The organism is Vibrio sp. 1731 (genome assembly GCF_033339955.1).
Lineage (GTDB): Bacteria > Pseudomonadota > Gammaproteobacteria > Enterobacterales > Vibrionaceae > Vibrio > Vibrio alginolyticus.
The window spans coordinates 170,442-228,112 of the sequence record NZ_JAWOVO010000004.1 but is presented as its reverse complement, the minus strand read 5'-3'; the positions used below and the strand labels follow the sequence as shown (position 1 = coordinate 228,112).

Genomic DNA, 57,671 nt, shown 5'->3' with positions numbered 1-57,671 from the left:
GTCATAAGAACACCTGTCCTGTTGGTATCGCGACTCAAAACAAAACACTTCGCGAGCGCTTTGATGGTCGCGTAGAAGACGTCGTAACCTTCTTCCAATACATGGCACAAGGTCTACGTGAAATCATGGCTGAACTTGGCTTCCGCACTATCGATGAAATGGTCGGTCAAGGTCAGAAGCTGAAGATTCGCCAAGACATTTCTCACTGGAAATACAAGAACCTAGATCTGTCTCCTGTTCTCCACGTTGAGCAACCACGTGAAGCTGATGGTGTATTCAACCAAGCTCAACAGAACCACAACCTAGAAGAAGTGCTAGACCGTAAGCTGATTCAAGCAGCGATTCCTGCACTAGAGAAAGGCGAAGCGGTGAATGCCGAGTTCCCTATCGTCAACACGGACCGCTCTGCAGGTACCATGTTGTCGAACGAAATCTCGAAAGTGTACAAAGATGCAGGTCTACCTCAGCCAATGAACGTGAAGTTCAAAGGTTCTGCAGGTCAGTCATTCGGCGCATTCCTAGCTAAGGGCGTGAAGTTCGAAGTGGAAGGCGACGCGAACGACTACTGGGGTAAAGGCTTATCTGGCGGTACCTTAGTACTTTACCCAGATGCGAAATCAAGCATTGTCGCGGAAGACAACATCGTGGTTGGTAACGTGTGTTTCTACGGTGCAACTTCGGGTGAGTCTTTCATTCGCGGTATGGCTGGTGAACGTTTCTGTGTTCGTAACTCAGGCGCGAAAGTAGTAGTAGAAGGCGTCGGTGACCACGGTTGTGAATACATGACTGGCGGTGCAGCAATTATCCTTGGTTCAACAGGTCGTAACTTTGCCGCAGGTATGAGTGGCGGCGTGGCATACGTATGGGATAAATCAGGTGACTTTGAGTCGAAACTGAACCCAGAGCTAGTAGACCTAGATCCAATCGAGCAAGAAGACAGAGATCTATTACTCGACATGCTAACTAAGCATGTTCAATTCACAGGAAGTGAAGTCGCTCAGTCTTTCCTAAACAATTTTGAAGCTAGCCTAGCCTCTATGGCTAAGGTAATGCCGCGTGACTACAAAGCAGTTCTTCAAAAACGCAAAGCTGAAGCACTGTCTCAAGGAAACGAAACTCAAGTGGAGGCCGTATAATGGGTAAGCCTACTGGATTTTTAGAGCATGGTCGCGAACTACCACAGAAGATTGACCCAGCTGAACGCATCAAGAACAACAAAGAGTTCGTTCTGAACGAGGAGTTTGGTGACAAGATCAATACTCAAGCTTCTCGTTGTATGGATTGTGGCGTGCCGTTTTGTCATAACGGCTGCCCTATCGGTAACATCATCCCAGAATTTAACGATGCGGTTTATCGTGATAGCTGGGAAGAAGCTTGGAACATCCTAAGCTCGACGAACAACTTCCCAGAGTTTACTGGTCGTGTTTGCCCTGCTCCATGTGAAAGTGCTTGTGTTCTTGGTATCAACCAAGACCCAATCACTATCTGTAATATCGAAAAAACTATCGTAGAAACGGCGTATCGTGAAGGGTACGCCAAACCAAAAACGCCACGTTCTCGCACTGGTAAAACGGTGGCGATCATTGGCTCTGGACCTGCTGGTCTTGCGGCTGCTGAGCAGCTAAACAGCGCAGGCCATACCGTGACAGTATTCGAGCGAGACGAGAAAGTGGGCGGTCTGCTACGTTTTGGTATCCCAGACTTTAAACTGAGCATGGAAGTCATTGATCGCAAGATCAATCTAATGGCAGAAGCTGGCATTGAGTTTAAAGTAAACCAACACGTCGGTGTTGATGTAAATGCTCAACAATTGCGTCAAGAGTTCGATGTGGTTCTACTAACCGGTGGCTCAACGGTTCCACGTGATTTGCCCGTTCCGGGTCGTGAACTAAAAGGCGTTCACTTCGCGATGGAATTCCTAGGTCAAAACAACCGTCGCGCCAATAACATGGACCTGAAAACGGAAGAAATTCACGCTGCGGGTAAACATGTTGTGGTTATCGGTGGTGGTGATACGGGTTCAGACTGTGTGGGAACATCAAACCGTCACGGCGCAGCAAGTGTAACTCAAGTGGAAATCATGCCGATTCCACCAGAAAAGCGTCCTGCCAATATGCCTTGGCCTCAATATCCAATGATCCTACGTACTTCGACATCTCATGAAGAAGGCGTTGATCGCCACTGGAACATCCTAACTAAAGAGTTCATCGGTAACGACAAAGGTGAAGTTACCGGTCTTCGTTTGGCTGATATCGTTTGGGAAGAGGCGAAACCTGGCGAGCGTCCAGGCTTTAAAGAAGTTGAAGGCAGCGAGCGAGTGATTCCGTGTGATATGGCATTTCTAGCGATGGGCTTCCTACACCCAGAACCAACAGGTGTACTTGCTCAACTGGATATCGCGCTAGATGATCGCGGTAACGTAGCAACTCAAGATTTTGCTACTAACCAAGAAGGCGTATTTGCTGCTGGTGATATGCGAACAGGCCAATCTCTGGTTGTTCGTTGTATCAACGAAGGCCGTGAATGTGCCCGTGCTATCGATGATTACTTAATGGGTGGCACAAACCTAGAAGCAAAAGCAGATTCACTGATGCTTTCTGCTTAACGAAGCAGTCATGCTTCTCTCTTTCAATTGCCTAATAGCCATCAGCAATATCGATGGCTATCGGTGAAGAAAGAAAACAATTCCTTCCAATCTTTCTATTTTGACCAGCATTTTATGCTGGTCTTTTTTATCTCCCACAGAATCAAATGTTACTTTTTTGTAACAATCAATTTTCTATCTATTTGAAATTATTAAACTATTTTAGCTTATTAAATGGTAAATCGTATATTCACGTGATGATCCACTAATAACTTGACCTTTTTTACAATAAGCTATAGCTTGTGAAGTTGATGAAAATAAAACACTCAAAAAATGTTAAATATTTCACAATTTTTACTGAATAATTATACATAAAGCTATAAAGATGACGCATAGTTAGTCATCGATATCAACGTAAGCAGTGTTGATATATCTGTCGGGATGACGGATAAGCAAAGGGAGAATTGCAATGGCTCTTTATGATCCAAGTCTTGAGAAAGACAACTGTGGATTTGGCTTGATCGCGCATATGGAAGGCGAACAAAGCCACAAGCTGGTACGTACAGCAATTTCTGCACTTGACCGCATGACTCACCGTGGTGGTATCGCCGCCGATGGTAAAACTGGTGATGGTTGTGGTCTTCTATTACAAAAGCCCGATTCCTATTTACGTCTTATTGCCGAAGAAAATGGTTTCAACCTTGGCAAGCAATACGCCGTAGGGATGATTTTCTTCAACCAAGATCCAGTCAAAGCTCAACTCGCTAAAGACATCGTCAACAAAGAACTGGCGCAAGAGACGCTAACTGTGGCTGGTTGGCGTGAAGTACCAACTAATTCAGAAGTACTCGGTCCAATTGCGGCCAACTCGCTTCCAAATATTCAGCAAGTCTTTATCTCTGCACCGGCAGGTTGGCGCGAACGCGACATTGAACGTCGTCTCTACATCGCACGCCGTCGCATCGAGAAACAAATCACCGAAGATCCGGATTTCTACATCTGTAGCTTATCGACTCAAGTTTTGGTGTACAAAGGCCTATGCATGCCTGCGGACTTACCGCGCTTTTATCTTGATCTTGCCGATCTACGTATGGAATCTGCTATCTGTCTGTTCCACCAGCGTTTTTCTACCAACACTCAACCGCGTTGGCCATTAGCTCAACCGTTCCGCTACCTTGCTCATAATGGTGAGATCAATACCATTGAAGGTAACCGACAATGGGCACGCGCTCGTGCTTATAAGTTCTCGTCACCACTGCTGCCTGACCTACAAACTGCAGCACCGTTTGTGAACGAGACAGGCTCAGACTCGTCTAGCCTAGATAATATGCTAGATCTCTTTTTAGCTGGCGGCATGGATATCTTCCGTGCCATGCGTATGCTTGTGCCGCCAGCATGGCAAAACCACCCTGACATGGATCCGGATTTGCGTGCGTTTTACGATTTCAACTCCAAACACATGGAACCATGGGATGGCCCAGCAGGTATCGTACTGTCCGATGGTCGTTATGCTGCTTGTAACCTAGACCGAAACGGTCTACGTCCTGCGCGTTATGTAATTACCAAAGACAAGTTGATCACTCTGGCGTCTGAGGTAGGGATTTGGAATTACGCCCCAGATGAAGTTGCCAAAAAAGGTCGTGTAGGTCCGGGGGAATTGCTCGTCATCGACACTCGTAAAGGTAAGCTTTGGCAATCTAGCGAGATCGATAATGATCTGAAATCTCGTCACCCTTATCGCGAATGGATGGAGAGCAACGTTCGCAAACTAACGCCGTTCTCTCAGCTGCCTGAAGATCAAGTAGGTGAGCGTAGCTTTGATGAAGACTTGCTTAAGACTTATCAAAAGCAGTTTGCCATGAGCAATGAAGAAGTCGATCAAGTATTGCGTGTCCTCGGTGATATGGGGCAAGAAGCCGTCGGTTCGATGGGTGATGACACCCCGATGGCGGTTCTTTCTTCGAAAGAGCGCTTGGTGACTGACTACTTCCGTCAGAAGTTTGCTCAGGTCACCAACCCACCAATCGATCCGCTGCGTGAGAAACACGTCATGTCGCTGGCGACCAGCATCGGCCAGGAGATGAACGTCTTCTGTGAAACCGATGGCCACGCGCATCGTGTAACCTTTGATTCTCCAGTACTGCTCTATTCAGACATGCAGCAACTACTAGAGCTGAGTGACGATCATTACCGTAATACCATTCTCGATATCAACTACGATCCACAACAGAAAGATCTCAAACAAGCCATTGATGATCTGTGTGAGCAAGCAGAACAAGTGGTGCGTGAAGGCACGGTTCTAGTCGTGCTTTCAGATCGCGCTTTAGTCAAAGGCAAGCTGCCAATTCCTGCAGCAATGGCGGTCGGTGCGGTTCAAACTCGCTTGATCGATGCCAACTTACGTTGTGATGCCAACATTGTTGTTGAGACCGCAACAGCTCGTGACCCACACCAATTTGCTGTCTTGCTTGGCTTTGGTGCTACTGCGGTTTACCCATACCTTGCTTATGAAGCGTTAGGTAAACTGATTGATGATAAAGCACTAGAGAAAGACTACCGCGATGTGATGCAAAACTACCAATACGGCATCAACAAAGGCCTGTACAAGATCATGTCGAAAATGGGGATCTCAACCATCGCCTCTTACCGCTGCTCACAACTGTTTGAAGCAGTTGGCTTGAGCCAAGATGTGGTCGATCTGTGTTTTAAAGGCGTCACAACTCGAATTGAAGGCGCGAATTTTGACGACTTCCAGCAAGATCTTACAAACTTATCTCGTAAAGCATGGGCGAAACGCAAATCGATTGATCATGGCGGCTTGTTAAAGTACGTCCATGGAGGTGAGTATCATGCGTACAACCCGGATGTTGTCGGCACGCTGCAACAGGCCGTTAAATCTGGCGAAAGTAACGACTATCAGAGCTTTGCTAAGCAGGTAAATCAACGCCCTGTTGCCATGCTGCGTGACTTAATGTCGCTGAAAAAATCAGACTCACCGCTGCCACTTGAGCAAATAGAACCACGCACTGAACTGTTCAAACGCTTTGACTCTGCGGCAATGTCCATTGGCGCACTTAGCCCAGAAGCGCATGAAGCACTTGCAACGGCGATGAACCGTCTTGGTGGTTACTCTAACTCGGGTGAAGGCGGTGAAGATCCTCGCCGCTTCGGTACTGAGCGTAACTCACGTATCAAACAGATTGCTTCTGGCCGATTTGGTGTAACGCCTCATTACCTGACTAATGCGGATGTACTGCAAATCAAGGTGGCACAAGGTGCGAAACCGGGTGAAGGTGGACAGCTACCAGGACACAAAGTCACCGCAGAAATCGCAAAACTGCGTTATTCGGTACAAGGCGTGACTCTGATCTCCCCTCCTCCGCACCACGATATCTATTCGATTGAAGATTTGGCCCAGCTGATCTTCGACCTTAAACAAGTCAACCCAAATGCGCTGGTTTCGGTAAAACTCGTCTCCGAGCCAGGTGTCGGCACCATCGCAACGGGCGTAGCCAAGGCTTACGCTGATCTTATTACCATTTCGGGTTACGACGGTGGTACCGCAGCAAGCCCATTAACTTCGGTAAAATACGCTGGTAGCCCTTGGGAGTTGGGGTTGGCAGAGACACAACAAGCTCTGGTTGCTAATGGTCTGCGTCATAAGATCCGCTTACAGGTAGACGGTGGTCTAAAGACTGGTTTAGACGTAGTTAAAGCCGCAATTTTAGGTGCAGAAAGCTTCGGTTTTGGTACTGCGCCAATGGTCGCTATGGGTTGTAAGTTCCTACGAATTTGTCACCTCAACAACTGTGCAACTGGGGTTGCGACTCAAGACGAGACACTGCGTAAAGAATACTTCAAAGGTCTACCAGAAATGGTGATGAATTACTTCATCGGCTTGGCAGACGAAGTGCGCGGATTACTCGCCGAACTTGGCGTTGAAAAGCTGACGGACTTGATTGGTCGTACCGATTTACTTGAGGCGGTAGAGGGATTTACAGCGAAACAGACCAAGCTGGATCTATCCAATATTCTAGAAGCTCCAGTATCACCTGAGGGTCATCCGCTATTTTGGACAGAGCCAAACAAACCGTTTGATAAAGCTGAGCTCAACCAAAAGATCATTGATGATGCCATGCATGCGGTCGAAAACGGTCAATCGGCAAGTTTCTTCTACAATGTCATCAACACTGATCGTTCTGTTGGTGCACGCTTATCTGGCGAAATAGCAAAACGCTATGGCAACCAAGGATTGGCGGCTTCCCCTATCAAAATCTATCTTGACGGCACCGCAGGTCAGTCCTTTGGTGTTTGGAACGCAGGTGGTGTAGAGCTTTACCTCACGGGCGATGCGAACGACTACGTGGGCAAAGGCATGGCGGGTGGTAAAGTGGTTATCAAACCTCACCTTGGCACCGCATTTAAATGCAATGAAGCAACTATCATTGGTAACACCTGCCTGTACGGCGCGACCGGCGGTAAACTATTTGCAGCCGGTAAAGCAGGTGAGCGTTTCGGCGTACGAAACTCAGGTACGATAGCCGTCATTGAAGGTGCTGGCGATAACGCTTGTGAGTACATGACTGGCGGTATTGTTGCCATTCTTGGTGCGACAGGTGTGAACTTTGGCGCGGGTATGACTGGAGGCTTTGCCTATGTTCTGGATGAGAACCAAAGCTTTGAAGGTCGAGTTAATACTGAGTCTGTCGAAGCCATCTCATTGTCCGATCTTTACATCCACCAAGAACATTTGCGTGGCCTAATTGCGGAACACCTTGAAGAAACAGGGTCGAGTCATGCAGAAAATATTTTGGCGAACTTTGATGAATGGATTCCAAAGTTCTATTTGGTGAAACCACAAGCGGCAGATCTTCGCACGCTACTTGGTCACCAGAGCCGCAGTGCCGCAGAGCTGCGTGTTCAAGCACAGTAATCATGGAGGATGTTTGAATCATGAGCCAGAACGTTTATCAATTTATCGATGTGCAGCGTGTAGATCCTGCGAAAAAGCCTATCAAAGTTCGTAAGATCGAGTTCGTTGAAATCTATGAACCGTTCACTAAACAACAGGCGACTGCACAAGCGGATCGCTGCTTAGATTGTGGCAACCCATATTGTGAATGGAAATGCCCAGTCCACAACTACATCCCTCAATGGTTAAAACTTGCCAATGAAGGCCGTATTCTTGAAGCGGTTGAACTATCGCATCAAACCAATAGCCTACCGGAAGTATGTGGGCGCGTTTGTCCTCAAGACCGCCTATGTGAAGGTTCATGCACGCTTAATGATGACTTTGGTGCCGTCACCATCGGTAATATAGAAAAGTACATTACCGACAAAGCGTTTGAAATGGGCTGGAAGCCAGATATGTCCAAGGTGGAGTGGACCGATAAAAAGGTTGCAATCATTGGAGCTGGCCCAGCTGGCTTGGCTGCCGCGGATATCCTAGTGCGCAATGGCGTTAAGCCAGTCGTGTTTGACCGCTACCCTGAAATTGGAGGCCTTCTGACCTTCGGTATTCCTTCCTTCAAGCTTGAAAAAGGCGTGATGGAAAACCGCCGCCGTGTGTTCACTGAAATGGGCGTCGAGTTCCGCATGAACATGGAAGTAGGCAAAGATGTCCAAATGCAAGAGCTGCTTGATGAATACGATGCTGTTTTCTTGGGCGTTGGCACCTATAAATACATGCGTGCAGGTCTAGATAATGAAGATGCGCCGGGTGTGTATGACGCGCTGCCATTTTTAGTTTCGAACACCTACAAAGTCATGGATCTTGAGAGTAACCAGCCCTTTATCGATATGGCAGGAAAGAAAGTCGTCGTACTGGGTGGTGGTGATACCGCAATGGACTGCGTTCGTACCTCAATTCGCCAAGGTGCCTCCAACGTGGTTTGTGCTTATCGTCGTGATGAGGCCAACATGCCGGGCTCTCGTCGCGAGGTAAAAAACGCAAAGGAAGAAGGCGTGAAGTTCATGTTCAACCTTCAGCCTTTGGGAGTTGAAGTGGATGCGTCAGGCAAAGTCTCGGGGGTCAAAGTGGTGAAAACCGCACTTGGTGAACCTGATGAAGCGGGTCGCCGACGTCCAGAGCCCGTTGAAGGCAGCGAGCACGTTCTACCAGCAGACGTTGTTATCATGGCGTTTGGTTTCCAGCCGCACAAAATGGACTGGTTAGCACCGTTTGATGTCGATTTGGATCAATGGGGTCGTATCAAAGCCCCAGCGAAGCAAGAGTTCCAATTCCAGACCAGCAATGAAAAGATCTTCGCGGGTGGCGATGCGGTACGAGGTTCTGATCTTGTCGTAACCGCAATTGATGAAGGACGAAAAGCGGCAGAAGGCATCCTCGATTACCTCGAAGTTTAATCTCAGCTAACCTCACAAAAAGGGTCCTGTTATTGGATCCTTTTTCTTTTATATCCATATAATTAGAAACAAAATTATAAGAGTAAATACAATGAAAAAAGCCGCTCTCCTTTCCATTACTTTGCTCGGCTTAACCGCTTGTAGCCAAGGAGTCACAACCATGATGGATCGTTCTCAATCACCTTGTGGTGACAAACCAAACTGCGTCTCCACCCAAGACACGCGAGAAAAATACAACCTAACGACATTTATCTTAGTTGATTCAGCGAACATCGACGCTATTGAGCAAGTTGCGCTTGAACTGCCAGGCGCGAAAACCGCGGTGAAAGAAAGCAACTACCTTCGTATCGAGTGCACATCTAAAATCATGCGCTTCGTGGATGACCTCGAACTAAAAATAGCAGGAGACCAACTGATTGTGCGCTCGGAGTCTCGTGTGGGCTACTCTGACTTTGGCGTAAACAGAAAGCGCGCCGATCAATTACGAGAAAAGCTCACTCAAGCTAAGCTCATCAAATAGAAAACTGCCAACGGGGAGTGCTATACTCTCGGCCAACTAAAATATTTACCTAAAGAGAGTGTTATGAAAGTTGGTATCATCGGTGCGATGGAACAAGAAGTGACCATCCTGAAGCAAGCAATTACAAACTGCAAAACTGTAAATAAAGCAGGTTGTACGTTTTTCTCTGGTCAAATTAACGATGTTGAAGTCGTCGTACTACAATCGGGCATCGGTAAAGTTGCAGCGGCAGTGGGCACGACAATCCTTCTTGATGAATACCAACCAGACGTTGTGATTAACACAGGCTCTGCTGGCGGTTTCGATTCAAGCTTAAACCTTGGCGATGTAGTTATCTCTACAGAAGTTCGTCATCACGATGCAGACGTAACCGCTTTTGGTTATGAGATTGGCCAAATGGCCGGTCAACCAGCTGCATTCAAAGCGGATGACAAGCTAATGGACTTAGCCGAAAAAGCCCTAGCACAAATGGAAAACACTCATGCGGTTCGCGGCCTAATTTGTACTGGCGATGCGTTTGTTTGTACTGCTGAGCGTCAAGAGTTTATTCGTAAACACTTCCCGTCAGTTATCGCTGTAGAAATGGAAGCATCTGCTATCGCTCAAACTTGTCATCAATTCAACACTCCGTTTGTTGTTGTGCGTGCAATCTCTGATGTCGCTGATAAAGAATCACCAATGAGCTTTGATGAGTTCCTGCCTCTAGCAGCAAAAAGCTCTTCCGAAATGGTATTCAAAATGCTGGAACTCATTAAGTAAACGACTCATTCATGGAAGAAGTTTTTCAGTCATTTTATGCCAACGGTGCGCTCCTCATTATGTGGGGTGCACTGATCTTGCACCTTTTAGTGCCAATCCCCCATTCAGCGCACCCCATCACTTTATGGCGAAAGCTAGCAGAGCAGCTAGCTAACAAAGTGAACAATAATCACAATTACTCACAGAGTGTAATCTCAGGCAGTCTTGCACTAGGCTTGATGCTGTTTCCTTGCTTGATATTACTGATTGCAGTAAAGCCATTTGTTTGGCAAATCCGTTTATATGAACTGGTTCTATTGATCCTTGCGCTAGACTGGCGCAACAGCGAAACGTTAACGAAACAGCTCGTCACAAGTATCTCTTCGGAAGACAAAGCTCAGTGTCGAGCATTACTGAGACCATATCTTAATCGCGATACTGGTAGCCTCTCGATCGTTGGCATAGGTAAAGCTGGCTCAGAAACCCTGATTATGGCATACAGCCGCAACGTGATCGGTGTGCTATTTTGGTACGCACTAACAGGTGGTATTGGTGCGTTAATGTATCGACTCACAACAGAATTAGCGCGAGTGTGGTCCCCTAGCCGACGCCAATATTTGCCCTTTGGTAAACCTGTGATTCAATTGGTTGCTACTCTGGATATTATTCCACTTCGTCTCTTTGCCATACTTTTAGCTGCCGGAAAGAATACAAGTAATGTGCTCTCTGGAATACAACAGCAAGCGAAGTCTTGGCCCTTACCAGGACCTAGTTGGGTGTTATGTACTATCGGACACAAACTACAACTGTCTTTATGCGGCCCTGCTATCTATCAAGGTGTGCGTGCAGAGCGCGCAAAAATCGGTGGGCGCATTGCGCCATCGGCTATTCACCTTTCACAAATACATACGCTGCTCGTTTGGCGCGTCCTGGCTTGGGTCGCAATCCAAAGTTTGCTTTTAGGAATAATTTATCAAGGATTATGATGAATAAATTATGCTTCGCATTAACGCTATTTGTTTCGACAGCGACCTTCGCTCAACCCGCTCAACGCATTATAAGTTTAGCTCCACATGCCACCGAAATTGCCTTTGCAGCAGGGCTAGGAGAGCAGCTTGTTGCTGTCAGCGAAATGAGCGATTATCCAGAACAGGCAAAGCAGCTAGAAAGAGTCTCAAATTATCAAGGAATTAAATTAGAGCGCATTATTGCTCTTCAGCCGGACTTAGTGATTGCTTGGCCAGCCGGAAACCCCGCTAAAGAGTTGGAGAAAATTAAACAGTTCGGTATTCCTATCTATTACTCCACTACAGGTTCATTAGAAGATATCGCCAATAATATCGAGCAACTCAGCCAATACAGCGAAACTCCACAAGTAGGAAAAAAGGCCGCTGAAGATTTTAGAACGCAGCTGAGTACACTAAAAGAACAGTACAACACGAACGAGAAAGTTAGTTACTTTTATCAGTTGAGTGAAAAGCCTATCATCACTGTCGCCGGAAAGAACTGGCCAAGTGAAGTCTTTACTTTTTGCGGTGGTGAGAACATTTTCGCCGCATCTAGCGCGCCTTATCCTCAAGTTAGCATCGAGCAAGTCATTACTCGCCAGCCAGAGGTTATTTTTACTTCTCGTCACGCAATGAGTAACGATGGTATGTGGGCTGAGTGGAGTAATGAGCTTCTTGCTCTTAAAAACAAACACATCTGGTCCCTAAACTCTGATTGGATTAACCGTCCCACACCACGCACATTGAACGCGATCAAGGAAGTGTGTGAGCACTTTAAAAGCGTTCGTCAAAAACGCTAACGATTTCGTGGCAAATACCGTACAATTTCCGCCCATTTTTTCTCACACTATTTAAAGGTACTAAGTAACATGGACTCCATGCTGCTTTATATGATCGATTTGTTCGGTACCGCTGTTTTCGCTATCTCTGGCGTATTACTGGCGGGCCGTTTAAAAATGGATCCATTCGGCGTTATCGTGCTCGGCAGTGTGACTGCTATAGGTGGCGGAACAATCCGAGACATGGCGCTTGGTGCCACTCCCGTATTTTGGATAACAGATACGACTTACTTATGGGTGATATTTGTTACGTGTCTACTAACCATGCTTGTTATTCGAAGACCCAAGCGACTCTCATGGTGGGTATTACCCGTTTGTGATGCCATCGGTCTCGCTGTATTTGTAGGAATAGGAGTAGAAAAGGCACTCGCCTACAATGCTTCTGGGATGGTCGCGGTGATAATGGGGGTTATTACTGGCTGTGGCGGTGGCATTATACGAGACGTGCTGGCTCGCGAAGTTCCTATGGTATTAAGAAGTGAAGTCTATGCTACGGCATGTATTATTGGCGGCATCTTCCATACGATGGCGGTAAACATGGGTTATGACCACTCAACGGCTTTACTCGCTGGTGTAATCTCAACGCTCATTATACGTCTCGGTGCGATTCGTTGGCATCTATCCCTGCCAACTTTCGCCATTAACCGTTAAACACCAACAACATCACTCATCATGGAGTCGACCAAGTGTCGGCTCCTCTCATTTATGCTCATTTGATTCGCCAATTCTTGGGCAATTCGCTAAATTATCTCAACCATTCCTAACTTTCATTAATCATTATGTTGCTTGAAGGTATTGAAACGTTACTTGTCCTCAGTAAAGAAAAAACCATGAGCCGCACGGGCAGTCAACTCTATATTAGTCAATCTGCCGTGAGTAAACGTATTTCAAATCTAGAGAAGAAGTTAGGAAAAAAATTAATAGAGCCAAATGGTCGGCACATAAAGCTGACCTCCGATGGCCTTGCCCTCATAAACACAATAGAACCCACGTTCAATGAGTTAAGAGGAAAAATCTACGATCAACAACAAATAGAAGACACTTCTTTAATCAAAATGGACTGCTCTGAAACCTTAGTGGCGGGATACCTCAGCATGATCATGGCAGAACACTTTGCCCATGATCAGTACATACGAATATCGACCAATCATACGCCACGCATTATTGAGAATGTGAAATCAGGTAAAGCGACACTGGGATTCTGTGCTGGTTATTTACCGCCTCACCATGGATTAATGAGCCTTCACCTCGCCGATGAACCTTTCTCAATTGTCAGTCGACATTCACTTTCACAACTACCTAAAGCTATTTTGACCAATGACCTAACTAACCCTGCCAACACATATCAACAAGCTATTTTATCCAAACACGGAATCGAACCTTTGATGGAAATGGATTCGTATACTGCGGCAGCACAACTGGCTTTGGGAGGTATGGCTCCCGCTTTAATCCCTAAATCTATCCTAACGATACTTAATATCACACCTAAGTTCTGCTATGACTTTGAAGAGCTAGATCAGTTAGTTCGACCAATACATATCTGCTTACGTCACAGCACATATCGTAGCGAGCGAGTTAAAGCACTGACAGAATCCATTGCTGATGTTGTTGCCAAAGAAGTTTCGTTGCCATAAGCATCGACATCACTATAACTAGAGGACGAATCCATTTTTGCCCTTTACTTACCACGACCTTCGCCCCTAACTGAGCACCAAGAAAACCGCCAACAGCCATAGTTAAGCCAAGCTTCCACACTGGCAACCCAGCTAAGATAAAAAAGAGTAGTGCCGCAATGTTTGACGTGAAATTGAGGATTTTGGTTCTAGCTGTGGCTTCGACCAAAGAAAAGTGACCTAGTGCAACAAAACAAACAGTAAAAATAGATCCAGTCCCAGGGCCAAAAAAGCCATCATAGAAACCGATCCCGCCACCAATGCATAGCGCAAACATCGCTTCAGATAACTTTGGTTCTCCATCGATTTTTCGCGTACTTGGCGCGAGTAAAAAATAGAGGGAAATGGCTATCAAAAGAACAGGGATCAAACTGGTGAGTACGCTAGCATCAATAAACTGCACAGCCTCGGCACCGATTGCAGCGCCTATAAAAGTGCAGAGTATCGCAAAACGCATTTCCTTTAAGCTAACAATACCGTTACGCACGAAATACCAGCTAGCAGAGAAACTGCCAAACGAACTTTGTAACTTATTGGTCGCTAGAGCTTGAGTCGGACTCAACCCCGCAGCCAAAAGCGCAGGGAGCGTAATGAGCCCTCCCCCACCAGCCATCGCATCAATAAAGCCTGCGGCAGTCGCAACCAAAAATAAGGCCAACAAAATTTCAACCGTGATTTCCACTACACTTCCTTTTTGAAGAGGTATCAAAGAGGAAGAAACGGTAGCACTTATTCACAAAACTACCAATGGAAAGTCAAGACACAAATCTATTCCTAATTTTCATCAGTTAATAAATCTAGAGAATGATACATTAAAAATATCAATTACATCCAAATATAGAGCCTCACCTCAAGAGCCTCTTAATATTTTGATAGAAAAAGAAAATGCTGTCTTAATAGGAAATATTTAATCTGATAAAAAACGAAAATAATGGAAGCCTTACTGACTCGACCATCAATAAAAGAACAGCAATTACGCTTAAAAATCGAACAGATAGTGAATATTAATCAGCTATTCAGCGTTATTGACGCTAAACCAGAGACTAGCGGTGCGGGTGTAATTTATATTGATAACAAATTCACCGTTGTACGCTTAAGAGACTTTAAATCCACATGCCATATCAATCCTACCTTTATCATTCTACGGGAACCGATAAAATTACAATCATCTCAAGAATTTGCAAAAAAAATAAAACAGGAAGAGTCAAAATCAAGATTCAATCAAGAGCTTCTATCAGCGAGCATTAGCTGTATTGGTGCAGCGATTGGCTGGATTGGGGTAGTTGGTTCGGGGCTAACAATACCAGTAAGTGGTCCTGTGGGCGTAACTATGTCCTATATCTCACACGCCGCTACTGTTGCTGCCACAGCTCAATGTGCTATTGGAGTAGCAAGAACCCGTATGGTATCTAAATCACCAGACAAATTATCGGATATAGACAGTAATGAGTGGTATCAAAATACAACTAAAGCTTTAGATTACATCTCCTTAGCTGGAGCGGGCGCTAGTGGATATCAAACGATAAAAATGGTTCAATCTCTTAAGCAAACCACTAAGAAAGGCGTTCCCGAGATTCTAAAAGGCTTAAACAGACAAGAAAGAACAAGATTAACTAAAGAAATCATCCGTAAAAACCTTCCGAGCATTTCGAATAAAGCTCGTAAACAGCTAATGTTGTCAGGAGAAATTCCTAAGAGGTATTCACAAGCAACAATATCCGCATCCATTTCTCATCAGCTTCTAGATGCAATTGGAGGCTCAATTAGCATAGTAGGAAGCGGTTATTCGGGAGAGTTAAGAAATCTTGCTATTGGAATCTATGAGGAATTGAAAGTTGAATACTAAATCAATTAGCATAGCAAACATCTCACTAAGTATATGTTTATACTTGGCATTGACTATTGGTCTGGCTATTAGCTTAAGCATTTGGAATGACTGGTTTTCTTTCACTCAACACATTGCTCTAGATACTTACCTCCTTACATTGGGAGCTATTACGGTTGTTGTTGTATGCATTCCAAACATTCTGACAATAAGCAAAGGATTAAGTGTTGCTGCAAAAATAAACTTACTTACTATCTCTTTTATCATTCTCACTTGCAGCATTAATTTTGTTGTAGCAAATGGTAGTACTATTTCTTCATCTTTGGGTACATTGCTTGCCATCATTAGCTTAATGATCTTCAAAAGCGAAGCATACCAATCGTTCCTAGCACACTTTAATGCTCTTCATTTTAGAAAAACCTCGATATAAAAAAGCCCGCTCAAATGAGCGGGCAATGAGGTTGTCATGTAAGCCCTGATTAATGAGCTTACTGATTTTTATCTGTTACGCGTCTAGACTCGCTTTCACTTTAGCGTGTAACTCTTGAACCGAAGTTACTGACGCTTTTGCGTCTGCAGTATGAGACATACATGTAGCGAACGCTGCATTCAGTGTCGTTGTGTAGTTCACTTTTTCAGCCAGTGCACCACGGCGTAGAACTTTCGAATCTTCAATCGCTTGACGACCAGCAGCCGTGTTTACGATGTAGGTGTATTCGTTGTTCTTGATGCGGTCAAGAATGTGTGGACGACCTTCGTGTACTTTGTTTACCAAACGTGGGTTAATACCCGCTTCGCCCAGAATTACAGCTGTACCGTGTGTCGCATCCAACTGGTAACCCAGTTTCACTAACTTAGAAGCTAGGTCAACAACACGCTCTTTATCACCTTCACGTACAGACAGTAGCGCACGACCACCTTCAGGATAAACCGCACCACAACCTAGCTCTGCTTTCGCGTAAGCTTCTGCGAACGTTGCACCCACACCCATTACTTCACCTGTTGAGCGCATTTCAGGGCCCAATAGAGGGTCAACACCAGGGAATTTGTTGAACGGCAGAACCACTTCTTTCACTGAGTAGTAAGGAGGGATAATCTCTTTAGTAAAGCCTTGTGACTCTAGAGATTGACCCGCCATTACACGTGCAGCGATTTTCGCTAGAGGAGCGCCTGTCGCTTTCGATACGAATGGTACCGTACGAGCAGCACGAGGGTTCACTTCAATTAGATAAACGTCGTTATCTTTCACAGCAAACTGCGTGTTCATCAAACCGCGCACACCGAGTTCGAATGCTAACTTCTCAACTTGCTCACGCATCTTGTCTTGAATTTCCTGACTTAGCGTGTATGCAGGCAGTGAACATGCAGAGTCACCAGAGTGAACACCCGCTTGTTCGATGTGCTCCATGATACCGCCGATAACGACGCGTTCACCGTCACAGATAGCATCAATATCAACTTCGGTTGCATCATCCAAGAAACGGTCTAGCAGAACTGGAGACTCGTTCGATACGCTTACTGCTTCGTTGAAGTAGCGACGCAGGTCTTGCTCGTCGTATACGATTTCCATCGCACGACCACCGAGTACATAAGATGGACGAACAACTAATGGGAAGCCAATTTCTTTCGATTTCTCAACCGCTTGCTCCATCGTTGTTACTGTCGCGTTTTCTGGCTGAAGTAGACCTAAACGGTCAACAGCGGCTTGGAAGCGTTCACGGTCTTCCGCACGGTCGATAGCATCTGGGCTAGTACCAATGATTGGCACACCAGCCGCTTCTAGAGCACGAGCCAGTTTAAGTGGCGTTTGACCACCGTACTGAACAATCACACCTTTTGGTTTTTCAACGCGAGCGATAGACAGTACATCTTCCAGAGTTACTGGCTCGAAGTACAGACGATCAGACGTATCGTAGTCAGTAGATACCGTTTCTGGGTTACAGTTAACCATAATGGTTTCGTAACCGTCTTCACGCAGCGCAAGTGATGCATGAACACAACAGTAATCGAATTCGATACCTTGGCCGATACGGTTTGGACCGCCACCAAGAACCATGATCTTATCTTTGTCTGTTGGTTTTGCTTCACATTCTTCATCGTAAGATGAGTACATGTAAGCCGTGTCAGAAGAAAACTCTGCTGCACATGTATCCACACGTTTGTAAACCGGATGAATATCAAACTGCTCACGAGCACGGCGAATTTCACTTTCAGCGACACCAAGCAATTTAGACAAGCGAGCATCAGAGAAGCCTTTGCGTTTCATCTGACGAAGCACTTCTTTGGTCAAACCTGCGTAGCCGCCCGCCTTGACTTGTTCTTCGAGTTTTACAATTTCTTCGATTTGAACCAGGAACCAGCGGTCGATTTGAGTCAAGTTGAACACACCGTCGACTGACATACCCGCTCGGAATGCATCGGCGATGTACCAGATACGCTCTGCACCTGCTTCTTTAAGTTCGTGACGAATCTTAGTCAGTGCATCTGGCGCTTCCAGATCGACCATCTCATCAAAACCAGTTGCGCCAACTTCTAGGCCACGCAGTGCTTTGTGAAGAGATTCTTGTTGGTTACGACCAATCGCCATTACCTCACCAACCGATTTCATCTGAGTTGTCAGACGATCGTTTGCACCAGCAAATTTCTCGAAGTTAAAGCGAGGGATCTTAGTTACGACGTAGTCGATAGTTGGTTCAAATGACGCAGGTGTTGCACCACCTGTGATGTCGTTTTGTAGTTCGTCTAGCGTAAAGCCAACAGCCAGTTTCGCGGCAATTTTCGCAATTGGGAAGCCTGTTGCTTTTGATGCTAGCGCAGAAGAGCGAGATACACGCGGGTTCATCTCGATGATGACCATACGACCATCTTTCGGGTTGATACCAAACTGTACGTTTGAACCACCTGTTTCAACACCGATTTCACGCAGAACAGCTAGCGATGCATTACGCATAAGCTGGTATTCTTTGTCAGTCAGTGTTTGTGCTGGAGCAACCGTGATTGAGTCACCCGTATGGATACCCATTGGGTCAAAGTTCTCGATTGAACATACGATGATACAGTTGTCCGCTTTGTCACGAACGACTTCCATTTCGTACTCTTTCCAACCGATTAGTGACTCATCGATAAGAAGTTCGTTGGTCGGAGATAAGTCCAGACCGCAACGACAGATTTCTTCGAACTCTTCTTTGTTGTACGCGATACCACCACCAGTGCCACCCATGGTGAACGATGGACGAATGATACAAGGGAAGCCAACCATATCTAAAACTTTGTAAGCTTCTTCCATGCTCTTCGCTGTATCTGCGCGAGGACACTCAAGGCCGATAGACTTCATCGCTTTATCAAAACGAGAACGGTCTTCCGCTTTGTCGATTGCATCAGCCGTTGCACCAATCATCTCTACGCCAAACTCTGCGAGAACGCCGTGCTTCTCTAAATCTAACGCACAGTTAAGTGCTGTCTGACCACCCATAGTTGGCAGAACTGCATCAGGACGTTCTTTCTCGATGATCTTGCGTACAACTTCCCACTGAATCGGCTCAATGTAAGTCGCATCTGCCATCTCTGGGTCAGTCATGATGGTTGCTGGGTTAGAGTTAACCAGGATAACTCGGTAGCCTTCTTCGCGAAGAGCTTTACACGCTTGTGCGCCAGAGTAGTCAAACTCACATGCCTGACCGATAACAATCGGACCAGCACCAAGAATTAGAATACTTTGAATGTCAGTACGTTTTGGCATTATCTACTACTCCGAATTAAGCGCTGTGTTTTTTGATTAGTTCGATAAAGTGGTCAAATAGCGGTGCCGCGTCATGTGGACCTGGGCTCGCTTCTGGGTGACCTTGGAAGCTAAATGCTGGCTTGTCTGTGCGGTGGATACCTTGCAAAGAGCCATCAAATAGCGATACGTGAGTAGCACGTAAGTTTTCCGGTAATGTTGCTTCATCTGCCGCAAAGCCGTGGTTTTGCGAAGTGATCATCACAACGTTACGCTCTAAATCTTTTACTGGGTGGTTTGCACCGTGGTGACCAAACTTCATTTTCACCGTTTGCGCACCTGATGCTAGCGCCAGAATTTGGTGACCTAGACAAATACCAAAAATTGGCAAGCCTTTTTCTAGGAACACTTTGGTTGCTTCAATCGCGTAAGTACATGGTTCTGGGTCACCAGGGCCGTTCGATAAGAATACGCCATCTGGATTTAGTGCCAGAACTTCTTCCGCTGACGTTTCTGCAGGTACAACCGTTAAGCGGCAGCCGCGGTCAACCAACATTCGTAAGATGTTGCGTTTTGCGCCAAAGTCGTAAGCGACAACGTGGTATGGCAGCTCGCTGTCATCTTTCGCCTCTGGAAGTCCACCTTCAAGCGTCCACGAACCTTGCTTCCATTGATACGCTTCTTTTGTTGTAACTTCTTTCGCAAGGTCCATTCCTTTTAAGCCTGGGAATTCTTTTGCTTTCGCTAGTGCCAAAGCTTCGTCTAGGTTGTTGCCCGCAACAATACAGCCGTTTTGAGCACCTTTTTCACGCAGGATACGAGTGAGCTTACGAGTATCGATATCAGCGATGCCAACGATATTTTGAGACTTAAGATAATCAGAGAGGGATTGTTCGTTACGGAAGTTAGAAGCGATTAGAGGAAGATCGCGAATCACAAGGCCTTGTGCATGAATGGAAGAGGATTCTTCATCTTCGGAAGTGGTTCCGGTATTGCCAATGTGAGGATAAGTGAGAGTGACGATTTGCTGAGAATAGGAAGGATCAGTGAGGATTTCTTGATACCCCGTCATCGAGGTATTAAAAACGACTTCACCAACGGAAAGACCATCTGCCCCTATGGACACTCCGCGGAACACTGTCCCATCTTCTAGGACCAACAGTGCTAATTTACCCAAGACAACCTCCAGAATAAAAATGCAAAAAAAATAAATCAAACTGCAAACATGCCTTCCTTTACCTATAAAATCTACATAAATAGGTATTTCAGACAAATTGGCGGTATTCTAAAGTTGGACTCGAAACCTGTCAACCTACAATCAAAAATAAATGATTAATTTCTAGCGAGTAAGGTCATTTTGAATCAGTAAGGCCCAAAAAGATAACTTTTACATGCTATTACATAGAGAGGCATAGAGGTTTAATGAATTTTACAAATTTGAACTTTTTAGAGATCACAAAAAAGTATGAATTTTTCACGCAAACGTTCACTCAACAAAAAAGACATTAGTTTTTAGACATCAAAACCCAAAACACCCACAAAACAACCAAAACAACGACAAAAGTAAGCACCAAAATACTTTCTGTTAGAATCATTTCATTTACAAATAATTCTATAGATATAAAAAAGCCGGCTACCGCCGGCGAATAATTATGTATTTAGAGTTCATTCAATCCCAAAACATCTGTCATGGTATAAAAGCCCGCTGGTTTGGCACTCAACCAAACAGCGGCCTTGACGGCGCCATTAGCAAACGTCATACGATCGGTCGCTTTGTGCGTTATCTCCACTCGTTCCCCGATATCAGCAAACATGGCTGTGTGCTCACCGACGATATCGCCAGCGCGAATTGTAGCAAAGCCGATCTCATCTTTAGTACGTTCACCTGTGATACCTTCTCGCGCATAGACAGCTACATCATTCAGCTTGTTGCCCATCGCACCAGCAATGGCTTCGCCCATCCCGATAGCGGTACCAGAAGGAGCATCAACTTTATGACGATGATGTGCTTCGACAATCTCAACATCACAGTAGTCGCCCATCACTTTGGCTGCTTTCTCAAGAAGCTTAAATACTAGGTTCACACCAACAGAGTAGTTAGGAGCCATGACAACAGGCACTTGCTTAGCGGCTTCGTCAATCAGTTCACGCTCTGCATCACTGAAACCAGTCGTCCCAATCACAATACTCTTTCCATGCTTCTTACACAGTTCAAGATTCGCCAACGTACTTACTGGGGCAGTAAAATCGATGATTACATCAAAATTATCGACGTCTTTAGCAAGATCATCCGTTAAGAACACATCGAATTTGCCTTCACCACAAAGTTCACCGATATCGACACCGACAAGTGAGGACTCAGGTCGTTCTGATCCCGCGCTCACTGTCGCCTCTGGGTTAAGGTGTGAAGCTTTAACCAAATTACGGCCCATTCGGCCTGCTGCTCCTGCGATTGCAATACGAACCATTGCGCTTTCTCTCCTTCTCTGGATAACGAGGTTTGCTCTCGTTCTCTCGTTTCGCTTAATCTGTTTAAACTAACAACATACCGTGGTTACCACAAGCAAGTTCATCAGGCTTAAGCGAACTCTTTTACGACACGCTCCAAGATAGGCACGTTCGCTTCAGGAAAGGCATAGTTACCCAATTCTCTTATCTCAACCCAGCGACCTTCTTGACCTTCTCGGCCGTAAGGCTCATTACTGAACTTAGATACCGTAATAAAATCAAACTTAAGTGATTTGTCTGGATAGTCATATTCCAAATGCTCGAAAAGGGCTTGCTCAGTAACTTCAATTCCTACCTCTTCTTCAAGTTCTCTTGCTAGAGCATGTTCAATACTTTCTCCTGACTCGACTTTCCCGCCGGGAAACTCCCAAAACCCGCCTTTATGCTTGTCGTCTGGACGCTTTGTAATAAAAATTTTTGATTTGTCTTGGTTAAAAATAATAGCCGCGACTATGTGAATTCTTTTCATAGGGGTTCCTAACTCTCAAGCCGTTACACTTCAACGGTCTTTGCATCTCTAAAACTATCCGATGCTATCAAAACTTATGAAATTCGACAGCCACAGAATTTGCTTAAAAAAAGAGCCGCCTAGGCGACTCTTTAAAAAATTATCTGACTAATACGTTAGTCGATTTTGCCGTGGCACTGTTTATACTTCTTACCACTACCACAAGGGCAAGGCTCATTGCGACCTACTTTACGTTCATCACGTACCATTGGCTGACTTGAACCTTCTTCAGATTCTTCACCTTCAGAAAGAGGGTTTTGTGCTGCTGCGTGTTGCGCTTGAGCACGACGAGCGGCCTCTTCAGCTTGCGCACGACGTTGCTCTTCCATACGTTCAACTTCTTCTTGTTGCTGAACTCGAACGCGAGATAGAACAGTAATCACATCAGTTTTCAGCGCTTCTAGTAGACCTTCAAACAGTTCAAACGATTCACGCTTGTATTCCTGTTTCGGGTTCTTCTGCGCATAGCCGCGTAAGTGAATACCCTGACGCAAGTGATCCATTGCTGCCAAGTGCTCTTTCCAAAGCGTATCCAGAGTTTGAAGCATAACCGATTTCTCGAAGTTACGAAGCACTTGCGCACCCACCACTTCCTCTTTCTCTTTGTACACTTCAACGGCTAGATTGATGATCTTCTCGCGTAGCGCCTCTTCGTAAAGCTTATCGTCTTCTTCAAGCCATTGCTTCACTGGCGCATCAAGATCGAAGTCTGCTTTCAAGCGCTCTTGCAGACCTTCAACGTCCCACATATCTTCTAGTGATTGTGGCGGGATGTACTCATCAATAACCGCGGTTAGCACATCTTCACGGTTTTGCTCGATCATACCGCTGATGTCTTCAACGTTCATCAATTCGTCGCGCAGCTCGTAGACAACCTTACGCTGATCGTTCGCCACATCATCGTATTCTAGTAGCTGCTTACGGATATCAAAGTTACGGCCTTCCACTTTGCGCTGTGCTTTTTCAATTGAGCGAGAAAGCATTTTCGATTCAATAGCTTCACCTTCTTCCATACCACTTTGAATAAGGCTCGCCATACGATCAGAAGTGAAAATACGTAACAAAGAGTCTTCCATAGATAGGTAGAAGCGCGATGAACCTGCATCTCCTTGACGACCAGAACGACCACGTAGCTGGTTATCAATACGGCGAGATTCGTGGCGCTCAGTACCAATGATGTGTAGACCACCAGCATCTAGTACTTGATCATGTACCACTTTCCACTCTGCTTTAATCGCATCGATTTGTTCTTGAGTTGGGTTCTCCAAAGCTTCCACTTTTGATTGCCAACTACCGCCAAGCACAATATCCGTACCACGACCGGCCATGTTGGTCGCGATAGTTACCGCACCCGGCATACCCGCTTCAGCAACAATTTCCGCTTCCTTCTCATGGAATTTCGCATTCAATACGTTGTGTTTGATCTTCGCTTTCTTCAAGGCGTTGGAGAGTAGTTCTGATTTTTCAATCGATACGGTACCAACCAATGTTGGCTGACCTTTCGCAACGCGCTCTTTGATATCTTCAATGATTGCAGCAAACTTCTCAGCTTCGGTACGGTACACCACATCCGGCATATCGTTACGAATCATTGGTTTGTTGGTTGGGATAACCACCGTTTCCAAGCCATAAATAGATTGGAACTCAAACGCTTCAGTATCCGCAGTACCTGTCATACCAGACAGTTTTTCGTATAAGCGGAAGTAGTTCTGGAAGGTAATCGAAGCCAAAGTTTGGTTTTCGTTTTGAATCTTAACGCCTTCTTTCGCTTCTACTGCTTGGTGAAGACCTTCAGACCAACGACGACCTGGCATTGTACGACCAGTATGTTCATCAACAATTACTACTTCACCTTCGTCAGTAACGATGTAATCAACGTTGCGCTCAAACAACACATGAGCACGCAAAGCGGCATTCACGTGATGTAACATGCTGATGTTAGTCGGAGAGTAAAGTGTGTCACCCTCTTCCATAAGACCATTTTTCACCAACAGTTCTTCAACGTACTCTTGGCCCGTTTCTGTGAGGTATACTTGCTTTGATTTCTCATCAACAGTGTAGTGACCATCACCACGATATTCTTCAGAGTCTTCTTTGTCTTGCTTTTTAAGATGCGGGATCAAAAGGTTGATTCGGGTGTATAGCTCAGAGCTATCTTCAGCAGGACCAGAAATGATCAAAGGAGTACGAGCTTCATCAATTAGGATTGAGTCCACCTCATCGACAACTGCAAAGAAGCGATCACGCTGTACACGGTCTTCGCTACGGAAGGCCATATTGTCACGAAGGTAGTCAAAACCAAATTCATTGTTGGTTCCGTATAGAATGTCAGCTTGGTACGCTTCTTTTTTCTCTTGAGGAGGCATGTTTGGCACGTTTACACCAACGGTCATACCTAAAAATTCAAATAGAGGGCGGTTCGTCTCAGCATCACGTTTAGCTAGATAATCGTTCACTGTTACGATGTGAACGCCTTTACCAGCAAGAGCATTTAAGTAAGCTGGAAGCGTTGCCGTCAGCGTTTTACCTTCACCCGTACGCATTTCAGCGATTTGACCCGCATTTAGAACCATACCGCCGATAAGCTGGACGTCGAAGTGGCGCATACCGTAGACACGCTTAGATGCTTCACGAACCGTAGCAAAAGCTTCTGGAAGTAGTTTATCAAGAGTTTCACCCTTCTCTAGGCGCTCACGGAATTCAACCGTCTTTGCTTTTAACTCTTCATCACTTAGAGCCTCGAATGTTGGCTCATAGTTATTAATTTCTTTTACAATTTTTCTAAGGCGGCGCAGTGTTCGGTCGTTGCGACTGCCAATCACTTTTGTCAGTAGCTTAGTTATCATTTTTCGTGAATCTCTCTTTATTCAGACCGTTCCCGATCTACTCATAATGCCTTCAGTCTCTGCCAGTTTGGAACTAAGAATACTGAGATAAATCATTTATCAAAGATATTGAGTTCAAACATCCATATTTCAAGGCTAAGTTTTGAAACAATGTGGCTTAGTGTAAGGATTTTTAATCGATACAACCATAAATAGACGTATTTGTTTGAAGCACTCTGAAGTTTTTACTTAAAGTGGTGACTGATTAGCCGATATTGCATACCGCAATATGTGTAATCCATCCAGAGCAAACTTTGCTTTTTACCTTGCTACATTGTAAAACTGAAGCTAAAGACGTTAATGTAAACTATACCTTGATAGAAAGCTGCTCTAGAATAGCTATATCTCAACAAAATTAGATTTTACCTATGCGTGATCACCGTCCAACCTCGACTGAAGATGTTATTGCTGAGTCACAGTTCAAGCAGATTCAAGAACATGCTGGAGAAATCTTACAGCTTAACCAAGCTTTGCAAGAGGTCTTACCCACGGGGACGGCCGATCATTGCCGAGTAGCGAATGTTCGTAACGGCCATCTATTGATCGATGTCTCTAGTGCCGCGATCAAAATGAAGATCGATTACGATCGCCTCATGATCCTAAATAAACTTCGTACTCAAGGCTTTGCCAAGCTGATGAGCGTTGAAGTGAGGATCAATCCTTCACTATATCGAAACCGCTTTCAACAAGACGACAGACCTAAGCGTCCACCACTAACCGAATCTGCAGCAAAGTCATTAATGACGATTGCCGACATGGCGCCACCGAAAATTCAAGAGCGTTTAAAACGATTAGCCGATATGGCAGAAAAGGAAGATCGTAAGTGAACGTTATTTCAATATGCTGAAAGCTTGAATGTTATTGATAAATCCAGGATTAAAGCCAAATAGCAAAAAACCAGGCATAAGCCTGGTTTTTTATTAATTCTAATGCCAAGTATTTACGCAAGCACCATATTTGGTTCTGCGAATGCTACTGGTGAGCCGACTTCTTCTTCGAATGTAGTCCACTCCCACGCTTCCTGATCTGCAAGAACAGCACGTAACAGTTGGTTATTTAAACCGTGGCCAGATTTAAAGGCACGGAATTCACCAATGATTGGGTGGCCACACATGTAAAGGTCACCAATCGCATCCAACACTTTGTGAGTCACAAACTCATTTTCAAAGCGTAGACCTTCTTCATTAAGAATACGGTAATCATCCAAAACGATAGCATTGTCAAAACTACCACCCAAAACTAGGTTTTGAGATTGTAGATATTCGATATCACGCATAAAGCCAAACGTACGTGCTCGAGAAATCTCACGAACAAAGCCTTTTGACGAGAAATCAAACAGCAAACGTTGCTCGTCTGATTCAATCGCTGGGTGATTAAACTCAATTTCGAAGTCCATACGGAAGCCGTTAAATGGTACAAATTCTGCCCATTTATCACCATCTTCAAAACGAACTGGCTTTTTGATGCGGATGAAGCGTTTTGGCGCATTTTGCGTTTCGATACCTGCTTGTTGTAGCAAGTATACAAATGGGCTTGCACTACCATCCATGATCGGAATTTCAGGTGCGTCTACTTCGACAACAATGTTATCGATGCCCATACCAGCAAGTGCCGCATTCAAGTGCTCAACAGTTGAAATACGCACACCTTCATCGTTTACCAATGCAGTACAAAGCATGGTGTCACGAACCGAAGCTGGATCAGCTGGAAAATCTACAGGTGGATTTACATCTGTACGACGGTAAATGATACCTGTATTTGCAGCAGCCGGGCGCAGAGTAAGTGTGACTTTACGACCAGAGTGGAGACCCACACCAGTTGTTTTCACTATTTCTTTCAGAGTACGTTGTCTGATCATCTGCTTGCCTCTCAAAAATTTGCTACAAAACACGGCCGTCTGTAACGTCGACCGTGAATGCTACCATAATTTTGAGCCATGTCAAATTTATGGGTTAAAGATTAATCAGCCTGACGACGCAAAAATGCCGGTATATCTAAATAACCACTTTCCTTTTCTTGCTTTGGAGCCGCAGAACTTTGGCTCGACGAAGCTGGAGAAGAAGGAGCAGTGTTTGTCGGCTGAGGAGTTACCTGTGGCTTCTCTTGCACTTGATTATTTTGCAAGGTCTGTGCCGGTTTTTCTTCAGCTTGCGTTGCCGCTGCTTGTTGCTGTGGTTGAGCTTGCGGCGTCGGTGCCACTTTAGCTTTACCACCCGCAACTAGCGTGATATCTGGCTTTTTCTCATTACCAATACCTGTCGCTACAACTGTTACGCGGATTTCGTCAGTCATATCAGGGTCTAGAGAAGTACCGATAACAACAGTCGCATTGTCAGAAGCGAATGCCTTCACTGTATTACCAACCGTCTCAAACTCGTCAAGACGCATATCCAGACCAGCAGTAATATTGACAAGAACACCACGAGCGCCCGCTAGATCGATGTCTTCCAGAAGTGGGCTAGAAATTGCCATTTCAGCCGCTTCTTCAGCACGGTCTTCACCTTTGGCGATGCCGCTACCCATCATTGCGTGACCCATTTCAGACATTACAGTTCTTACGTCCGCAAAGTCGACGTTGATCATGCCAGGGCGAGTAATTAGCTCAGCAATACCTTGAACGGCATTCTTAAGAACATCGTTAGCGCTTGCAAAAGCTTCTAGTAGTGTTACACCACGACCAAGTACTTTAAGTAGCTTTTCGTTTGGAATCGTGATCAAAGAGTCAACATGCTTAGACAGCTCATCGATACCTTGCTCAGCAAATGCCAAACGCTTTTTACCTTCAAAACTAAACGGTTTAGTTACTACCGCTACTGTTAGAATGCCAAGCTCTTTAGCCACTTCAGCAATAACAGGCGCTGCACCAGTACCGGTACCGCCACCCATACCAGCTGCGATAAACACCATATCGGCGCCAGTCAGGGAATCTTTAATTCGATCTCTGTCTTCGAGAGCTGCGTCACGGCCAACCTGTGGATTAGCACCTGCACCCAGACCTTTAGTGATATCACCACCGATCTGAATAACATTGCCAACGCTTGTCTTACGAAGTGCTTGCGCATCAGTGTTGACGCTGATGAATTCCACACCTTCGATGGATTCACGCACCATGTGTTCAACGGCGTTACCACCGCCGCCACCAACCCCAACGACCTTGATTACTGCATCGTCAGACATTTCCATCATCGGTTCAAACATGTGTTGTCTCCGTTTATCCTGCAACTCAGGTTAAAACTCTTTTTGTATCCAGTTACGCAATTTATCGAAAAAGCCAGTTACAGATGAGCGTTTAGGTTCATTATAATCGCTATCGTCGCTAGACTGCATGTCTCTTGCGTAATGAAGTAATCCAACTGCCGTAGAATGGTACGGCTCTTTTACATAGTCAGTTAATCCGCTGACTTCGAGCGGTTTGCCGACCCTTACTTGATTGCGGAATACGCGTTCCGCACATTCTACCACTCCGTCCATTTGCGCAGCACCGCCGGTGAGTACAACTCCCGCAGCCAGATGGTGCTTGATACCCTCTTCGCGCAATTTTGCTTGTACAGAGTCGATAGTTTGGTTAACCAGTCCCATAAGCTCAGAGTAGCGTGGCTCAATCACTTCTGACAACGTTTGACGTTGCAGGCTACGTGATGGTCGTCCACCTACGCTTGGTACATTAACCGTGTCATCCTTACTGACCAGTTCACTCAAAGCACAGCCATATTTGACTTTTATTTCTTCAGCATCGCTCACTGGCGTGCCAAAAGCAAAAGCAATATCACTGGTTACAGCATTTCCTGCGTACGAAAATACTTCTGTGTGACGTAACGCACCGCCAGTCCAGATGGCCACATCCATCGTGCCGGCGCCAATATCAACCACACAAACTCCAAGCTCTCTTTCATCCTCGGTGATTACTGCATTACTAGCAGCAAGCCCAGAAAATACGAGTTGTTCTACTTTAAGGCCGCAGCGTTCTACCGCCTTAATAATGTTGCGTGCCATGTCATTATGGCATGAGATAAGGTGGACACTCACTTCCATTCTTACCCCAGATAAACCAAGCGGATTTTTGATTCCTTCTTGGTAATCAATGGTGAACTCTTGCGGGATCACATGAAGAATTCGCTGTTCATCACCGATTTTAATCGATTTTGCGGTATGGATAGCGCGATCCATGTCTTCTTGAGACACCTCTTCATCAGAAATCGTGCCCATACCTTTTTCAATTCGGCTTGCGATATGCTTACCAGACAACGAAATGAAGACTCGGCTGATCTGGCACTCTGCCATTAATTCAGCTTGATCAATTGCACGTTGTACTGATTTTACAACCGACTCCAAATCATTCACGCCACCTTTATCCATGCCACGTGAGGGGCTACTACCTGCGCCAATAATATTAATTTGACCGTCTGGTAAAACCTCACCCACTAGAGCCGATACGGTTGCAGTGCCTATATCAAGACCAACAATAATGTTGTCATCAGCGGCCTTAGTCATCTGTACTCTCTTCTAACTCTTGTTCAGGAAACCAACCAACTGCGGCTCCTGTATCGTACCTAAGATCGATATAACTGATTCTTTGCGTGTCACTGCCAAGCTTGTTATAGAGCTTAAAAAAGCGCTCTATACGCTCAAGAAGAGACTCTTTACCGAGCTCTAATCGAATACCGTTATCAAGGATGATTTGCCAAGCTCGTCGCTCGTTTAATACCAGAGACGATATCGCTAAACCCAATTGCTGAAACTTAGGACTCAAATCACGGTAAGTCTGTAAGACTTCCGGTCCGCTATCTTTGGGTCCGTACAGCTTCACTTTTTCTTCTTGCAACAGAGCAACATCTCCATCAAAAACGAACCCGTTTTTATCTAACAGTTCGTTGCCATTCCAAATGGCTTCTGGTTGATGCTCCGTCAAAAAAACTTTTACTGTATCCGGCCACTGCTTTCGGATTGCGGCATGCGCTACCCATGGCAGAGCTTCGACACTTTGCTGTAATACATCAATATCCTGAGACATAAATGTACCGATGTGATCAATTCGACTAAATGCAGCCTGCACATCGTCAGCTTGGACATACTCCAGTTTCCCCTGAAGTACTATTTTGGAGAGAGGTAACCTTTGGTCATCCCACATCCAACTGATCGCCGCGTACAAAACAGAACTAATTAAAGTCACAACCACAACGAAAAATAACGCACCCAAGATTTTTTCTTGGCGACCACGGTTGTTGCCCGTGTTTGGTCGCTCGTCATTCAGTGCAATATTCAACAACGTCTTCGTTTCCTGACTTTTGTCGTGTACTTTTTACCCATATAATTGCGCAGAGGTAAAAGTCTTGACTTTAACCTTGGGATTATACTGAGCTCTTGTAAACTATCAAACACTGATAGCAATAAATCACAATGATATTGACGCAAAATCGAGATCTGAGTCTTTATCTGTCCTTCGCATCAACAATATGTGTCAGCCAAGCATCTTGTTTATATTCAATTTAAGACCTGCCAGCTGTTTCGCCACTTTACCAATATCACCCGCACCTTGCGTTAAGATTAGGTCGCCGTCTTGTATAACGTTAGCTAAAACTGAAGGTAATTGCTCGATTTCTGGAACAAAAATCGGGTCTACCTTGCCTCGGCTGCGAATTGTGCGACATAAAGCGCGCCCATCAGCACCTGCAATCGGCTTTTCACCCGCTGCGTAAACATCCAGCATGATCAATACATCCACCTGTTCAAGCACATTCGCGAAATCATCGTATAAATCACGAGTACGGCTATAACGGTGCGGTTGGAAAATCATCACCAAACGCTTGTCTTGCCAACCACTGCGTGCTGCATTAATGGTTACATCCACTTCTGTTGGATGATGGCCGTAATCATCAACAAGCATTGCATGGCCGTTGCCAGTATCAAACTCGCCAAGGTGATCAAAACGTCTTCCCGTACCTTGCGTACCAGCCATTGCCTTTAGGATCGCATCGTCTTCAATGTCATCTTCAGTAGCAACCGCAATCGCAGCAGACGCATTCAATGCATTGTGACGACCTGGAATATTCAGCGTGATATCTAAGTTAGCTCGCCCTTTACGTACTACCGTAAATTTGCCTTGCTGCCCCTCTTGACGATAATCTTCAATACGTACGTCGGCATCTTCAGAAAAACCGTAAGTTATCACTTGACGACTAATACGTGGGATTAACTCTCGAACCACAGGATCGTCAATGCAAACAATTGCTTGGCCGTAAAACGGTAGATTATGAAGGAAATCGATGAAGGTTTGCTTTAAGGTTTCAAAGTCACCACCATAGGTATCCATATGATCGGCTTCGATATTGGTAACAATGCTCACCATTGGTTGCAAGTGCAGGAATGACGCGTCACTTTCATCTGCCTCTGCAATTAGAATACGACTCGAGCCTAGACGCGCATTTGTACCTGCGCTTTTCACCAAACCGCCATTCACAAACGTTGGATCAAGACCGGCTTCAGAATAGATTTGAGTAACAAGAGCGGTCGTCGTGGTTTTACCGTGTGTACCCGCAACGGCAATACCGTGACGGAATCGCATCAATTCAGCCAACATCTCTGCGCGGCGTACAATAGGGATGCGTAATTCACGTGCCGCCATCACTTCTGGGTTTTCTTCGTTGATCGCCGTTGACACAACAACCACACTGGCTTTTTCTACATTACTGGCTTGATGACCAATAAATACCGTCGCACCTTTTGATACCAAACGCTCTGTCACAGCGTTCTCTGATAGATCAGAACCTGTGATTTGGTAGCCTTCGTTCAACAGCACTTCTGCAATGCCGCTCATGCCCGCACCACCAATACCGATGAAGTGGATGGATTTCACGCGGCGCATCTCTGGCACCATTGCGCGAATCTGAGCTAAGTCTTGTGTATGTTGGATTGTCATCAATTCTATTCTCAATAATTCGGTTAACGCTTTTCGGTCAAAGCGACAATGGCTTGTGCGACAACTCGGTCAGCATTCAATTTTGCAGCGCCACGCGCTTGCTCAGCCATTGTAAGTAAAGCTTGGCGATCCAATTGTTGGATCTGCAGAGTCAGAGACTCAACGGTTAAATCTGGTTGTTCAATCATTTTCGCCGCGCCGCAATCCACCAAGTGGTCTGCATTAAGTGCTTGCTGGCGGTCTTTGTGCATGAATGGAACAAAAATAGCGCCTACACCTGCCGCCGAGACTTCAGATACGGTTAACGCTCCAGAGCGACAAACTAAAAGGTCAGCCCATGCGTAAGCTTCTGCAACGTCATCAATGAATTCCATTACTTCTGCATTTACCACACCATTAGCTTGGTATGCTGCATTCACTTCTTCGGCGGCACCTTTACCCGCTTGATGACGAATACAGTAATCTTCGCCCAATTTCGACATCACTTCTGGCAGAGTTTGGTTAAGAATACGTGCGCCTTGGCTGCCACCCATCACCAAAATGCGAATTGGACCTTGGCGCTCTTGCATGCGCTCAGTTGGCGCTGCTAATTGAGTCACGTCTTCACGAACTGGGTTCCCAACCACTTCGGCATTTGGAAAAGCGCCTGGGAAAGCCTGAAAAACCTTCTTAGCGATTTTCGATAACCATTGGTTCGTTAAACCTGCTACTGCATTTTGTTCATGCAGAACAACAGGAATACCACTCATCCAAGCAGCAATACCACCCGGGCCGCTAACATAACCGCCCATACCAAGCACTGCGTCTGGCTGCCAGCGTTTCATGTGAGCACGAGCCTGCATAATGGCATTGATAATTTGAAATGGTGCTGCAAGAAGACGTTTAACGCCTTGACCTCGTAACCCTTTCACTTTGATAAAGTCGATTTCAATGCCATGTTTTGGCACCAAATCCGCTTCCATTCGATCCGCCGTACCTAACCAACGGATCTCCCAACCTTGTTCTTGAAGCTGTTTTGCTACCGCCAAACCTGGGAATACGTGACCGCCAGTACCACCAGCCATCACCATCAAACGTTTATTTTGTTTCATTAGCTTGTTGTTCTGATTGTTGTTGCTCGCGTTTCAAGCGGCATTCGTAATCGATACGCAGTAGTATGGACACTGCGACGGACATAATTATTAGACTAGAACCACCATAACTGATGAGTGGAAGTGTTAAACCTTTAGTTGGAACAATACCGGCGGCAGCTCCAACATTAACCAAGGTTTGAAACGCAAACCAAATACCAATTCCGAAAGCCAGATAACCTCCGAACATTTCGCCTTCTTCAAATGCACGCTTGCCGATGTAAACCGCTTTTAGCACCAAGCTAAAAATCAGCATTAAGACCAGCACTACGCCTACGAAACCAAGCTCTTCAGCAAGTACGGCAAACACAAAGTCGGTATGCGCTTCCGGTAGATATTCCAGTTTTTGAATTGAATTACCGAGACCTTGTCCGAGCCATTCACCACGACCAAACGCCATCAAAGACTGAGTCAACTGATAGCCACTGCCAAATGGATCTTCCCACGGGTCAAGGAAGGAGGTTACTCGTCGCATACGGTATGGCTCGACGAGAATCAAACCTACCACAGCGCCGATACCTGCCACCATCAAGGCGAGAAACTGGGTTAGTTTTGCACCTGCGATAAAAAGCATGCCAAACAGCGTGACCAGCATCACGACGACCGTCCCCAAGTCTGGCTGACCAAGTAGTAATACTGCGAAGAAGGCAAACACCATGATTGGCTTCATAAAGCCACCAAAGAACGTTTGTCGTACTTCGTCTTGCTTTCGAACTAAGTAACCAGACATGAAGATAAACAGCGATAGCTTCGCGACTTCCGCTGGCTGAAGGTTAAACAGCCCAAGGGGAATCCAACGAGACGCACCATTAACCGACTTACCCGCCAAGAGCACGATGCTCAACAGTGCGAAAGAAGCCCAAAGTAAGTAATGGCTCTTCTTAAACCACTCTTGCAAAGGCACTTGCAAAATAACAGCGGAGGTCCCTAACGCCAGCACGAGAAACGTCGCATGACGAAACATAAAGTGGAACGGCTGTTCCGTTAATCGAGAGCTGATTGGAAATGATGCAGAGGTTACCATGACCAAACCAGTCAACATCAAACCCAGTGCAATCCACACTAACTGGCGATCAAACATCGCCTCTGGGGCTGGATGCTTGAGCCAATTGCCAATACTGCGTTTAACGTTACCTAAACCCACGAAGTGTGTAACCTTTAATTATGCATATTTCTGAGCAAGAGCAGCGAAAGCATCACCTCTTGCCATAAAGTTGTCGAATTGATCAAAGCTAGCACATGCAGGAGACAGCATCACCATATCACCTGGTTTTAACTGCGAAGATACTTGTTGAATCACATCTTCCATAGTGTCGAAACGTATTGCAGATTCATGCAGTGGCATAAATTCATCGCCATCAGCGCCAAAGCAACACAGTTGCAAGTTAAGCGTCGCGAAGATCGGTTTTAATGGCGAGAAGTCAGCACCTTTGCCAACACCACCAACGAGTAAGTAGAGCTTGCCTATCGATTCCAAACCAGATAGCGCAGCCATAGTGCTGGCAATATTAGTTGCTTTAGAGTCATTCACCCATTTGACGCCTTGATTATCCGCAACCACCTGGCATCGGTGTGTCAGTCCCGTGTAATTTTTAAGTGCATTCAATGCTTTGTGATAGTTTACGTCCGCAGCTTTTAATAGCGCTAAAGCAACCAGAGCGTTAGATAAGTTGTGCTTACCAACCAACTTAATCTCATCACTTGCGACAACTCGTTGACCGTGATCGAGCAGCCAAGTACGGTTGCCATCCACCTCGAGACCAAAGTCCTGATTGTCGCTGCCAAATGTCACCAATGGCATCTCTGCGTCTGGGAAGGTGTCTTGATCATCACGGTTCACGACCGCAAGAGCAGCATGGTTAAAAATACGCAACTTGGCTTGTCGATAGTCAGACATGCCTTGATAACGATCCATATGATCTTCAGAAAGATTCAGAAACGCAGCGGCTTTGAGCTTTAAGCTTGACGTCGTTTCTAACTGGAAGCTCGAGAGTTCGAGTACATATAGGTCTGCGTCTTGTTCTAACAAGTCCAGAGCAGGCACACCGATGTTACCACCAACGCCAACATCCAAACCTGCAGCCTTAGCCATCACACCTGTGAGGTCGGTTACTGTGCTCTTACCGTTTGAGCCCGTAATCGCAATCACCGGTTTCTGCACCGCCCAAGCGAATAACTCGATATCACCTACTACTGCCGTACCTTTTGCTAATACGGCTTGGATCTCTGGTGTCGCTAGCGCAATACCAGGGTTGGTCACGATAAGATCCGCGTCAGAAAGCCAGTCCGTATTCCAACCACCACTATGCAGTTGAACACTTTCCGGCAAGCGCTCTGCACCTGGAGGGTTTACACGAGTATCAATGACTTTGACCACAAGTTGTGGCTGATTTTTTCTTAGGTGTTTAACGACAGAGAGCCCGGTAATACCGAGCCCTACGACGACAACACTATGTATGTTTTGCCAACGTTCCATATTTGATCACACTGTAAATCTTATTCTTGGAAAGTGCGATTAACGCACTTTCAATGTCGCAAGACCAATCAGAACAAGAACCATAGAAATAATCCAGAAGCGCACGATTACACGAGGTTCTGGCCAACCTTTCAATTCGTAGTGGTGGTGAATTGGTGCCATACGGAAAATGCGCTGACCACGTAATTTGTAAGAACCTACCTGTAGGATGACTGATAGCGTTTCCATCACAAATACGCCACCCATGATCACCAACACCAACTCTTGACGAACTAGAACAGCAATGGTGCCCAATGCCCCGCCAAGCGCTAGTGAACCTACATCGCCCATGAACACTTGTGCTGGGTAAGTGTTAAACCACAAGAAACCAAGGCCTGCACCTACGATTGCTGTACATACGACAACTAACTCAGAAGCATGTGGTAAGTATGGTATATGAAGGTATTCAGAGAAGTTAACGTTACCGGTCGCCCATGCAATAACCGCGAAGCCTGCTGCAACAAGAACCGTTGGCATGATTGCCAAACCGTCTAGACCATCAGTCAGGTTAACCGCGTTACTTGTACCTACAATGACAAAGTAAGTCAGAATGATATACATCAAACCAAGCTGCGGCATGATGTCTTTAAAGAATGGCACCACTAGCTGAGTTGCTGCTGTGTCTTTACCGTAAGCATACAATGCGAAAGCGACGACAAACGCGATCAACGACTGCCAGAAGTACTTCCAACGCGCGATCAAGCCATCGGTATTTTTGCGTACCACTTTACGATAATCATCAACAAATCCGACCGCACCGTAGCCAAGTAAGACTGTCAGCACCGCCCATACGTAAGGGTTGGATAAGTCTGTCCATAGCAAAATCGTGATTGAGATGGCCGCTAAGATCATGATACCGCCCATTGTTGGGGTACCACGCTTACTAAAGTGAGATTCAGGACCTTCGTTACGCACTACCTGACCAATTTGCAGCATTTGCAAACGCTTGATCATGATTGGTCCCATCCATAATGACAGACCTAGAGCGGTTAATACGCTTAGGATTGCTCGAAAAGACAAGTATTCAAACAATCGGAAAAAAGACAGGTATGGCTGTAGCAGCTCGGCAAGCCAAATAATCATTAATAATACTCCTTCAAAGCAGCAGCGACTTCAAACATACGTGCACCGTTCGCTCCTTTCACCAATATCGTATGGTTTTCAGGAACGGCTTGGTCTAGATGCTGCTTGATGTATTCAATCATCTCTTGGTGCGTCTCAAAATGAATGCCTTGGCAAAGATCACTGATCACCTTGGCGTCTGCACCATATGTGAGAACATGTTCAAATTTTTGTGGGGCAGCATGTTCCCCGACTTGACGATGAAGTGCAAGACTTTCCTCGCCCAATTCCGCCATATTACCTAAAATCAGCCAGCGTTGACCTGGGAAAGCGGCCAATAAATCAACTGCCGCTTTCATGGCTGGCACGCTCGCGTTGTAGCTGTCGTCAATCAATTTTATCTTTTCGCTCAGCGCTTCAACCTCGACGCGACCTTTCACTTTGTTCAAATGTTTAAGGCCAGCGCGAACCTCTTCTAATGTGGCGCCCATTTGTAACGCAATAATAGAAGCAGCGATCGCATTCGCAACGTTGTGTTGACCTATAATACCCAGAGACAGTTCAATTTCTTGTGAGCTTGCTGCGATATGTAAGTCAAAGCTTGCTTCACCTGCGGCGTTCAATACGATGTTAGAAGCGAAGAAGTCTGCATCAGTATTACTTTGTGAAAAAGTAATGACTTTCTTATCTGCTAACACTTCATCCCACTTGGCTTCACCATTGCTGTCTAGGTTAACAATCGCAATACCACCAGCTGAAAGGCCTTGGTAAATTTCACCTTTGGCTTGTTTCACGCCATCGATAGAACCAAAGCCTTCAAGGTGAGCGGCTGCTACATTGTTCACTAACGCGATATCTGGTTTTACTAACTGAGTCGTGTAAGCAATTTCACCTATATGGTTAGCACCAAGCTCAATCACGGCATAATCATCATCCTGCTGTGAGCGTAATAATGTCAACGGAACACCAATATCATTATTGAAGTTACCCGCCGTGAATAGCACTTTGCCTTTCAATTGCAGGATACTCGCAACCATTTCTTTTACGGTCGTTTTACCGCAACTTCCGGTGATGGCAACGGTAGGAGTTTGGCATGCTTGATGCACCCAAGAAGCAAACTCACCCAATGCAAGTTTGGTATCCGACACCACAATTTGCGGCACATTCACATCTAAGCGTTTTTCCACGAGTAAAGCACCGGCACCTGCATCTACCGCTTGTTGGCAAAAGTTGTGCGCATCAAAGCGCTCCCCTACTAACGCCACAAATAGAGCCCCACGCTCAATCGCTCGTGTATCAGTAGAAACCGCGTCGATAAGTAGATCGTCGCCGAATCGCTCGCCACGAGTGATGTCTGCAATTTGAGATAACGTTACTTTGATCATGAGGTCAATCCTAAAAGTTGCATTGCGGACTCGCGGTCGGAGTAATGAATCGTTTCGCCATTACGAATCTGATAATCTTCATGGCCCTTCCCTGCTAACAAGATAATGTCGTTTGGCGAAGCATTTTCAATGGCATAAGACAGCGCTTTGAAGCGGTCATGCTGAACAATCGCTTCAGCAGGTTTTGACAGCCCAGCTAACATATCTTTCACAATCTGAACCGGATCTTCGCTGCGTGGGTTATCGTCAGTCAACACCACTCTATCACCTAGTCGCTCTGCAATTTCCGCCATCATCGGGCGCTTACCTGCATCGCGATCACCACCGCAGCCAAAAATAGCCCACAGCTGGCCTTCACAATGAACTCGTAAAGCTTGCAGCGCTTTTTCTAAAGCATCAGGAGTATGGGCATAATCGACCACGACTTTGGCACGATCCTCAGTTTGGAATAACTCCATTCGGCCGAGTACAGGTTGCAGTTGACCTGCGGTTTCGAGTAACGCTTGTTTCTCTTTACCTAAGCTTAATAAGGTCGCAAAAGCGAGCATTAAGTTGGTTGCATTAAACTCACCAATCAATGGCGCGCGCAATTCACCTGAGCCAAACTTACCATGGAACTTAATAGTAATCCCTGACTCCGCGTAACTGACTTCCGTCGCCCAAATTGCGCTTTCAAATTCAGTGTTCGGTTTGAGCGAAACAGCGACCGCATTACTTAACTGCGACGCCCATTGATGACCGACTTCATCATCAACATTGATAATGGCACGTTCACATTGGTGTTGCGTGAACAACCCAAGCTTTGCATTGGCATACTCTTCCATCGTGCCATGGTAATCAAGATGGTCACGACTTAAGTTAGTAAACACGCCCGCCGCAAATGATAATGCTTTGACACGACCTTGCGTCAGGCCATGGGAAGATACTTCTAGCGCGGTGTATGTGGCTTGTTGATTTGCGAGAGAGGAAAGCGTTTTCTGAATTTCAACGGCATTCCCCGTTGTATTCGCAGCTTGTTGCAAGTTATTGAGGAAGCCATTTCCTGTTGTTCCCATTACCGCCGCTTTATGGTCAAGCAGTTCTAGCCATTGCGCTATTAACTGGGTAATGGTGGTTTTGCCGTTGGTGCCGGTGACACCAATCAAATCCATATCAGGGTAAGCATAAAGCTTTCCAGCAATTGCGGATAAACGTTGGTCCAACCTATCAATGTAAATGACGGGAACATCATCAATGATTTCCACCGTACCATGTGTTTTGACATCGCAGGCTTGCGCCAGGGCTGCATTTGCACCTTGCTCAATTGCAGAGGCAATGAATTTACGCCCATCCACAACATGGCCAATCACTGCTACAAACGTGGTTCCAGGTTGAACTCTTCGGCTGTCGAGCTCCAATTCAGAAACAAGAACGGACGATAAGCTAGGGCAATCCACCCAAGGGGAAAGCAGCACGTCCATACTGATGGCTTTAGTCATATTTGTTCTCCGAGCTTTGGCTCAGGTTTTCTTAATTTTGTTTGCTCAGTAAACCACAGGGCTTACTGTTGGAATTTGTTTTCGTCAGGTGCAACATTGAGTATTTGTAGCGCGCCTTTCATGATTTCAGAGAAGACAGGAGACGCTACCGAACCACCATAGTAGTCATCGCCTTGAGGCTCGTTTACGATCACTACTAAAGCAATTCGCGGATCGCTAACCGGAGCAAGCCCAGCCGTGTAGGTGATGTACTCGTCGCTGTACCCACCGGCAGAAGCTTTACGTGATGTACCCGTTTTCGCTCCTACTCGATAACCAGGAACTGCCGCTCTGCGAGCCGAGCCCCCTTTTTGAGTTACGGTTTCCAACATGTCTAATACTTGACGCGCATACTTCGCACTCACCACTTGGCGTGACATGTCATGATCATTGCTTTCGATAATATGAATAGGCTCGTATTTGCCAAGGTTTCCAAGCGTCGCATAAGCATGGGCTAGCTGGATTGGTGTAATTGATAGACCATAACCAAACGCAATCGTGGCGCGCTCAATTGGCGACCAACGAGTTCGTGTAGGAAAAATACCCGTCACTTCCCCAACTAGGTTTAGGCCAGAAAGCTCACCAAAACCCACTGAACTGTACAGCCCAAGAAGCGCCTCTACCGGCATTTGCATTGCTAGCTTCGTCACACCGATATTACTCGACTTTTTAAGGATCGTGGTCAAGCTCGCTTTACCTACGCGAGAGACATCTCTGACTCGACTACCACCTAAACGTAGGACACCATTACCGGTATCTACGATGGTATCTTTATCGGCTATCCCATTTTCTAAGGCGGCTAAAATAACGAAAGGCTTAATGGTCGAACCGGGCTCCATTGAGTCCGTGATCACTCGGTTACGCATTTGATAGCTTTGCCAATCGCTACGATTGTTAGGGTTGTAAGAAGGAGCATTAACCATGGCCAATACGGCGCCCGTTTTTACATCCAACATGACAACGGAACCTGAAGTGGCGCGGTGGTCCGCAACGGCTTGCTTAATCGCACGATACGCAATCGCCTGTAGGCGCTGATCGATGGTTAACTGAAGTGATTTACCTTCTTGCTTGTCTTGCCAAGCAATGTTTTCCACAACACGACCATAGCGATCTTTACGAATAGTTTTCTTACCCGCCGCGCCAGTGAGCCACTCATCGTAGCTACGCTCCACACCTTCTAGGCCATGCCCGTCAATGCCTGTTACACCGACTAAGTGAGCACTAACCTCACCTGCAGGATAATAACGACGAGATTCCGACTTAAGGCCAACACCTGGCAGCTTTAGCTCACGAATATAGTTCGCCATGGCCGGACTGACCTGGCGCTGCAAGTAGATAAAGCGACGTTTTTCATTGCGCTTAATTTTGTCTATTAACCCTTGTCGGTCAATACCAAGAACATCCGCTAATGCATGCCAACTTTTGGTCTGGCTTAGCGCGTTTTCTTTAAATATAGTGGCAGGATCTGCCCAAACCGCCTCAACCGGCACACTGACAGCAAGCGGCTCACCATTTCGATCCGAAATAATACCGCGAGCAGAAGGAATGGATTTAACACGAACCGAACGTAGGTCACCTTGTTTAATCAGGTTATCTGGCTCAATGATTTGGATGTAGGCTACGCGTGCCACCAAAAGGGCAAATGCACAAAAAACAAAAAACAGTAATAGATGGAAGCGCCAACGAATCAAGAAAGATTCCTCGACCGCCACTTTCACTGCTTTGTTATCGGTTTTCTTATCCCCCGTAGCCGCTTTCTCTTTTGCTACAGGTTTACGCTTATTGGCTTGTTTCGTGTTGGATTTTTTTCTAATCATTTGAGCGTGACAACCACTTCTTTATCGCCATCAGGTCGTTTCATTTCAAGTTCTTTTTTGGCAAGGTCTTGAACACGACTGTGTTCCGCGAGGGCAGTTTCTTCCAACATTAAGTTACGCCATTCGCTATCTAATCGTTCTCGTTCAACCAACGTATGGTCTTTCTCGGTGATCGCTTGACGCGCATGGTGGGTAGCAAATACCACTCCCATTGCCGATGCCACGATCAATAGCAACAACAGTAATGGCCAGCGACCAACAGTGAGGAGATCTGTTGCAATCAACTTAGCAAGATTAGGAGTGGATTTCGTCATAATAATTAAAGCTTTTCCGCAATTCTTAACACAGAGCTGCGCGAGCGAGGGTTCATTTCAATTTCTTGTTTGCTTGGCTTAATCGCTTTGCTCACCGCTTTCATATTCGCACTACCAAGAGCACGAATTTGCTCTTCCGTCATTGGAATACCGTGTGGCACTTCAGGCCCTTTGCTCTCTTTACGGATAAAACGTTTGACCATACGGTCTTCCAGAGAGTGGAAGCTAATCACAGATAAACGGCCTTCTGGAGCCAGAATGCTCGCCGCGCCTTTAAGTGCCGTATCAATTTCTTCTAACTCACTGTTGATGTAAATACGAAAAGCCTGGAAAGCACGAGTCGCAGGGTGTTTTTTCTCTTTAAAACTTTTCGGTGCGGCATCTGAAATCAATTTTGCCAGCTGACCAGTGCGAACCATTGGCTCATTTTCTTCGTCTTCACGGTAGGCAACAATCGCTTTTGCAATACGGCGCGCATGTTTATCTTCCCCAAACTCGCGAATGACCCAAGTGATATCATCGAGGTCTGCTTCCATCAACCATTGAGATACTGGAACACCTGATGTCGGGTCCATACGCATATCTAGCGGACCGTCTTTCATAAAGCTAAAGCCACGCTCTGCGTCGTCTAACTGAGGAGAAGAAACGCCTAAATCCAGCAGAACACCATCCACTTTTCCAACTAGCCCATACTCTTCAGCATACTCAGCAATACCAGAAAATGGACCATGAATAATGGTGAAGCGAGGGTCATTGATTTTGCCTGCCTCAGCGATCGCTTGAGGGTCACGGTCGATACTGTACAGTCGGCCATTTTCACCGAGTTTAGATAGAATTGTCCGGCTGTGACCGCCACGGCCAAATGTTCCATCAATATAGACGCCGTCTGGTTTGATAGCTAAGCCATCAATGGATTCATTTAATAACACGGAAATATGTTGGAAGGTTTCGGTCATAGCTTTCTCGTTGAATGATCTTGAAGCGATTCTTTAGTGTACTGATTTCCTACATCATCGCCACCACAAGTCTAAAGTTAGACGTGATTTACGCCAAGTTTATTGGTAATGACATAGTTTGCGTCAATTAAATGCAAAAAACCCATCACTACCGAAGTAGAGATGGGTCTCGAATAGGTGGAGCCGACACATAAGCCGGGTTCTGTTCCGCTTGCGCGGCGGTAGCCATTCGTCTAGGCCAGCAATCACTCACTGGCTCGAGCAACCTACCCGCCTCCTTACGCGAGCAACGCAATGTGGAGGCCTATTTGGTCTTGCTTCAGGTGGAGTTTACCCTGCTACGAACTATTGCTAGTCGTCCGGTGCGCTCTTACCGCACCCTTTCACCCTTACCTGTACCCTTACGGGCCATCGGCGGTCTTCTCTCTGCTGCACTTGTCGTAGGCTTGCGCCCCCCAGGCGTTACCTGGCACCTTGCTCTATGAAGCCCGGACTTTCCTCCCCTTTGTCAGTCTCCCGAAGGACGTCAACGTCAGTCTCCCAAAGGGACTTCGACGTCAGTCTCCCGAAGGACATCAACAAAGCAGCGACTACCCAGTCAGCTCCGAGGGCGGATTGTATAGAGTTCTCACTTCAGAGTCTAGTTAGATCACAGATATGATGAAATGAATGCACTAAGTGATGACTTTTTAGTCAGCGCGCCAAAAATAGATAATAAAAAGGCCGATTCCTAAACATCAGCCCTCATTGACCATTTATCTCGCTAGCGGCACTTAGTCTAAGTTTTCTAAGCCCCATTTATATAGCGCATTCTTCTTCAAGTTATGTATTTCTGCCACCAAAGCAGCTGCTTTTTTCAAAGGCAGCTCTTTGGTCAAAATCCCTAACGTGCGTAAAGCATCTTCAGGTAGTGAGTCGTCTGTTGTTTCACGATGGCCATGTACCAACAATACCATTTCACCACGCTGTTGGTTATCGTCACTTTTCACCCATTTAATCAGCTCACCTAACGGCATGCCTTGAATGGTTTCAAAGGTTTTTGTTAGCTCTCTTGCCAACACAACTTCTCTATCTGGGCCAAGAACGTCTAACATGTCTTGTAGAGAGTCTAAAATACGGTGCGGTGACTCGTAAAAAATACACGTACGCTCTACCGAAGCAATCTCTAGGAATTTATCCTTACGACCTTTGCTTTTCGGTGGTAAAAAACCTTCGAAGCTAAAGCGATCAGATGGCAAGCCAGAGGCACTTAACGCCGTAATGACCGCACAGGCACCTGGAAGAGGCACAACTCTAACGCCCGCTTGACGACATTTTGTCACCAAATGGTATCCTGGGTCGCTGATAAGTGGCGTACCAGCGTCAGAAACTAATGCGATAGACTGACCGGAAAGCAGCTTTTCTACCAAAACTTGTGCTTTTTGCTGCTCATTGTGGTCATGTAGAGCAAAAGTTTTGGTTTGAATATTGAAGTGAGACAGTAATTTGCCCGTATGTCGAGTATCCTCAGCGGCAATGATGTCCACAGTCGACAGAATTTCGATAGCACGTTGGGTGATATCCGCTAAATTTCCGATTGGAGTCGGTACGATATAGAGAGTTGGCCCCTCATTCGGCAACTTATTTTTATCTGTCATTTGTTTACCATCACTTCAACGATTAATATAGAGACAATTTTGTACAAAATTATAGAGAACTCACGGCAATGATTAACCATAAGAGACTCAGTGTACCACGCATACTTACTCCTGTTGCACTAGCAATTACGCTCGCCGCCTGTTCTTCAGGTCCAAGACAGCCTGATGGCGTTGATGTAACACTTGAGCCTACTCAGTCTGTTCAGAACTATATGATCCAAGCTGATAGCACGGAAGGCAGTTTACAAAATGACTGGTTGATCATGGCAACCAAAGCCGCGATTCAAGCAAACCAGTTTGATCAAGCAGAAATGTTGATCAAGCGCCTGGCTCGTCAACAGTTAACCGAAGTTCAGCAAGCAGAGTGGCAACTAGCGCGTGCGACCATACAGCAAAAACAGGGTAATTACTCTCAGTTGCTGCAATTGTTGAATTTTAAACCTTGGTGGAAGTTACCAAATGAGCAATGGAAAGACTATTACTTGATGCGTGCCGACGCTTATCAAGGTCTTAACCAAGCGTTTGAGGCAAACCGCCAACTGGTTGCATTTGGCCAATATGCATCGTCCGCGGAGCAGAGAGAGATTTCTAGCCGTATTTGGATGAACTTTGGCAGCTATTCCGAGTACGAACTGACCTCATTAGAAACAGAGCCAAATGAAGATGTTTTGGATGGTTGGCTACAACTCGCTATTTATGCGAAAACGTTGTCGGGCAACTTATCTCAACTAAAAAATACCCTAGAACGCTGGTTAAACGAGAACCCATCGCACCCAGCCGCTATCTACACACCAGAAGAGATTCAAAACATTCTCTCTCTAGACATCGTTAAACCAAACAACACCGCTTTGTTACTGCCGCTTACTGGTAAATTCTCGCCACAAGCGCAATTAATTCGTGATGGTTTTGTGTTTGCGATGATGAATGATCGTAACCGTGATCCAAGCGCTACCCTCACGGTAATAGACACTAATGCGTATAACGCCGACCAAATTAAACAACGTTTGATCAATGAAAACATCGACTTTGTTGTTGGTCCCCTAGAAAAAGAAAACGTTGAGCTATTGCACACAACCATGGATGGCTCAGAAAATGGTCCTACGATTCCAGCCCTTGCGCTAAATATTCCCGAAGATGTGCAACCAGATAGCAATATTTGCTACTTGGCATTATCACCAGAACAAGAAGCCGCACAAGCAGCGAAACACTTGTTCAGCGAAGGCTATAACTTCCCTCTGATTCTGGCACCAAAGGGCAGCTTTGGTGAACGTGTAACTGAAGCGTTCAACAAAGAGTGGCGCAAGTACAGCTCTAATAAAGTCGCAGCAAGTTATTTTGGTGACAAGCGCCAACTTCAAAAAGACATCAATGAAGTATTTGGTCTGCAAGAAAGCAAACAACGTATTGCTCAGATGCAATCACTAATGCGTATCAAGCTTGAAACACAGCCACGTAGCCGTCGTGATGTCGATGCGGTTTATATTGTTGCTAGAAGCACGGAACTGACTTTGATTAAGCCGTTTATTGAGGTAGCGATTAATCCAGACGCCAAAGCGCCACAAATTTTCTCTAGCTCGCGTAGCAACAGTGGCGGCGCGACTTACGAAGATCTAACAGGCATCATCTACAGCGATATTCCATTGCTGATTGACCCAGACCCTAGCGTGACCGCTGAAATGAACGAGTTGTGGTCAGAGCAATCTAACATGGAAAAACGTTTGAAAGCACTGGGTATGGATGCGTATAAATTGATTGGGGAGCTGCCACAAATGAAGGTCGTTCCGGGCTACTCAGTTGGCGGCCAAACCGGTATTTTAAGTATCGACAATAATTGTGTTGTACAGCGTGAGCTAAGCTGGGCTGAGCGTGGGGCTCTTTAGCAAGCGCCAAATCGGAAATCAATATGAAGCTCTGGCGAAGCAGTATTTACAACGCCAGGGCTTAAACTTTATTGAACAAAATTTTCTGACTAAGGTCGGTGAGATTGATTTAATCTTCCAACAAGGTGAAACTATTGTGTTTGTTGAAGTCAAATACCGTAAGAACAATCACTTTGGCTCGGCAGCAGAAATGGTGACGCACGCTAAAATGCGCAAGCTAGTCAAAACCGCACAAGTTTGGCTTAGCCAACAAAAGCGCTTAAAACACAATATCGATTATCGATTTGATGTCATCGCCATTCATGATAATGGTCGAGATATCAACTGGATAGAAAACGCAATCTCTGAAGGATAAGCGATGCTAGACAGCATTAAAGACAGCTTTACAGAAAGTATTCAAATTCAAATCGCAGCAGCAGAGGCGCTGCCTGATGCCATTACTCATGCAGCTCAAGCGATGGTGTCGAGCCTGCTTAATGGCAATAAAATTTTATGTTGTGGTAATGGCGGCAGTGCTTCAAACGCTCAACAATTTGTTTCTTGTCTTTTAAACCGTTTTGAAACTGAGCGCCCTAGCCTACCAGCAATGGCCTTAACCGCCGATAATACCACCCTAACCGCAGTGGCCAACGATTACCACTACCAGGAAATCTTCTCAAAACAGGTACGAGCGTTTGGTCAACCAGGCGACATTTTGCTTGCCATGTCGACTAGCGGTAACAGTAAAAATATTATCAAAGCGATGGAAGCAGCCGTAACTCGAGACATGACGATTATCGCGCTAACAGGAAAAGATGGCGGAGAGATGGCAGGACTGCTCGGTGAGAACGACGTCGAAATTCGTATTCCATCACACCGCACTGCACGTATTCACGAAGTACATATGGTAACACTCCATTGCCTTTGTGATCTTATTGACCAGGTGCTTTTCCCTGCTCACGAAGAGTAACCAAGACTGAGAGTCAGAATTATGATACGTAGCCTTGTTATCTTATTAACAGCATTGAGTTTAAGTGGTTGCGCAGGTTTGTTTATCGCAGGTGCAGCAACCACAGCGAATATTGTCACGGACACACGCACGACAAAACAAATTTGGCAGGACAATAACATTGAATTCGAAGTTGCGGCGATCGGCAATAAAGCACCGTTTAAAGGTGAAGTACGTGTCGTTGCCAGTTCATATAATGGGACTGTAGTCCTTATGGGACAAGCTCCGACACAAGACCTTATCCTTGCTTTAGAGCGAAGGGCTCGAGAAGTTAGTGGTGTAAAAGTCATACACAATCAAATCAAACAAAAAGAGCCACTCACTGTTACCCAGATTAGCAATGACAGCTGGATCACAACCAAAGTAAAGTCAGCTTTGCTTACTGATTCTGAGCTTAATGGTGTTAAGGTTAAAGTGATCACCGAAGATGGCGACGTTTTTCTGTTTGGTTATGTCACGCCAGAGCAAGGCGATCGAGCGACAGAAATCGCGCGTAATATCTCAGGCGTAAAACAAGTCATTAAAGGGTTCCAATACGGCGAAATGGAGCCTGTTGAAGTAGACTTACCGAGTGACGGTGTACAAACAATAGAAAGTGAGGCAAGCACAGAAAATGAAGAGAACGTCGAAGTCTTTACGATTAGTGAGTAATTTCCAAAGTCTGGCTTGAAATCATCTTCAACAAGTTAAAAAGAAAAAAGCAGCGTAACGCTGCTTTTTTATTATTTAATCACTCTTAAGCTTGGTTTGCCTTTTGGTCGAGGAGCATCGTCCTCTTCGGCATCTGAATCAGAAACTAACTCAGAAGGCTCATCGCTAACCGTTGTGAACGATGGGGATGATTCTTCCTCGGTCATCGCTTCTTCTTCGATGTGAGTGTACGCTTCTTCTGGTTCAAACATAGTACCAGCACCATTCTCACGTGCATAAATAGCTTGAACAGCATACACAGGCACGATCACTGAGTGCGGACGACCGCTAAAGCGAGCATGGAAGGTAATCGCATCATTACCTAACTCAAGATTACCCACTGCACGTGGCGCAATATTCAAAATAATTTGACCATCTTGAATAAATTCAACCGGGACACGCACCCCTGGCATTGTTGCATCCACAACCAAGTGAGGAGTCAAGTCATTGTCTACTAACCAGTCGTAAAATGCGCGAAGCATATACGGGCGGCGAGCAGTCATTTTTGCAATATCCATAACGTGTTTTAAATCGCTTAGCGAACTAGGCGCATTTCACGTTCAGCTTCAGTCAAAGAAGCAAGGAACGAATCACGTTCAAATACGCGGTTCATGTATACCTTGATTTCTTTTGAACCAGGGCCAACAAGATCGATACCAAGTTGAGGCAAACGCCACAATAGTGGAGCTAGGTAACAATCGATCAAGCTGAATTCTTCGCTCATGAAGTACTCATATTCAGCAAAAATTGGCGCTAACGTCAGAAGATCATTACGCAGCTTTGTGCGTGCTTTTTCTGATTCTTCCGCATTACCTTTCATCACTTTTTCAGCGAGTGAATACCAGTTGCGTTCGATACGGTACATCATCAAGCGGCTGTTGCCACGAGCAACAGGGTAAACCGGCATTAGAGGTGGATGAGGGAAACGCTCGTCCAAGTACTCCATGATGATTTTTGAATCGTAAAGAGCTAGCTCACGGTCAACAAGAGTTGGCACTGATTTATATGGGTTTAGCTCAACAAGCTCAGCAGGAAGGTTTGCTTCGTCAACAAGCTCAACTTCAACACTTACGCCTTTTTCAGCTAGTACAATGCGAACCTGATGGCTATACAAATCTGATGCACTTGAGAAAAGAGTCATCACAGAACGTTTATTGGCAGCTACAGCCATGGAGCCCTCCAGTACACTTACAAATAAAAACAATGGAGGCTAAGCCTCCATTGTACATCAATTAAAATTGGGAATTAGCACGGTATTTTAGCACAATTAATGCACATCGCGCCAATACTCTTTCTTGAGCATCACAACAACGATGGTTAGAAGCACTAAGAAGCCCATTACCCACCAGCCTAAAGCATGACGCTCAAGCTGCACTGGGTCACCTGAATAAACTAAGAAGTTAACGAGATCGCCAACCGCTTTGTCATATTCGCCTTCACTCAGCTCACCCGTGCCATCGGTTTCAGTACCAACAACAACTTGTACTTCTTCGCCATCTACGATTTTCGTATCGTAAATCGGCGTCGGGATGCCCTGTAGCTCTTCAAGTACATGCGGCATACCAACACTCGGGAATACGATGTTGTTCACGCCGAATGGACGAGATGGATCAACATAGAAAGAGCGTAAGTAAGTGTATAACCAATCAGCACCACGAACTCGGGCAACCAACGTAAGATCTGGTGGTGGAGCACCAAACCAGTTTGCCGCTTGTTTCGGTGGCATAGCGTTGACCATTAGATCACCGATTTTCGCTTCAGGATTGAAAATCAGGTTTTCTTTCATTAAGTCTGTTGGAATTTCCAAGTCTGTTGCTACACGCTCGTAACGCTGGTATTGCGTAGAGTGACAAGCAAAACAGTAGTTCATGAACAACTTCGCGCCGTTTTGTAGCGAAGCTTTATCCGTAAGGTCAACATTCGCTTTATCCAGCGGAACATTGGCCCCAGCTGCCATCGCTAGTGATGGCAACATAGCAAATAGAATTACAATCCACTTCTTCATTTGAATGTCACCCTCTCTGGTAATGGTTTGGTTGCTTCATTTTTGCTGTAGAAGAACAGCAACACAAAGAACATGAAGTAACACAAGCTAAAGATCTGAGATAGTAGTGTGTACGTTGGTGTTGCAGGTAACGCACCTAAAATACCCAGAGCGATAAAGGCGATAGTGAACTGTACAATATTCAATAGATGAAGTTTGCTACGGTAACGGTATGAACGAACTTTACAACGATCCAACCAAGGTAGAACAAACAGCACTGCAATTGACGCACCCATTAGGATAACACCTAATAGTTTGTCTGGAACCGCACGTAGGATTGCGTAAAACGGCGTGAAGTACCATACCGGAGCAATATGCTCTGGTGTCTTCAATGGGTTTGCAGCTTCAAAGTTAGGCGGCTCAAGGAAGTACCCACCCATTTCTGGGTTAAAGAACAGCACGTAACAGAAGAAGAACAAGAAACCAGCAACACCGACCAAGTCCTTAACCGTGCCGTACGGATGGAAAGGAATCGAATCAATGATGTCATATTTCTTCGTGTAGTAATCGTGGAACTTGAATTGCGTTTTGTAATCGTCGCCCATTGAGCCTTTTGGCAGCTTAGTTTCGATACCATCCGGGTTGTTTGAGCCTACTTCATGCAGCGCCAATACGTGCAGAACAACAAGAAGAAGCAAAACGATAGGCAGTGCAATAACGTGTAGTGCGAAGAAACGGTTTAGCGTTGCACCAGAGATGATGTAGTCACCACGAATCCAAAGCGTTAGGTCATCACCGATAACAGGAATAGCACCAAACAGGGAAATGATTACCTGCGCACCCCAGTATGACATCTGACCCCATGGAAGTAGGTAACCCATGAACGCTTCAGCCATGAGAACAAGGAAGATCAACATACCGAAGATCCACAATAGTTCACGAGGTTTTTGGTATGAACCGTAGATCAAACCACGGAACATGTGAAGATACACAACAACGAAAAACGCTGACGCGCCAGTGGAATGCATGTAACGCAGAAGCCAACCGTACTCTACATCACGCATAATGTATTCGATAGACGCAAATGCACCGTCACCTGAAGGAACATAGTTCATCGTTAGCCAAATACCCGTTAGGATTTGGTTAACAAGAACCAGCATCGCCAGAGAACCGAAAAGGTACCAAAAGTTGAAGTTCTTAGGCATTGGGTATTCAGACAAATGCTTTTTATAAGCATTCATTGCAGGAATACGCTTTTCAACCCAATCTAACATTGCTTGCATTATGCATCTCCCTCATCAACACCCACAATGAGCTTGGTATCGCTCAAATACATGTGCTTAGGAACGACAAGGTTCAACGGAGCAGGTACTCCTTGGAACACTCGACCAGCCATGTCGAACTTAGAACCATGACAAGGACAGAAGAAGCCAGATCTTACGCCCTGCACCTGCTCTGAGAAAGAGTCAGGTAGATAGGTTGGTGAACAACCTAAGTGGGTACAGAAACCAACTGCGACGAAAAACTCTTCCTTAATCGAACGAAACTCATTCTGAGCGTACTCAGGCTGCTGCTCCATTTCAGATTGTGGATCGCGAAGCTTATCACCGATCGATTTTAAGTTATCCAGAACGCTTTGAGTGCGGCGAACAATCCATACAGGTTTTCCCTGCCACTCAACACGAACCAGCTGACCTGGTTCAATTTTACTTATATCCACTTCCACCGGTGCGCCCGCCGCTTTGGCTTTAGCACTCGGATTCCATGATTTGATAAAAGGCACGGCGACGGCGACTGCCCCTAACCCACCAACAACTGCCGTTGTAGCGGTTAGAAAACGCCTGCGACCGTTATTTAAAGGCGCGTTGCTCATCCAAACATTCTCCCATTTGCTCCCTTTGGATCGTTATTATTCCGCTTATAAGAGCATGGCTAACAAATAATGAATTTAGTTCTATTTATTGGAGGGAAATGATAAAGAAAACCCTACTTTTTGACAAGATAAAGCTACCTTTTTGTAACATTTGTGAGGCAAATCGCTCGCGTCGTCACAAAAGCGGCAGAATTATAAAAAATTGATGTGATTTGTAACAAGAAAGCACCACATAGAAGCCCCGCTGAAAGCAGATAAAACCTTTTATCTTGGTAGTTTTCAGTTAATTACACAGAGAAATATTTCGTATTACGCGTTCAGCTTACTGTGTTTATATTTTCAATTTTGTAGCACGCAGAATGCTCAAAAAGGAGCGTAAGTCATTTTAAAACATGTTACAGGAAGAATAAGATACAAAGACATTCTTGCTGATGAATACATCTATGCTGCATCGCAAGAGAAAGCGTGGTGAGTCGCGATTAAATAAGGCACAGATATAAAACGGCACTGGCAACCTTTCGACGAAGAGGACGAATAAGAAGGCCTGCTCGGAGTGTGATGATAAGTGAAGGCTGTTCGTTGCTTTAAATACAAAAAAGCCCGGCATAGAGCCGAGCTTTTGGTACACAGTTTCCAGAGTAACTCTGAAAAGCATAATTCCCGATAAGAGGAAATTAACGCTTAGAGAACTGTGGACGACGACGTGCTTTACGTAGACCAACTTTCTTACGTTCAACGCAACGAGCGTCACGAGTAACGTAGCCAGCTGCGCGTAGAGCAGGACGTAGAGACTCATCGTATTCCATAAGCGCGCGAGTGATACCGTGACGGATAGCACCAGCTTGACCAGAAATACCGCCGCCTTTAACTGTTACGTAAAGGTCTAGCTTTTCAGTTAGTTCAACTAGCTCTAGAGGTTGTTGTACAACCATACGTGCTGTTGGACGACCGAAGTATTCGTCAAGGTTACGCTTGTTTACTACAATGTTACCGCTGCCTGGTTTAATGAAAACACGTGCAGCTGAGCTTTTGCGACGGCCAGTGCCGTAGTATTGATTCTCTGCCATTTTCGAAATCCCCAATTAGATGTCTAGTACTTGTGGTTGTTGAGCAACATGGTTGTGCTCAGCGCCCGCGTAAACTTTTAGCTTACGGTACATAGCACGGCCTAGAGGACCACGTGGAAGCATGCCTTTAACTGCAAGCTCAAGAGCCATCTCAGGTTTACGATCGATCAACTTTTCAAAAGTGATAGATTTTAGACCACCTGGGAATTCAGAGTGACGGTAGTACACTTTGTTCTTAGCTTTGTTACCAGTTACAGCAACTTTCTCAGCGTTGATAACGATGATGTAATCACCAGTGTCAACGTGAGGAGTGTATTCAGCTTTATGTTTGCCACGTAGGCGAGATGCAATTTCACTTGCTAGACGGCCAAGAGTTTTACCTTCAGCGTCTACAACGTACCAGTCGCGTTTTACAGTTTCTGGTTTAGCAACGAAAGTTTTCATGCTAACAATAACCCGTTAATTAAATTTTAAACTTTAAAGGAACACCCAATAGTGCTCCCACACTGTCTAAGAGCCCAGTCATCACCCCTTCGAGTCGTTGGTACTCTCGACCTTCAATTTCGAAATAACTTCGATAATCAGGTCTGCAGTAACGGTGGGTCGCAGGATTATAGAGAAGAGCGAAGAAAAAATCACCTTTTTTTGCGCCAAATCACTAATTTTTTCTTCACTTTTTTAAGAACCCATTGGATCTAGGCCAAATGTTCACGCGCGAGATACTCATGACTTTGCATCTCAGTAAGCCGAGACAAACAGCGCTTAAATTCGAACTCTAACTGCCCGTCAGTATATAAGTCGGCCATTGGCACTTCAGCAGAAATAATCAACTTAACATTGCGCTCGTAAAACTCATCGACCAGCGCGATAAAGCGTCTCGCCGCATCATCTATTTTTCGGTTCATTTGTTGAACATCTGCCAGTAATACCGTGTGGTAAATACGAGACAATTCAATGTAGTCATTTTGACTGCGAGCAGTTTGACACAACTGAGCAAACGACGCATGCAGCACCCCGTCGCTTGCTTCAATCACCGCTAGTTGACGGTGGTTAACTTCGATTTGATGAGCAACAAACTGACGCTCTCCAGTCAGCTGCTGATAATATTTGTTAAGGTTTATGCTAGCCTGCTCATCAAGCGGGTAATGGTATATTTCAGCCTGTTCTAACGTTCTTAAGCGATAATCAACGCCACTATCGACATTCAACACTTCACAACGTGCCAAAATCATATCGATCGCGGGCAAAAAGCGCGCTCTTTGCAAACCGTTACGATATAAGTTCTGCGGCTCAATGTTTGAAGTCGCGACTAGGATCATCTGCCGCTTGAACATTTCTTGAAGTAGCGTTGCAAGGATCATCGCATCAGTAATGTCGGAAACAAAAAATTCATCAAAGCAAACCACATCGGCTTCTTCTTTAAATTTATCCGCCACTTTTGATAGCGGATTTTCGACATCACCTAACAGCTTCAACTCATCATGTACTCGATACATAAATCGATGGAAGTGGACGCGCATTTTTCTTTGGGTCGGTAAAGCATCAAAAAATGCATCCATAAGGTAGGTTTTACCGCGACCTACCCCACCCCAAAAGTAAAGACCTTTTGGTGGTTCAGGCTTGTCGATTTTTTTCCCCATTAGCTTTTGCCATTTGGAAAGCTGAGGAACAGGCGCTGACTGAAATTCAACGATAGCATGGTAAAGCTTGTCTAATGCAACGACCGCTTGATACTGAGCTTCATCACGCTGAAACCCGTGTTCTGCTATGTCTTTTTGATATTGTTGTAGTGGTGTCATCGTATTAAGTCGTATAGAGGTATAGAGAAAAGGGTTACCTCGGGGTCAACTTTGAGAATAGAGAGAAGTAGTTATCAGTCCCCGAAGACATACTGCTATTTTTCTTTATCGGCTGTTCAAGCCATAGTAACATGGACGAGCACCGCGTGTAACTAAGTAGTAAAAGACTTGTTAAAACAACTATAAGGAGCAGTTATGCCTTGGATTTATGCCATTGTGGGTTTGCTGGTCGGTACAATCGTAGGCGTAGTCATTAGTAGACTAACCACCCCTGAATACAAGAAACAAAAGTCTGTGCAGAAAGAACTTGAAGCGGCCAAGTTTGAATTAGAGCAACAACGTCAAGAGCTCGTCGATCACTTTGCACAAACCGCAGAAATGTTGGACACCCTAGGTAAAGATTACACCAAGCTATACCAACATATGGCCAAGACCTCTTCTGAGCTTTTGCCAAACTTACCAGAACAAGACAACCCGTTTGATAAGAAAACGGCAATGTCGTCTGAAACCATTGCAGAAGATCAACCAGAGTTTAACGAACAACCAAAAGACTACGCTAATGGCGCCACCGGTCTTTTGAAGGATCAAGAGAAAGAAATCATTAATGCTCCCGAAGCGGTAACCGCAAAAGCATCATAATCCTCTCTTACTTCTATCTAGGGCCGATACATTTGTATCGGCCCTTTTTTGAACTTTTTCCCCTCACCTTCGCTCTAACTTGGGTGTGCACTGCCTCCCCTTTTGATTGTCCGAACTAGACCCTATATTAGTTATTAACAAAGTGAACTAACCGTTCGGATATTTCTTTTTGGCAGACATGTTTCAAGAGGAGTTATTGGATGAAAAAACCACTGCTTGCGCTCACCGTTCTATCTCTGAGTTTGGGTTCGATTATTGCCCCAGTTCAAGCCACTGCCGCATTACCTTTGAATGTGGATGGCCAACAGTTACCTAGCTTGGCACCAATGCTTGAGAAGGTGACCCCAGCTGTTGTGAGTATTGCTGTAGAAGGTAAACAAGTACAAACCAGCCGCATTCCCGAGCAATTTCAATTTTTCTTTGGCCCAGACTTTCCTATGGAACAAAGGCGAGAGCGCCCGTTCAGAGGTTTAGGGTCTGGTGTCATTATTGATGCGAAGAAAGGCCATATTGTCACTAACTACCACGTGATCAAGGGGGCAGATGAGATTCGAGTTCGCCTCTTTGACGGGCGCGAGTATGACGCTACGCTCGTTGGCGGTGATGAAATGGCCGATGTTGCGTTACTTAAATTAGAGAAAGCGAAAAACTTAACGCAGATTAAAGTCGCGGATTCCGACAAACTGCGTGTCGGTGACTTTACGGTTGCGATTGGTAACCCATTTGGACTCGGTCAAACTGTGACTTCGGGTATTGTTTCAGCCCTTGGTCGTAGTGGCTTAAACGTTGAAAACTTCGAAAACTTCATCCAAACCGATGCCGCAATTAACAGCGGTAACTCTGGTGGTGCATTGGTCAACCTTAATGGTGAGCTGATCGGTATTAATACTGCGATTTTAGGCCCTAACGGCGGTAATGTGGGTATTGGCTTTGCGATTCCATCAAACATGATGAAAAACCTCACTGATCAAATTCTAGAGTTTGGTGAAGTCAAACGCGGCATGTTGGGTGTGCAAGGTGGCGAAGTAACCTCTGAGCTAGCTGATGCATTGGGTTACGAGTCAAGTAAAGGGGCCTTTATTGGTCAAGTCGTACCGGACAGCGCAGCCGATAAAGCAGGGTTAAAAGCCGGTGACGTAATTGTATCGGTGAACGGCAAAGCGATTAATACTTTCTCAGAGCTCCGCGCAAAAGTGGCAACACTGGGCGCAGGTAAAGAAATCACATTAGGTGTGGTTCGAGATGGTAAGAATAAAACCTTTGATGTAACGCTTGGCGAATCTACGAATATGAAAGCTAAAGCGGAGACATTACATGAGGGACTCAAAGGTGCGGAGTTAAGCAATACAACACCAAGTGATGTAATCCAAGGTGTTAAAGTATCGAGCGTTGCAGATAACTCTCCAGCGGCTCAATATCAATTACAACAAGGTGACATTATTATCGGTGTGAACCGTCAACGAGTGAAAAACCTTGCCGAGCTTCGTACAATCGTAGAGAAACACAAAGGTGTACTGGCTCTTAATATTCAACGTGGTGAACGTACTATTTATCTTGTCATTCGTTAACCACTTTCAAAGTGATAGGAAATAAGGTTTTCGATGCATAGTACTGAGTGATAAGGCTCGATCACTTTTCCTTATCGCTCAATAACTAATGAAAAGGGCAGCGCGATGACGTGCTGCCCTTTTGTTATTTTTCAATGTAATGCTATTCTTCATCTTCGATGCCATTTTGGCGCTCACGCATGGAGAGGATATGCTCAGCTTTTTATTACGTTCTGTCTTTTTAGGCTTGGCTACTGCCGCAGTGGTATTACTGGCGGTTCCATCTTTGCGCAACAACGTAATTCCTGCCGCGCTTGATCCTCAACCTGTTAATATCGCATCAGTCGAATTGACGTTTAATCAAGCGGTCCGAAGAGCAGCGCCTGCAGTGGTAAACATCTACAGCCGTAAGTATGTTGAGAATGATCGCAGTAAACTCTCGACTCAAGGTCTGGGGTCAGGTGTCATTGTTAGTGAGAAAGGCTACATCATTACTAACTATCATGTGGTTGCTCAAGCTGATCAAATTGTTGTGGCATTACAAGACGGCAGAGCCGCAGCGGCTCAGCTCGTAGGGACAGATAAACGTACTGATATAGCCGTGCTGCGTGTCGAAGGTTCGAATTTGCCCGTAATCCCTCTGAACTCTAATTACAAACCACAAGTGGGCGATGTAGTACTAGCCATCGGTAACCCATACAACCTTGGACAAACCACAACGTTCGGCATTATTTCTGCCACAGGTCGTTCATCTATTAGCGACGGTCGTCAAGCATTCATTCAA

The 57,671-nt window shown here is 45.5% G+C and carries 49 protein-coding genes and 1 other RNA gene (2 of these 50 cut by a window edge); 20 read left to right on the top strand and 30 right to left on the bottom strand.

The annotated features are described in order from the left end of the window. The 10 genes from gltB (R7035_RS07045) to R7035_RS07000 all read left to right on the top strand — a co-directional run. A protein-coding gene (gene gltB / locus R7035_RS07045) for a glutamate synthase large subunit (RefSeq protein WP_213917040.1) crosses the window boundary here: on the top strand, positions 1-1,136 show its 3' portion. It extends 3,415 nt beyond the left edge of the window; only the last 1,136 of its 4,551 coding nucleotides appear in the window; its start codon lies off the left edge, out of view; the stop codon is at positions 1,134-1,136. Beyond that, a complete protein-coding gene (locus R7035_RS07040; protein ID WP_005384582.1) occupies positions 1,136-2,605 on the top strand; it encodes a glutamate synthase subunit beta in 1,470 nt (489 codons plus the stop codon). The genes gltB (R7035_RS07045) and R7035_RS07040 overlap by 1 nt, the downstream gene beginning before the upstream one ends. A 448-nt stretch (positions 2,606-3,053) precedes the next feature. Next, on the top strand, positions 3,054-7,517 hold the full coding sequence (gltB, locus tag R7035_RS07035; RefSeq protein ID WP_262651899.1) for a glutamate synthase large subunit: 4,464 nt from the start codon (positions 3,054-3,056) through the stop codon (positions 7,515-7,517). Between the two features lie 20 nt (positions 7,518-7,537). Further along, on the top strand, positions 7,538-8,950 hold the full coding sequence (locus tag R7035_RS07030; RefSeq protein WP_005381833.1) for an FAD-dependent oxidoreductase: 1,413 nt from the start codon (positions 7,538-7,540) through the stop codon (positions 8,948-8,950). A gap of 91 nt (positions 8,951-9,041) precedes the next feature. After that, entirely contained in the window at positions 9,042-9,470 is a 429-nt protein-coding gene (locus R7035_RS07025) for a DUF1499 domain-containing protein (RefSeq protein ID WP_132936759.1), read from the top strand. 63 nt (positions 9,471-9,533) lie between these two features. Beyond that, positions 9,534-10,229 carry a 5'-methylthioadenosine/S-adenosylhomocysteine nucleosidase gene (gene mtnN, locus R7035_RS07020; RefSeq protein ID WP_005381837.1) on the top strand — a complete coding sequence of 232 codons (696 nt, stop codon included), beginning with the start codon at positions 9,534-9,536 and terminating at the stop codon, positions 10,227-10,229. Between the two features lie 11 nt (positions 10,230-10,240). Further along, on the top strand, positions 10,241-11,194 hold the full coding sequence (locus tag R7035_RS07015; protein WP_054578510.1) for a cobalamin biosynthesis family protein: 954 nt from the start codon (positions 10,241-10,243) through the stop codon (positions 11,192-11,194). After that, a complete protein-coding gene (btuF, locus tag R7035_RS07010; protein ID WP_017633625.1) occupies positions 11,194-12,015 on the top strand; it encodes a vitamin B12 ABC transporter substrate-binding protein BtuF in 822 nt (273 codons plus the stop codon). The genes R7035_RS07015 and btuF overlap by 1 nt, the downstream gene beginning before the upstream one ends. Before the next feature lie 69 nt (positions 12,016-12,084). Then, positions 12,085-12,705 carry a TRIC cation channel family protein gene (locus tag R7035_RS07005; RefSeq protein ID WP_005387377.1) on the top strand — a complete coding sequence of 207 codons (621 nt, stop codon included), beginning with the start codon at positions 12,085-12,087 and terminating at the stop codon, positions 12,703-12,705. A gap of 128 nt (positions 12,706-12,833) precedes the next feature. Beyond that, positions 12,834-13,688, top strand: coding sequence for a LysR family transcriptional regulator (locus tag R7035_RS07000; RefSeq protein ID WP_132936758.1), 855 nt, complete (start codon positions 12,834-12,836; stop codon positions 13,686-13,688). On the opposite strand, the gene R7035_RS06995 is transcribed toward R7035_RS07000, so the two are convergent. Further along, complete coding sequence (locus tag R7035_RS06995; RefSeq protein WP_017821480.1) at positions 13,630-14,409, bottom strand: TSUP family transporter; 780 nt, start codon at positions 14,407-14,409, stop codon at positions 13,630-13,632. The two genes, R7035_RS07000 and R7035_RS06995, sit on opposite strands and share 59 nt — an antisense overlap. A 249-nt stretch (positions 14,410-14,658) precedes the next feature. On the opposite strand from R7035_RS06995, the gene R7035_RS06990 reads away from it, so the two are divergent. Both R7035_RS06990 and R7035_RS06985 read left to right on the top strand, forming a co-directional pair. After that, positions 14,659-15,573 carry a hypothetical protein gene (locus tag R7035_RS06990; RefSeq protein WP_025768414.1) on the top strand — a complete coding sequence of 305 codons (915 nt, stop codon included), beginning with the start codon at positions 14,659-14,661 and terminating at the stop codon, positions 15,571-15,573. Next, positions 15,563-15,982, top strand: coding sequence for a hypothetical protein (locus tag R7035_RS06985; RefSeq protein WP_155396149.1), 420 nt, complete (start codon positions 15,563-15,565; stop codon positions 15,980-15,982). The genes R7035_RS06990 and R7035_RS06985 overlap by 11 nt, the downstream gene beginning before the upstream one ends. A 75-nt stretch (positions 15,983-16,057) precedes the next feature. Here R7035_RS06985 and carB read toward each other — a convergent pair whose 3' ends face one another. The 5 genes from carB to secA form a co-directional block, all read right to left on the bottom strand. Next, complete coding sequence (gene carB / locus R7035_RS06980; RefSeq protein ID WP_318146037.1) at positions 16,058-19,291, bottom strand: carbamoyl-phosphate synthase large subunit; 3,234 nt, start codon at positions 19,289-19,291, stop codon at positions 16,058-16,060. A gap of 16 nt (positions 19,292-19,307) precedes the next feature. Continuing rightward, the gene (gene carA / locus R7035_RS06975) at positions 19,308-20,447 is read right to left on the bottom strand and encodes a glutamine-hydrolyzing carbamoyl-phosphate synthase small subunit (protein WP_017821483.1); all 1,140 of its coding nucleotides are present in this window, start codon (positions 20,445-20,447) and stop codon (positions 19,308-19,310) included. Between the two features lie 481 nt (positions 20,448-20,928). Then, positions 20,929-21,738 carry a 4-hydroxy-tetrahydrodipicolinate reductase gene (dapB, locus tag R7035_RS06970; protein WP_005381860.1) on the bottom strand — a complete coding sequence of 270 codons (810 nt, stop codon included), beginning with the start codon at positions 21,736-21,738 and terminating at the stop codon, positions 20,929-20,931. A gap of 110 nt (positions 21,739-21,848) precedes the next feature. Beyond that, complete coding sequence (gene mutT / locus R7035_RS06965; protein ID WP_005387387.1) at positions 21,849-22,247, bottom strand: 8-oxo-dGTP diphosphatase MutT; 399 nt, start codon at positions 22,245-22,247, stop codon at positions 21,849-21,851. Between the two features lie 155 nt (positions 22,248-22,402). Next, positions 22,403-25,132, bottom strand: a complete 2,730-nt coding sequence (secA, locus tag R7035_RS06960; RefSeq protein WP_047102008.1) for a preprotein translocase subunit SecA — start codon at positions 25,130-25,132, stop codon at positions 22,403-22,405. A 407-nt stretch (positions 25,133-25,539) separates the two neighbouring features. On the opposite strand from secA, the gene R7035_RS06955 reads away from it, so the two are divergent. Continuing rightward, positions 25,540-25,998, top strand: a complete 459-nt coding sequence (locus tag R7035_RS06955) for a DUF721 domain-containing protein (protein WP_033906094.1) — start codon at positions 25,540-25,542, stop codon at positions 25,996-25,998. Between the two features lie 113 nt (positions 25,999-26,111). Here the strand turns inward: R7035_RS06955 and lpxC are convergent, their stop codons facing one another. From lpxC to rsmI, 16 genes are all read right to left on the bottom strand, one after another. Beyond that, positions 26,112-27,029: a UDP-3-O-acyl-N-acetylglucosamine deacetylase gene (gene lpxC / locus R7035_RS06950; RefSeq protein WP_005381871.1), complete on the bottom strand. Its 918-nt coding sequence runs from the start codon at positions 27,027-27,029 to the stop codon at positions 26,112-26,114. Positions 27,030-27,130: 101 nt separating this feature from the next. Next, on the bottom strand, positions 27,131-28,369 hold the full coding sequence (gene ftsZ / locus R7035_RS06945; RefSeq protein WP_017633617.1) for a cell division protein FtsZ: 1,239 nt from the start codon (positions 28,367-28,369) through the stop codon (positions 27,131-27,133). 30 nt (positions 28,370-28,399) lie between these two features. Continuing rightward, entirely contained in the window at positions 28,400-29,662 is a 1,263-nt protein-coding gene (gene ftsA / locus R7035_RS06940) for a cell division protein FtsA (RefSeq protein WP_005372946.1), read from the bottom strand. Further along, positions 29,655-30,437 (bottom strand): cell division protein FtsQ/DivIB, encoded by a 783-nt coding sequence (locus R7035_RS06935; RefSeq protein ID WP_005387393.1) that lies wholly within the window; start codon positions 30,435-30,437, stop codon positions 29,655-29,657. The genes ftsA and R7035_RS06935 overlap by 8 nt, the downstream gene beginning before the upstream one ends. A 192-nt stretch (positions 30,438-30,629) precedes the next feature. Next, on the bottom strand, positions 30,630-32,087 hold the full coding sequence (murC, locus tag R7035_RS06930) for a UDP-N-acetylmuramate--L-alanine ligase (protein ID WP_005387395.1): 1,458 nt from the start codon (positions 32,085-32,087) through the stop codon (positions 30,630-30,632). A 23-nt stretch (positions 32,088-32,110) separates the two neighbouring features. Next, positions 32,111-33,178, bottom strand: coding sequence for an undecaprenyldiphospho-muramoylpentapeptide beta-N-acetylglucosaminyltransferase (gene murG / locus R7035_RS06925; RefSeq protein WP_031781122.1), 1,068 nt, complete (start codon positions 33,176-33,178; stop codon positions 32,111-32,113). Continuing rightward, complete coding sequence (ftsW, locus tag R7035_RS06920; RefSeq protein ID WP_318146036.1) at positions 33,165-34,361, bottom strand: cell division protein FtsW; 1,197 nt, start codon at positions 34,359-34,361, stop codon at positions 33,165-33,167. The genes murG and ftsW overlap by 14 nt, the downstream gene beginning before the upstream one ends. Before the next feature lie 18 nt (positions 34,362-34,379). Next, a complete protein-coding gene (murD, locus tag R7035_RS06915; RefSeq protein ID WP_262651901.1) occupies positions 34,380-35,693 on the bottom strand; it encodes a UDP-N-acetylmuramoyl-L-alanine--D-glutamate ligase in 1,314 nt (437 codons plus the stop codon). A 39-nt stretch (positions 35,694-35,732) separates the two neighbouring features. Beyond that, a complete protein-coding gene (gene mraY, locus R7035_RS06910) occupies positions 35,733-36,815 on the bottom strand; it encodes a phospho-N-acetylmuramoyl-pentapeptide-transferase (RefSeq protein WP_005372931.1) in 1,083 nt (360 codons plus the stop codon). After that, entirely contained in the window at positions 36,815-38,179 is a 1,365-nt protein-coding gene (locus tag R7035_RS06905; protein ID WP_054574276.1) for a UDP-N-acetylmuramoyl-tripeptide--D-alanyl-D-alanine ligase, read from the bottom strand. The genes mraY and R7035_RS06905 overlap by 1 nt, the downstream gene beginning before the upstream one ends. Continuing rightward, positions 38,176-39,657 (bottom strand): UDP-N-acetylmuramoyl-L-alanyl-D-glutamate--2,6-diaminopimelate ligase, encoded by a 1,482-nt coding sequence (murE, locus tag R7035_RS06900; RefSeq protein ID WP_053350205.1) that lies wholly within the window; start codon positions 39,655-39,657, stop codon positions 38,176-38,178. Before murE ends, R7035_RS06905 begins: the two co-directional genes overlap by 4 nt. A gap of 62 nt (positions 39,658-39,719) precedes the next feature. After that, positions 39,720-41,513 (bottom strand): penicillin-binding transpeptidase domain-containing protein, encoded by a 1,794-nt coding sequence (locus tag R7035_RS06895; RefSeq protein WP_086046525.1) that lies wholly within the window; start codon positions 41,511-41,513, stop codon positions 39,720-39,722. Next, positions 41,510-41,827, bottom strand: coding sequence for a cell division protein FtsL (gene ftsL, locus R7035_RS06890; RefSeq protein ID WP_005372920.1), 318 nt, complete (start codon positions 41,825-41,827; stop codon positions 41,510-41,512). Before ftsL ends, R7035_RS06895 begins: the two co-directional genes overlap by 4 nt. A 5-nt stretch (positions 41,828-41,832) precedes the next feature. Continuing rightward, complete coding sequence (gene rsmH / locus R7035_RS06885) at positions 41,833-42,783, bottom strand: 16S rRNA (cytosine(1402)-N(4))-methyltransferase RsmH (protein ID WP_005372918.1); 951 nt, start codon at positions 42,781-42,783, stop codon at positions 41,833-41,835. Between the two features lie 175 nt (positions 42,784-42,958). Next, an RNA gene (gene rnpB, locus R7035_RS06880) (RNase P RNA component class A) lies at positions 42,959-43,389 on the bottom strand. A gap of 167 nt (positions 43,390-43,556) precedes the next feature. Continuing rightward, complete coding sequence (gene rsmI, locus R7035_RS06875) at positions 43,557-44,420, bottom strand: 16S rRNA (cytidine(1402)-2'-O)-methyltransferase (RefSeq protein WP_047101994.1); 864 nt, start codon at positions 44,418-44,420, stop codon at positions 43,557-43,559. 68 nt (positions 44,421-44,488) lie between these two features. On the opposite strand from rsmI, the gene R7035_RS06870 reads away from it, so the two are divergent. From R7035_RS06870 to R7035_RS06855, 4 genes are read left to right on the top strand one after another with little or no spacing between them, the layout of a single operon-like run. Beyond that, entirely contained in the window at positions 44,489-46,300 is a 1,812-nt protein-coding gene (locus tag R7035_RS06870; protein ID WP_005372905.1) for a penicillin-binding protein activator, read from the top strand. Next, positions 46,287-46,655, top strand: a complete 369-nt coding sequence (locus R7035_RS06865) for a YraN family protein (RefSeq protein ID WP_005372903.1) — start codon at positions 46,287-46,289, stop codon at positions 46,653-46,655. Before R7035_RS06870 ends, R7035_RS06865 begins: the two co-directional genes overlap by 14 nt. A gap of 3 nt (positions 46,656-46,658) precedes the next feature. Beyond that, on the top strand, positions 46,659-47,249 hold the full coding sequence (locus R7035_RS06860; protein WP_005372901.1) for a phosphoheptose isomerase: 591 nt from the start codon (positions 46,659-46,661) through the stop codon (positions 47,247-47,249). A gap of 21 nt (positions 47,250-47,270) precedes the next feature. Then, a complete protein-coding gene (locus R7035_RS06855; protein ID WP_025768401.1) occupies positions 47,271-47,939 on the top strand; it encodes a BON domain-containing protein in 669 nt (222 codons plus the stop codon). 71 nt (positions 47,940-48,010) lie between these two features. Here R7035_RS06855 and sspB read toward each other — a convergent pair whose 3' ends face one another. From sspB to zapE, 8 genes are all read right to left on the bottom strand, one after another. After that, positions 48,011-48,496: a ClpXP protease specificity-enhancing factor gene (gene sspB / locus R7035_RS06850; protein ID WP_005387408.1), complete on the bottom strand. Its 486-nt coding sequence runs from the start codon at positions 48,494-48,496 to the stop codon at positions 48,011-48,013. A 17-nt stretch (positions 48,497-48,513) separates the two neighbouring features. After that, positions 48,514-49,149, bottom strand: a complete 636-nt coding sequence (gene sspA, locus R7035_RS06845; RefSeq protein ID WP_005372897.1) for a stringent starvation protein SspA — start codon at positions 49,147-49,149, stop codon at positions 48,514-48,516. Between the two features lie 96 nt (positions 49,150-49,245). Next, positions 49,246-49,983 (bottom strand): cytochrome c1, encoded by a 738-nt coding sequence (locus R7035_RS06840; RefSeq protein WP_005372881.1) that lies wholly within the window; start codon positions 49,981-49,983, stop codon positions 49,246-49,248. Continuing rightward, positions 49,980-51,245, bottom strand: a complete 1,266-nt coding sequence (locus R7035_RS06835; RefSeq protein WP_005372880.1) for a cytochrome b — start codon at positions 51,243-51,245, stop codon at positions 49,980-49,982. Before R7035_RS06835 ends, R7035_RS06840 begins: the two co-directional genes overlap by 4 nt. Continuing rightward, positions 51,245-51,835, bottom strand: coding sequence for a ubiquinol-cytochrome c reductase iron-sulfur subunit (gene petA, locus R7035_RS06830; RefSeq protein ID WP_005372877.1), 591 nt, complete (start codon positions 51,833-51,835; stop codon positions 51,245-51,247). Before petA ends, R7035_RS06835 begins: the two co-directional genes overlap by 1 nt. Before the next feature lie 674 nt (positions 51,836-52,509). Beyond that, positions 52,510-52,902, bottom strand: coding sequence for a 30S ribosomal protein S9 (gene rpsI / locus R7035_RS06825; protein ID WP_005372876.1), 393 nt, complete (start codon positions 52,900-52,902; stop codon positions 52,510-52,512). Between the two features lie 15 nt (positions 52,903-52,917). Further along, positions 52,918-53,346, bottom strand: coding sequence for a 50S ribosomal protein L13 (gene rplM / locus R7035_RS06820; protein ID WP_005372872.1), 429 nt, complete (start codon positions 53,344-53,346; stop codon positions 52,918-52,920). Between the two features lie 251 nt (positions 53,347-53,597). Next, complete coding sequence (gene zapE, locus R7035_RS06815) at positions 53,598-54,701, bottom strand: cell division protein ZapE (protein WP_005387411.1); 1,104 nt, start codon at positions 54,699-54,701, stop codon at positions 53,598-53,600. A 195-nt stretch (positions 54,702-54,896) separates the two neighbouring features. Here zapE and zapG point away from each other — a divergent pair, with 195 nt between their 5' ends. The 3 genes from zapG to degS all read left to right on the top strand — a co-directional run. After that, positions 54,897-55,340, top strand: a complete 444-nt coding sequence (gene zapG, locus R7035_RS06810) for a Z-ring associated protein ZapG (RefSeq protein WP_005379861.1) — start codon at positions 54,897-54,899, stop codon at positions 55,338-55,340. Positions 55,341-55,540: 200 nt separating this feature from the next. Continuing rightward, the gene (locus tag R7035_RS06805) at positions 55,541-56,908 is read left to right on the top strand and encodes a Do family serine endopeptidase (protein ID WP_025768400.1); all 1,368 of its coding nucleotides are present in this window, start codon (positions 55,541-55,543) and stop codon (positions 56,906-56,908) included. A 190-nt stretch (positions 56,909-57,098) separates the two neighbouring features. Next, positions 57,099-57,671: the 5' portion of an outer membrane-stress sensor serine endopeptidase DegS gene (gene degS / locus R7035_RS06800; protein WP_017633606.1), read on the top strand. 492 nt of this gene lie beyond the right edge of the window; only the first 573 of its 1,065 coding nucleotides appear in the window; its start codon is at positions 57,099-57,101; the stop codon falls past the right edge of the window.

What these genes read in the sequence shown, in the direction of transcription:
- R7035_RS07040 (WP_005384582.1), top strand. Translation starts at nt 1,136, where the DNA reads ATGGGTAAGCCTACTGGATTTTTAGAGCATGGTCGCGAACTACCACAG.
- gltB (WP_262651899.1), top strand. Translation starts at nt 3,054, where the DNA reads ATGGCTCTTTATGATCCAAGTCTTGAGAAAGACAACTGTGGATTTGGC.
- R7035_RS07030 (WP_005381833.1), top strand. Translation starts at nt 7,538, where the DNA reads ATGAGCCAGAACGTTTATCAATTTATCGATGTGCAGCGTGTAGATCCT.
- R7035_RS07025 (WP_132936759.1), top strand. Translation starts at nt 9,042, where the DNA reads ATGAAAAAAGCCGCTCTCCTTTCCATTACTTTGCTCGGCTTAACCGCT.
- mtnN (WP_005381837.1), top strand. Translation starts at nt 9,534, where the DNA reads ATGAAAGTTGGTATCATCGGTGCGATGGAACAAGAAGTGACCATCCTG.
- R7035_RS07015 (WP_054578510.1), top strand. Translation starts at nt 10,241, where the DNA reads ATGGAAGAAGTTTTTCAGTCATTTTATGCCAACGGTGCGCTCCTCATT.
- btuF (WP_017633625.1), top strand. Translation starts at nt 11,194, where the DNA reads ATGAATAAATTATGCTTCGCATTAACGCTATTTGTTTCGACAGCGACC.
- R7035_RS07005 (WP_005387377.1), top strand. Translation starts at nt 12,085, where the DNA reads ATGGACTCCATGCTGCTTTATATGATCGATTTGTTCGGTACCGCTGTT.
- R7035_RS07000 (WP_132936758.1), top strand. Translation starts at nt 12,834, where the DNA reads ATGTTGCTTGAAGGTATTGAAACGTTACTTGTCCTCAGTAAAGAAAAA.
- R7035_RS06990 (WP_025768414.1), top strand. Translation starts at nt 14,659, where the DNA reads ATGGAAGCCTTACTGACTCGACCATCAATAAAAGAACAGCAATTACGC.
- carB (WP_318146037.1), bottom strand. Translation starts at nt 19,291, where the DNA reads ATGCCAAAACGTACTGACATTCAAAGTATTCTAATTCTTGGTGCTGGT.
- dapB (WP_005381860.1), bottom strand. Translation starts at nt 21,738, where the DNA reads ATGGTTCGTATTGCAATCGCAGGAGCAGCAGGCCGAATGGGCCGTAAT.
- mutT (WP_005387387.1), bottom strand. Translation starts at nt 22,247, where the DNA reads ATGAAAAGAATTCACATAGTCGCGGCTATTATTTTTAACCAAGACAAA.
- secA (WP_047102008.1), bottom strand. Translation starts at nt 25,132, where the DNA reads ATGATAACTAAGCTACTGACAAAAGTGATTGGCAGTCGCAACGACCGA.
- R7035_RS06955 (WP_033906094.1), top strand. Translation starts at nt 25,540, where the DNA reads ATGCGTGATCACCGTCCAACCTCGACTGAAGATGTTATTGCTGAGTCA.
- lpxC (WP_005381871.1), bottom strand. Translation starts at nt 27,029, where the DNA reads ATGATCAGACAACGTACTCTGAAAGAAATAGTGAAAACAACTGGTGTG.
- ftsZ (WP_017633617.1), bottom strand. Translation starts at nt 28,369, where the DNA reads ATGTTTGAACCGATGATGGAAATGTCTGACGATGCAGTAATCAAGGTC.
- ftsA (WP_005372946.1), bottom strand. Translation starts at nt 29,662, where the DNA reads ATGACTAAGGCCGCTGATGACAACATTATTGTTGGTCTTGATATAGGC.
- murC (WP_005387395.1), bottom strand. Translation starts at nt 32,087, where the DNA reads ATGACAATCCAACATACACAAGACTTAGCTCAGATTCGCGCAATGGTG.
- murG (WP_031781122.1), bottom strand. Translation starts at nt 33,178, where the DNA reads ATGAAACAAAATAAACGTTTGATGGTGATGGCTGGTGGTACTGGCGGT.
- murD (WP_262651901.1), bottom strand. Translation starts at nt 35,693, where the DNA reads ATGGAACGTTGGCAAAACATACATAGTGTTGTCGTCGTAGGGCTCGGT.
- mraY (WP_005372931.1), bottom strand. Translation starts at nt 36,815, where the DNA reads ATGATTATTTGGCTTGCCGAGCTGCTACAGCCATACCTGTCTTTTTTC.
- R7035_RS06905 (WP_054574276.1), bottom strand. Translation starts at nt 38,179, where the DNA reads ATGATCAAAGTAACGTTATCTCAAATTGCAGACATCACTCGTGGCGAG.
- murE (WP_053350205.1), bottom strand. Translation starts at nt 39,657, where the DNA reads ATGACTAAAGCCATCAGTATGGACGTGCTGCTTTCCCCTTGGGTGGAT.
- R7035_RS06895 (WP_086046525.1), bottom strand. Translation starts at nt 41,513, where the DNA reads ATGATTAGAAAAAAATCCAACACGAAACAAGCCAATAAGCGTAAACCT.
- ftsL (WP_005372920.1), bottom strand. Translation starts at nt 41,827, where the DNA reads ATGACGAAATCCACTCCTAATCTTGCTAAGTTGATTGCAACAGATCTC.
- rsmH (WP_005372918.1), bottom strand. Translation starts at nt 42,783, where the DNA reads ATGACCGAAACCTTCCAACATATTTCCGTGTTATTAAATGAATCCATT.
- rsmI (WP_047101994.1), bottom strand. Translation starts at nt 44,420, where the DNA reads ATGACAGATAAAAATAAGTTGCCGAATGAGGGGCCAACTCTCTATATC.
- R7035_RS06870 (WP_005372905.1), top strand. Translation starts at nt 44,489, where the DNA reads ATGATTAACCATAAGAGACTCAGTGTACCACGCATACTTACTCCTGTT.
- R7035_RS06860 (WP_005372901.1), top strand. Translation starts at nt 46,659, where the DNA reads ATGCTAGACAGCATTAAAGACAGCTTTACAGAAAGTATTCAAATTCAA.
- R7035_RS06855 (WP_025768401.1), top strand. Translation starts at nt 47,271, where the DNA reads ATGATACGTAGCCTTGTTATCTTATTAACAGCATTGAGTTTAAGTGGT.
- sspB (WP_005387408.1), bottom strand. Translation starts at nt 48,496, where the DNA reads ATGGATATTGCAAAAATGACTGCTCGCCGCCCGTATATGCTTCGCGCA.
- sspA (WP_005372897.1), bottom strand. Translation starts at nt 49,149, where the DNA reads ATGGCTGTAGCTGCCAATAAACGTTCTGTGATGACTCTTTTCTCAAGT.
- R7035_RS06840 (WP_005372881.1), bottom strand. Translation starts at nt 49,983, where the DNA reads ATGAAGAAGTGGATTGTAATTCTATTTGCTATGTTGCCATCACTAGCG.
- R7035_RS06835 (WP_005372880.1), bottom strand. Translation starts at nt 51,245, where the DNA reads ATGCAAGCAATGTTAGATTGGGTTGAAAAGCGTATTCCTGCAATGAAT.
- petA (WP_005372877.1), bottom strand. Translation starts at nt 51,835, where the DNA reads ATGAGCAACGCGCCTTTAAATAACGGTCGCAGGCGTTTTCTAACCGCT.
- rpsI (WP_005372876.1), bottom strand. Translation starts at nt 52,902, where the DNA reads ATGGCAGAGAATCAATACTACGGCACTGGCCGTCGCAAAAGCTCAGCT.
- rplM (WP_005372872.1), bottom strand. Translation starts at nt 53,346, where the DNA reads ATGAAAACTTTCGTTGCTAAACCAGAAACTGTAAAACGCGACTGGTAC.
- zapE (WP_005387411.1), bottom strand. Translation starts at nt 54,701, where the DNA reads ATGACACCACTACAACAATATCAAAAAGACATAGCAGAACACGGGTTT.
- zapG (WP_005379861.1), top strand. Translation starts at nt 54,897, where the DNA reads ATGCCTTGGATTTATGCCATTGTGGGTTTGCTGGTCGGTACAATCGTA.
- R7035_RS06805 (WP_025768400.1), top strand. Translation starts at nt 55,541, where the DNA reads ATGAAAAAACCACTGCTTGCGCTCACCGTTCTATCTCTGAGTTTGGGT.